This is a genomic window from Kitasatospora sp. NPDC057965 (genome assembly GCF_042887135.1).
Taxonomy (GTDB): domain Bacteria; phylum Actinomycetota; class Actinomycetes; order Streptomycetales; family Streptomycetaceae; genus Kitasatospora.
On the sequence record NZ_JBHVPZ010000033.1, the window covers coordinates 1 to 57,671 of the forward strand.

Below are 57,671 nucleotides of genomic sequence, written 5' to 3' on the forward strand. Positions count from 1 at the left end.
CCCGCCAACACCCAAGCCCGACGATCCAACTCCGCAAACGACCACCGAACACCCTCACCAACAACCGCCACCGCCCCCGGCGACCGCCCCACCCAGTCCCCGAAAACCTCCACCACACTCCGCCCACCCACACCCACACCAACCCGATGCAGGTCCACGAGCGGGGTGTGGCGGGTCGCGCCGTCCGCGTGGCGGGAGAAGACGTACAGGGCCGGGGCGTCGGCTGCGGACAGCCGCAGGTTCTCGCGCAGCGCGTCCTCGGCGCCGGGCAGTGCTTCGGCGATGCGTGCAGCCAAGTCCGCGATGGTGTCGTGGCCGTGGACGTAGAGCCCGGAACCGAGGTCCAGGATCTCCCCGGCCCCGGTGGTGTGCGGATAGTCCTCGATGCGCCGGACGTACAGGTACGCAGCAGCAACCGCCAGTGCCTCGCTGGTTTCGCGTGTCATCCCCGTCGGCCCTCCCCCAGAAGACAAGTGGGGCCAGGCTATGATCGGGTTCCTAACGCGCCTCCTGACATCCGTCTAACACTGCAGGTGGAGCCCGGGCTCCGGGGTCATCTGAAGGAGCATTCGGACGTTCGCGGGTGGCTGTGCGCCGTCTCGCGGCAGGGCCAGACGCGTTCGAAGGCGGGCACCGGCTCCTGGCTTCGCGGGTCGGTGCCGAGCGCCGCGACGAACTCGGGTACGGCGAGGGCACGGCCCGCGTCGGCGCCGAAGGTCCCCGCGAGATCCTGGGCGCGGGCGGCGTACCGACGGGCCAGGAACCCCTCGTCCCGCAGGGTGTGCCACAGGGAGAGCCAGACGAGGACGTGGCAGGCCTCGTAGTCCGCGCCCATCCGTTCGAAGTCGACGAGACACTTCTGGAGCGCCTCCGCGGAGGCCTCCGCGCGCTGGTCGACCATGAGCCGCGCCTGGGCGAACTGTGCGCGGGCGAGAAGGAGTTCGTCACCGGCCGCGCGGGCGGCGCAGAGGACCGCGCCGTACATCCGCTGGAACTCCAGCGGCGTCGTCACCGACACCAGTTCGGCGAGGCGGTGAGCATCGGTGTACCAGCCGAGCTCGCAGGACCGTTCGACCATGAAGATGGCGATCTGGCGCACCGATTCGTCCCAGGCCAGTGGGTCCGCGGTGAGCCGGTCGATGCACTGCCCCGGGACGACGACGGTCCCGGACGACGCGTCGTCCGCACTCGGTTCGGCCCGGCGTCCCCAGATGATCCGCCGGTGCCGGGTGTGTGCCGCGGATCCGATCTGGAGGAGGGCGTCGAGCAGGCGGCGCAGCGCGGCGCGGCGGTCGTCCGCGGGGTCGGACGCGGCGAGGTCGGACGCGTAGACGTGCAGCAGGTCGTGCATGCGGTAGCAGGGTTCGCCGGTGCGGTCGTGCCCGACGGTCATGATGAGGCTGGCCCCCACGAGTTCCTCGATGAGGGGGTCGGCGTCCTGTTCGTGACCGACGAGGGCGGCGAGGACCCAGTCGGGGAAGGCGGATCCGTCGAGCAGGCCGAGGGCGCGGAAGGCCGAGCGGACCTGTTCCGACAGTCCGGTGTAGCTGAGTTCCATGCTGGCGCGCAGGTGCATGGAGTCGGCCCGCAGTTCGTCCAGCAGACGCTGGCGGTCGCGCAGGCGGTGGGCGAAGCGGGACAGCGAGGCCTCGGGGCGGGTGGCCGCGCGGGCCCCGGCGATGCGCAGGGCGAGGGGCAGGTGGCCGCAGAGGGCGGCGATCTCCCCCGCCGCGTCGGGCTCCTTCTCCGCCCGGTCGCCCACGAGCGCGGCGAGGAGTCGACCGGCCTCGGTTGCCGTGAGCGGAGTCAGGCGTACCTGCAGCGCGCCGGGCAGGCCGGTCAGCACCCGCCGGCTGGTGACGAGTACGGCGCTGTCGGGCCCGCCGGGCAGGAGCGGAAGGACGTCCTCCAGGCTGCCGGCGCCGTCGATGATGAGCAGCACCCTGCGATCGGCGAGCCGGGCGCGGAGGGCGGCGGCGCGGGCGGCCTGTCCTTCCGGAACGCTGTGCGACGCGGTGCCGGTGAGCCGCAGGAGATCGGCGAGGGCGTCGCTGGCCGCGTCGGGGCGCCCTGCGGTGCCGGGCAGGTGGACGTACCACTGACCGTCGGGGAAGCAGGAGCGCATCCGGTGGGCGACGCGGACGGCGAGCGCGCTCTTCCCCACGCCGGGCGGCCCCGAGAGGACGGCCACCGGTACGGCGGTCGTCTCGGTGGCCGACAGCAGGATCTGCTCGATGTCCCGCAGCTCGCGGCCGCGCCCGACGAAGTCCGGCGTGTCGGGCGGCAGTTGGCACTGCGCCACCCAGGCGGGGCCCCGGTTCGCCGCTTCGTGGCCGGGTGCCCCGGTTCCGTGCTCCGTCGGCAGCCCACCCGCCGGCGCCGGGACCGGGTCAGGGGACGACGCGGGGGACGTCCCGAGCGGCGGTACGGTCCGCTGGAGGATCTGGTGGTGCAGCCGGCCGAGTTCGTCGCCCGGCTCCAGACCGAAGCCCTCCCGCAGGATGGTGCGGGCGTGCCGGTAGCAGTCCAGCGCCTCGGCCTGCCGGCTGTCCCGGTACAGGGCGAGCATCAGCTGTCCCCACAGGCGCTCGCGGGAGGGATGGCGTGCGGTCAGGGCACGCAGCTCGGCGACCAGCCCGGTGTGGTGCCCCATCGCGAGTTCCAGGTCCGTGCGCCGCTCGACCGCCTGCGCCCGTTCCTCGTCCAGCCGGGCCCCCTCGCCGCGCTGGAGGAGGTCGGACGGTACGTCGGCGAGGGCCGGGCCGCTCCACAGCGTCTCGGCCTGGCGCAGCAGCGCGACAGCGTCGGAGGGGTCTCCCCGGCGCTCGGCGGCCTGCGCCTCCCGTACGGTGCGACGGAAGACGAAGACGTCGATGTCCGCCGGATCGATGTCGAGCCGGTAGCCCCCGGGCCCGGTCAGGAGGCCGTCGGCCGCCCCCAGGGTCCTGGCCATCTCCTTGCGCAGGCGCATGAGATGGACGTAGAAGGCCTCCTTGGCGGTGGGCGGCGGCACCTCGTCCCACAGGCAGGTCATCAGGTCCGAGGCCGGAACGCTGTTCCCCGCCCGCAGCATGAGCTTGGCCAGGATCACCCTGTGCTTGCCGGCCGTCGGCCGCAGGACCCTCCCCTCGCGGCCCGACAATTCGAGTTGCCCCAGTAACCGCCCCCGCAGCACGGCATCCCCCGCGGTGCTCGCACTCAACTCACGCACCTCCGCATCGAGGTTCATCGTTCATCGCCTGCAGCAGCAACTGTCCGGCATGCCATTTCATGCCGGACACGAACCGTGACCGGCCAATCCCGGCCATGGGCACCTCAGGCACGGCAAGCCCTCTCCCGCTATCCGAGAGAACGCGAAAACCCCAGGTCAGAGGAATGACCTGGGGTTCGCCGGAGAGCCGCCTGCGGGATTCGAACCCGCGACCTACGCATTACGAGTGCGTTGCTCTGGCCAACTGAGCTAAGGCGGCGCCGTTGCAGGAAGTCCTGGCAACGCGGGCCAGTCTACACAGGTTGGCGGGTGATCCGTAACGCGATACCCCGGTGGGGTCAGGCGGAGGAGACGGCGAGCTTGGCGGCGAAGCCGGCGAAGAGGGCGGCGACGCCGCTGGTGAGGCCGGCGGAGAGGCGCTTGCGGCGGCGGAAGGCACTGGCGAGGGAGGTTCCCGCGAAGATCAGCAGCGAGAGGTAGAGGAAGCTGAAGGTCTGCAGGATGCCGCCGAGGAGGGTGAAGGAGAGCACCGGGCGGCCGTAGGAGGGGTCGACGAACTGGGTGAAGAAGGAGAGCAGGAAGAGGATGGCCTTGGGGTTCAGCAGGCTGATCACCAGGGCGCGGCGGAACGGGCGTTCGGCGGACTCGGCGGGGTCGGCGGCGGACTCGGCGGTGGCGGCCCCGGGGTCGGCGCGGTGCTCGTGCCAGAGCTGGCGGGCAGCGCGCAGCATGCCGATGCCTATCCAGAGCAGATAGGCCGCGCCGCCGAACTTCACCACCGCGAAGACGGCCGGGTTGGCCTCCAGGAGGGAGGCGGCGCCGAGTGCGGTCAGGCTGATGAGCGTGAAGTCGCCGACGAAGACGCCGGCGGCGGCGCGGTACCCGGTGCGGACGCCCTTGCGGGCGGCGACGGAGAGCACGTAGAGGGAGTTGGGGCCGGGGAGGAGGACGATGACGAGGGCGCCGAGGACGTACGTCGTCAGGTCGTTGACTCCGAGCACGGTGGGCTCCGGTGGGGGTGGGAGAGCGATGAGGGGGCGCTCATCCTAACGTCGTACCGGCCGCTTCCTCAGGGGCCGCAACGCTTCCCGTTCTCCGGGGCCTCGCCGGCCAGCAGGTAGCGGTTGACCGCTCCGTCGAGGCAGGCGTCGTGACGGCCGTACGCGGTGTGGCCGTCCCCGTCGTACGTCAGCAGCCGCCCGGACTCCAGCTGGCCGGCCAGCGCCCGGGCCCACGCGTACGGGGTGGCCGGGTCCCGGGTGGTGCCGACGACCACGATCGGCGTGGCGCCGGCGGCCCGGACGGTGTGCGGCGCGCCGGTGGCCCGGACCGGCCAGTAGGTGCAGGTCAGCGCCATCCAGGCCATGTCCCGGCCGAACCGCGGCGAGGCCCGCTCGAAGTCCGGCACCGCCCGCGCGGCGTCCTCCGGGCCCGCGAACGGCGCGGGCAGGTCGAGGCAGTTCACCGCCGTGTTCGCGAACATCAGATTGGGGTAGGAGCCGTCCGCCTCCCGCCCGTAGTACGCGTCGGAGAGCTTGAGCAGGCCGGTGCCGTCGCCGGCCCGGGCGTCGGCGAGCGCGGTGCGCAGCCGGGGCCAGAGGAAGTCCGCGTACATGGCCTGGATGACGCCGGTGGTCGCCTGCGCCTCGCTGAGCCGGCGGGCGCCGCCGGTGGTCGGCAGCGGGTGCGCGTCGACCGCCGCGAACAGGGCGGCGAGCTGCTCGCCGGCCTGCTGCTCGGTGCGGCCGAGCGGGCAGTCCTCGCGGGTGGCGCAGTCCCGGGCGAAGGCGGTCCAGGCGGTCTCGAAGCCGCCCGCCTGGGTGCGGTTGCCGGCCAGCGAGTCGAGCGAGGGGTCCATCGCGCCGTCGAGCACCATCCGGCCGGTGCGGCTCGGGAACAGGCCCGCGTAGGTCGCGCCGAGGAAGGTGCCGTAGGACTTGCCGACGTAGTTGAGCCGCTCGTCGCCGAGCAGGGCGCGCAGCACGTCGAGGTCGCGCGCCGCCTCGACGGTGCTCAGATGGCCGAGCTGCGGGCCGGACCGTTGCCGGCAGCCCTCGGCGAACTCCTTGGCGGCGGCCACCAGGGCGTCGACCTCGGCCGGGTCGTCGGGGGTGATGTCGACGGCGGTGTACGCGTCCATCCGGTCGCCGCTCAGGCAGGTGACCGGGGAGCTGCGGCCGACCCCGCGCGGGTCCAGGCCGACCAGGTCGTACCGGGCGCGTACGGCGGGGTCGTAGGTGCGGGCCGCCCCCTCGACGTACTCGACGGCCGAGCCGCCGGGGCCGCCGGGGTTGAGCAGCAGCGAGCCGAGCCGGCCACCGGACGCGGAGGACGCGGCGGAGTCGGCGGGGACGGCCGGGGCGCGGACGGCGGCCAGGGTGAGCTCGCCGTCGGCGGGGCGGTCGTAGTCCAGCGGTACCCGGAAGGTGGTGCACTCGTAGCCGTCGTCGCAGGGCTGCCAGGCGAGCCGCTGCCCGTAGTAGGGGACGAGCGCGGACGGCACGGCGGCGGGCAGCGCCTCCAGCGGTGTGACCGGCGGCGGGGCGGACGCGACTGCGGTGGCGGACGCGGAGACGGCCGCGGACGGGGCGGCGGTGTCCGAGGGAGCGGCCCCGGGCGTTCCCGCCCCGCCGGCCGAACAGCCGCCCGCGACCAGCCCGGCCGCCGCCAGCAGCGCGGCTGCTGCCACCCCTCCCCCGCGCCCGGCGCGCACCCGCGCCGGGCCGTCCTGCCGCCTGTCGGCCCGCATCTGGGATCCCCTCAGCCGTTCACTCCCGGTGGCCCCACTGCCACCCGGGGTACCGGAAGCGTAGTGCCGCGCACCGGCGGGCTCAGGACGCCTTGCCGAGCGCCTCGCCGAGGTACTGCGCCGCCTGCCGGACCAGCCGCAGCCGGATCCGCTCCGCCGAGTAGTCCGTCGCGTTGTCGGAGATCCGCACCTCGGCGCGGGCGGCCGCGCCGGTGCCGCCGCGCAGCGCCGACTGGAGCTTGCGGGCGGCGTCCAGCCCGGCGGTGTCGGCCTTCCCGGCCGCGAGCAGCAGCTTCGGGCTCCCGGTGGCGGGCGCCTCGGCGCCGGCCCGGGCGAGCGCCGCCGCGTCGTACCGGCCGGAGACGGCCGCCGCCGCGCCGTAGAGGTCGGGGCGGGCGAGGCCGGCCGCCGCCGCGCAGGGCGCGCCGTCCTCCACCCCGAGCGCGCCCCAGGCCGCCGGGCCGGGCGGCAGGGTGCGGAAGGTGGCCGCGATGGTGGTGCGCAGCGCGGCGTCGTCGGCGACGGCCATCGGGGCGGCGGCGACCAGCTCACAGGGGTGCCCGGTGCCGTTCGGCGCCTCGGGGGCGACCAGGATGAACGGCTTGGTCCTGGCGCTCTGCACGGCGGAGGCGAGCCCCTCGAAGACGTCCGGGACCTCGGCGTCGGCGGTCTTCCGGGGGGTGGCGGCGTGCATCACGACGACCGGGAAGCGGGCGTTCGGGTCCTTGGCGTACTGGGCGGGCAGCCAGACCCGGACGTTGCGCGGGTGGCCGTCGGGGCCGGGGACGGCGGACTGCAGCAGCTCGCCGCCGCCCGGGTGGCCGACGCTGTCGAAGCGGCTGACGACCGACACCGGGGACGGCGTCGGCAGGGCCGGAGCGGGGGCGGGCGCCGAGGCGGGGTCGGCGGCGCCCGCGGCCTCGATCGGCGGAGCGGCCTGCCGGCCCCCGCCCGGACCGGCGACCCCGGCCTCCGGGCCGTCGAAGCGGTCGGCGAACGGATCGGCCGCGCCGTTCCCGCCCCCGCCCCCGCCCCCGCCCAGCGCACCGAACGTGCCCAGCGCCGTCAGCAGCGTCAACGCGGTGACGCAGACTCCGCAGACCATCGCCCCGGCCGCCCGCAGCAGCATCGGCCGCTGCTCCCCGGCCAGTCCGTACGTCTCGGCGGCCCGTAGGTCGCGCCAGCGCAGCAGGGCGCCGCGCGCCAGCCAGACCCCGCCCCCGGCGGCGGCCAGCAGCGGAATGATCAGAAGCGAACGGACCATGGGACGCACCACCTCGGAGGAGGGCCGGCCGACCGGTCGGGCCCGGCACCGTTACGGGACGCGACGGCCCCGGCGGCGGGGCTCAGTCGGCCCCCAGGGTGCAAGACGATCCGGGGCTCGCACACGCGTATGCCCGGCGCGTAACGCACGTTCACTCGAAGGTGGGACGAAGCACGGGGGCGGCAAGCCGAACCGGGGCGCCCCCGCCCGCCCCGGGCGGTTCAGCCCGCGCGCAGCGCCACGGTCATCGCCTCGACGGCGAGCAGCGGGTCGACGTTGCGGTCCAGCGCCCGCCGGCAGGCGAGCACCGCCTCGATCCGGCGCAGCGTGGACTCCGGCGGGCCGGCCTGGGCGACCCGGTCCAGTGCCTGTCGCTGGTCCTCGTTGGCCAGCGCTCCGGTCGAGCCGAGCTGGAGCGCCAGGACGTCCCGGTAGAAGCCGAGGAGGTCCAGCAGGGCGACGCCGAGGGTCTCCCGGCGGGTCCGGGTGGCCCGGCTCTTCTGCCGCTTCTCCAGTTCCTTGACCGCTCCCGCCATGCCGCGCGGCGCCTTGCTGCCCTCGGCCGCGCCGTAGGCGGCCCTGAGGTCGTCGGTCTCCTTGGCGTCCTGGGTCTCGGCGAGCGCCTCCGCGTCGGCCTTGGCGGTGTCGACCAGGCGCTGGGCGGCGGCCAGGCAGCCACCGATGTCGCCGACCTCCAGCGGGATCCGCAGCACGTCGGTGCGGCGGGTCCGGGCCTGCTCGTCGACGGCCAGCCGGCGCGCGCGATCGACGTCGCCCTGCCCGGCCAGCGCGGCCAGCCGGGCGGTGTGCGGCTCGACGCCGTCGCGTCGCACCAGCATGTCGGCGACCGCCTCGGCGGCCGGGGTGCGCAGCACCAGCAGGCGGCAGCGGGAGCGGATGGTCGGCAGCACGTCCTGCACCGAGGGGGCGCAGAGCAGCCAGACGGTGCGCGGGGAGGGCTCTTCCACGCCCTTGAGCAGCGCGTTGGCGGCGGCCTCGGTGAGCCGGTGGGCGGCGTCGACCAGGATGACCGACCAGCGGCCGCCGGTGGGGTAGCTGGAGGCGCGCAGCACGAGGTCGCGCATGTCGCCAACGCCGATGGACAGGCCGTCGGTGCGGACGTACTTCACATCGGCGTGGCTGCCCGCGAGGACGGTGTGGCAGCCGTCGCAGAAGCCGCAGCCGGGCGTGCCGCCGAGTGCGAGGTCGGGGCTGGTGCACTGGAGCGCGGCGGCGAAGGCCCGGGCCGCCGTGGTCTGACCGGCTCCGGGCGGGCCGGTGAACAGCCAGGCGTGCGTCATCAGCGAGGCGTTGCCACCCGGCTCCGGCTCGGCGCCGCGGCCGGCGCCGACGATCGCCCCGGCCGCCCGGGCGGCGGCGGTCAGCTGCTCGACCACCCGCTCCTGGCCCACCAGGTCGTCCCAGACGGCCACTACTGCTCCCAAGCTCGCTACGGACTACCGCTCCCGCCGTCGAGCATACGTGGCGGCTACGACGGGTCAGGGCGCCGCGGGAACCCGCCCGGCCGGGGCCCGGTCAGCCCCGGCGGCCCCAGCGGCGGCCCTTGCCCTTGCCGTCGCCCTGACCGCCCTGGCCGCCCTGACCGCCCTGGCCGCTCTGACCGCCCTGGGCACCCTGACCGTCCTGGCCCTCGCGACCCGGCCGGCCGCCCTGACGTCCCTGACCGCCGGCGCCGCCCGGACGGGGGCGGTCGTCCTGGTCCCAGCGGGCCCACTCCTCGCGCGAGCCGAGCAGCGTGTCGGTCAGGCTGGGCAGGTCGTCCATCGGAGTCTCCTCCGCCCAGTCCGGACGCGGCCGGGGGTCGGCGGCGGGCCGGTCCTGCTGCGGGTCGATCACCGGAAGCTCGCGGGTGCGCTCCACCGGGCGCTCCTCGGCGCCCGGGCGCCGCTCCCGCGACGGGGCCGGGGTGCCCGGCCCGATCTTCGGCAGCACCGCCGTCCGGTCGGCGTCCTCGGCCGGGATCCTGGGCAGCACGGCCGTCTCGTCGGCCGCCGGGCCGGACGGCACCACCGGCAGCTTCGCCGTGGCGGTGAGGTCCGCCACGCCGGCGCCCCGGCCGCGCACCGGGATCTCCTGCGTCGCGTCCTCGCCGCGCCCGGGCCGCGGATCCGTCGCGCCGGTGTCCTTGACCGCCCGCAGCTCGGTGGTCGCCGGATCGTCCGGCGCACCCTCGGCACCGGCACCCCCGGCACCCGCGCCCGCACCCGCGGCGCCCGCGCGCTCCGCCGCCTCGGCGGCTGCCGCCGCGGCCGCCGCCAGCGCGGCGGCCTGCGCCAGCCGGGCCTCCTCGGCCCGCTGCAGCGCCTCCTCCGCCCGGCGCCGCTGCTCCTCGCGCGCCAGCTCGCGCTGCCGCTGGAGCTCCGCCTTGGCGGCCGTCTCCTCGGCGAGCCGCTTGCGCTCGGCCTCCTCGGCCGCCCGCCGCGCCTCTTCCTCGGCGCGCCGCTTCGCTTCCTCCTCCGCCCGGCGGCGGGCCTCCTCCTCGGCCTTCTTCCGGGCCTCCTCGGCCGCCTTGCGCGCGGCCTCGGCGGCGGCCCGCTCGGCCTCCTCCTTGGCCAGCCGCTCCTTCTCCGCCTGCTCGGCCCGCAGCTGCGCCAGCACCTCCTGGCGCTTGCGCTCGGCCGCTTCCTCCTCGGCGCGCTTGCGGGCCTCCTCCTCGGCCCGGCGCCGCGCCTCCTCGGCGGCCTTCCGCTCCTGCTCGGCGCGGGCGGCCTTCTCCTGCTCGGAGAGCGGCAGCTCGCGGTCCAGCCGGTGGCGGACCGCGGTGGTGACGACGCCGGGGGCCTGGCTGCCGTCGACGACGAGGTAGCGCGCCGGGTCGGCGGCGGCCAGCGCCAGGAAGCCGGAACGGACCCGCTGGTGGAACTCGGTCGGCTCGGACTCCAGCCGGTCCAGCGCCTCGGTGAAGCGCTCCCGGGCCCGGGTCGGGTCGACGTCGAGGACGACGGTCAGGTCGGGCAGCAGCCCGCCGGTCGCCCAGCGCGAGATCCGGGCGACCTCGGTGGCGGCCAGGTCGCGGCCGGCGCCCTGGTAGGCGATGGACGAGTCCATGTACCGGTCGGTGATGACCACCGCGCCGCGGGCCAGCGCCGGGCGGATCACGTTCTCGACGTGCTCGGCGCGGTCGGCCGCGTAGATGAGGGCCTCGGCGCGGTGCGAGAGGCCGGTGTTGCCGACGTCCAGGACCAGGCCGCGCAGCCGCTGGCCGACCGGGCTGCCGCCGGGCTCGCGGGTCAGCACGACCTCGTGGCCCTTGCCGCGGATCCACTCGGCGAGCGCCTGGGCCTGGGTGGACTTGCCGGCGCCGTCGCCGCCCTCCAGGGCGATGAAGAAGCCGGTGCCCGCCCGGTGCGGGGCCGGTCCGGTGGCGCCGCGCACCGCGTCGACCAGGTCCCGGCCGAACGGCACGGTGCCGCGCCGGTCGTCGGTGCGCAGCAGCACCACCGCGGCCAGCACCAGGGTGAGCAGTCCGGCGGTGGCGACCGCGAGGGCCGCGCCGCCGTGGATGAAGGTGAACGAGCCGGGCTCGACGGTGCCGTACTCGACGTCCCCGTAGGCGGCCGCGATCAGCGGGAGGCCGACCAGCGCACCGCCGACCACGACCCGCAGCACCGCGTACAGGTGCTCGGTGACCTGCGGCAGCCGGACCTCCTCGACCTCCTGGGCGAGCAGGGCGCGGCCGGTGGAGACCGCCACTCCGGCGGCCAGCGCGGCCAGCACGGTGAGCAGCAGGACCAGCACGAAGTCCACCACCAGGCCGGCCAGGATCAGCGCGACGCCCTCGGTGAGCAGGGCGAGCGCGAGCAGCCGGCGGCGGGAGAGCGAGGGCAGGACGGCCCGGGTGATCCGGACGCCGATCGCGGGGACGCCGGCGGCGGCCAGCACCAGCAGGCCGTAGCCGATCGGCCCGGCGCGGTGCTCGACGGCGGTCAGCAGGGCCAGCGCGGCGACGCCGGCCATCGTGGCGTACCCGGCGCAGACCGCGAAGGTGAAGTAGGGGGCGGAACCGGTGCGGCCCTTCGCCAGGGCCGGGCCGGGGGTCGCGTCGACGGGCGCCCGCAGGCCCCGCAGCGGCGAGGCCGGCGGCACCCGGACGGGGCCGCCGGGCAGCTCCTGGAGGTGGACCCGGACGGCCGAGACGGCGAACAGGGCGGCCGCGCCGAGGGCGGCGAAGGTGGTCTGGTGGGCGCGCAGCCAGTCCGAGCCGAGCGCCGCGCCGATGTTGTTGAGCAGGGTGAGCGCGATCAGCGCGGCGGCGCCGAGCGGCACGGTGGCCCAGCCGGTGCGGTGGTCCAGGGTCCGGACGGTGGCCAGGTTGGCGGCGGACGGGCGCCGCTCGGCCGCCGGGGCGTAGGCGTCGGCGGGCGGCAGCAGCGCGGGGACGGCGGCGGCCTTGGCGATCGCCCAGACCCGCTCGGCGGCGCCGGTCAGGAAGACGGTGGCGAGCAGCACCCAGGTCGCGGCGCCGGAGGGCTTCGGGCCGGAGCCCAGCCAGACGATCCACCAGGGCGCGACGCCGATCAGCACGGCGCGCAGCACGTCGGCGCCGAACAGCGTCCAGCCCCGGTCGAGCTTCCCGCTGAGCAGCCCGTGCACGGGGCCGAGCAGCGCGGCGCCGAGCAGTCCGGTGGCGGCCAGCCGGGTGGCGAGGACGGCGGCGACGGCGAAGGCGAGGCCGCGCGGCGGGTCGCCGAACGACCCGCCGAGCCCGGCGGCGACCACGGTGAGCACGAGCAGCACCAGCAGGCCGAGCCGGTCGGCGGTGCCGCCGATCAGCTGGGTGGTCCACAGCCGCCGGTAGGGGCGCAGCCGCAGCAGCGCCCGGATCCGCTCGCCGGCGGTCCCGGCGGGCGCGGTCTCCGGCCGGTCGGGCGTGCCGGTACCGGCGGCCGCCGCGGCGCTGGGGGTGGGCTGCTCCTCGCTCGTCATACGGTCAGCGTAGCGGTCGGGGCATGCCGCAAAAGAGGGGAGCGTGGCTCCGGACGGCCGCCGCCACCGGGTTGTGACGATCCGCGCACGACCCTGTCACGCCCGGTCCCGGGCCCGCCGGAGCGGATCGGCGAACGGTTCGGGCCCGCGCCGCCGGGGCGGACGCGGGCCCGGGTGCGACCGAGCGGGGGTCAGCCCTCGTCGGTGGCGGTGGCCTTGCTCGCGGCGGTCTTCTTGGCCGCCGCCGCCTTGGTGGCGGTCTTCTTCGCGGTGGTGGTCTTCTTCGCCGCGGTCTTGGCCGCCGCCGTGGTCTTCTTGGCGGCGGTCTTGGTCGCGGTCTTCTTGGCCGCCGCCTTCTTCGCCGGGGCCTTCTTCGCCGTCTTCTTCACCGGCCCGCGCGCCCGCTTCTCGGCGAGCAGCTCGTAGCCGCGCTCGGGGGTGATGGTCTCGACCGCGTCGTCCTTGCGGAGCGTGGCGTTGGTCTCGCCATCGGTCACGTACGGACCGAACCGGCCGTCCTTGACCACCACCGGGCGCTCGCTGACCGGGTCGGTGCCCAGCTCCTTGAGCGGCGGCGCGGCGGCGGCCCGGCCGCGCTGCTTGGGCTGGGCGTAGATCGCCAGCGCCTCCTCCAGCGTGACCGTGAACAGCTGGTCCTCGTCGGCGAGCGAGCGGGAGTCGGTGCCGCGCTTCAGGTACGGGCCGTAGCGGCCGTTCTGTGCGGTGATCTCCACGCCCTCCTGGTCGAGGCCGACCACGCGCGGCAGCGAGAGCAGCTTGAGCGCGTCCTCCAGCGTGACGGTGTCCAGCGACATCGTCTTGAACAGCGAGGCGGTGCGCGGCTTGACCGCGTTCTTGCCGGTCTTGGGCGTGCCCTCGGGCAGGATCTCGGTGACGTACGGGCCGAACCGGCCCTTCTTGGCGACCAGCTGGTTGCCGCTCACCGGGTCCGGGCCGAGCTCGTAGTCGCCGCTGGGGCTGGCCAGCAGTTCCTCGGCCAGCTCGACGGTCAGCTCGTCCGGCGGCAGCTCGTCCGGGATGTCGGCGCGCTGGCCGGGCTCGCCCTCGACCTCGGAGGCGCGCTCCACGTACGGGCCGTAGCGGCCGACCCGCAGGGTGATGTCGTCGCTGACCCGGAACGAGCTGATCTCCCGGGCGTCGATCGCACCGAGGTCGGTGACCAGTTCCTTCAGGCCGCCCAGGTGGTCGCCGTCGCCGTTTCCGGCCTCGGCGGCGCCGCCGGCGGCAGCGCCCTCGTCGCCCTCGCCGAAGTAGAAGCGCTTGAGCCACGGCACCGACTGCGCCTCACCGGCCGCGATCCGGTCGAGGTCGTCCTCCATCTTCGCGGTGAAGTCGTAGTCGACCAGCCGGCCGAAGTGCTTCTCCAGCAGGTTGACCACGGCGAAGGAGAGGAACGACGGCACCAGCGCCGTCCCCTTCTTGAAGACGTACCGGCGGCCGATGATGGTGTCGATGATCGAGGCGTAGGTGGAGGGGCGGCCGATCTCCCGGTCCTCCAGCTCCTTGACCAGCGAGGCCTCGGTGTAGCGGGCCGGCGGCTTGGTGGCGTGGCCCTCCGGGGTGAGCTGCTCGGCGGCCAGCGGGTCGCCCTGGGCGACCTGCGGCAGCCGGCGCTCGCGGTCGTCCAGCTCGGCGTTCGGGTCGTCGGCGCCCTCGACGTAGGCCTTGAGGAAGCCGTGGAAGGTGATGATCTTGCCGGAGGCGGAGAACTCGACGTCCCGGCCGTCGGCGGACCGGCCGCCCACCTTGACGGTGACCGACTGGCCGACCGCGTCCTTCATCTGGGAGGCGACGGTACGCATCCAGATCAGCTCGTAGAGCCGGAAGTCGTCGCCGCTCAGGCCGGTCTCGGCGGGGGTGCGGAAGCGGTCGCCGGACGGGCGGACCGCCTCGTGCGCCTCCTGCGCGTTCTTCACCTTGGAGGCGTAGGTGCGCGGCGCGTCCGGCAGGTAGTCGGCGCCGTACAGCTGGGTGACCTGGGCGCGGGCCGCCGAGACGGCGGTGTCCGACAGCGTGGTGGAGTCGGTGCGCATATAGGTGATGAAGCCGTTCTCGTACAGCTTCTGGGCCACCTGCATGGTCCGCTTGGCGCCGAAGCCCAGCTTGCGGCTGGCCTCCTGCTGCAGCGTGGTGGTGCGGAACGGCGCGTACGGCGAGCGGCGGTAGGGCTTGGACTCGACGCCGCGCACCGAGAACGCGGTCTGCTCCAGGGCGGCGGCCAGCGCGCGGGCGGCCTGCTCGTCCAGGTGCAGGGTGCTGGCGCTGCCCGCCTTGAGCCGGCCGTCCTGGCCGAAGTCGCGGCCGCTGGCGATCCGCTTGCCGTCGACGGCGATCAGCCGGGCGCCGAAGCTCTCCGGGTTGGCCGCGTCGGCCGGGGTGCGGCCGGTGCCGAAGGTGCCGACCAGGTCCCAGTACGAGGCCGAGCGGAACGCCATCCGCTCGCGCTCGCGCTCGACCACCAGCCGGGTCGCGACCGACTGCACGCGGCCGGCCGACAGCTTCGGCATGACCTTCTTCCAGAGCACCGGCGAGACCTCGAAGCCGTACAGGCGGTCGAGGATGCGGCGGGTCTCCTGGGCGTCGACCAGACGCTGGTTCAGCTGGCGCGGGTTGGCCACCGCCTCCTGGATGGCCGACTTGGTGATCTCGTGGAACACCATGCGGTGCACCGGCACCTTGGGCTTGAGCACCTGCTGGAGGTGCCACGCGATGGCCTCGCCCTCGCGGTCCTCATCGGTGGCGAGGAAGAGCTCGTCGGACTCCGCGAGCAGCGACTTCAACTTGCTGACCTGGGACTTCTTGTCCGCGTTGACCACGTAGATCGGTGCGAAGTCGTGGTCCACGTCCACACCGAGACGGCGCACCTCGCCGGTGTACTTGTCCGGGACCTCGGCGGCCGTGCTCGGGAGGTCGCGAATGTGCCCGACGCTCGCCTCGACGATGTAGCCGGGGCCCAGGTAGCCCTTGATCGTCTTCGCCTTGGCCGGCGACTCGACAATGACGAGTCGCTGTCCGTGCGCGGTCTCGCTGCTCGGGGACACCTTCGCTCTTCTCTCCCGGTCGTTACGTGAGCTGGTCGGCGCCGGCTGCACGGGCTGCGCTCCGCCCGACCCCTCCACCGTCCCGGGGCTGCCGCTGTACGACGACCCCACCAGCGGAGTGTGACCGTACCCCGGCCACCCTTGTCAAACGGACGGATCCCGCAATTTCACCGGCAAGGCCGACCGACGCCACTCGAACGGTAACCCGAGGGCGACGCGTCGCGCCCTGCGGAGGGGGGCTTCGGCGGGTTTCGAAGGATGGAATGACGGATTTCGAAATCTGTCAACGGAATATCGGGGCGACCGCCGGGGTCCACGGGACCCCCGGCGCGGGCGGGCTACCCGGCGCTGAGCAGCAGAAGCGCCCCGGCCGCCAGGCAGCCGAGGCCGAGCACCGTCCACAGCAGGTCGGCGAGGACGGTCCGCGGGCCGATCTCCTCCGGCGCGAGCACCGCGCGGGCGGGGCGGCGGGGATCGTAGGCGATCCGGACGGAGGTGCCCGGGACCAGCCGGGCCGGGCGGCGCAGCGGAGTGTGGCCGCGCGGACGGGTCAGCACCAGCTCGCACGCCTCGACGGCCAGGACACCCGGCATTCCTCCGCCGCGCGCTCCGACGGCCGCCGGCTCGGTGGCGAAGGAGAGCAGGGGTGCGCTGTCGAGCGCGCCGTGCGCGTCGGTCTCGGCGACCACGGTCGCGACGGCCGGCCGGCCCCGGCGGCGTACTCGGTGGCGCAGGCGCGCTTCGGCGGCGCACCAGAGCAGCAGCGCGCCACCGAAGAGGACGAACACCGTGCCCCCCACGGCCGCCGTCGTCGTTTCCACCCCAGCCGCCCCCAGCTCTGTCCACAGCCTGTGGACAGAGCCTCACAGTCCAGGGCCAACGAGGGGAAGACGTTCGGCGAACGGCCGACGAACCGGGGGAAGCCGGGAAGTGAACCGGCGACGCCCGGACCGCCTGCGCTCGAACCTCCGGCGGCCCGGGCGTCGCCGGCGCTCGGACCGCCTGGTTCGGGCCGCCGGCGCTCAGACCACCGGCCGGATGAACCCCTGCTCGGTGAGCAGCCGCAGCGACTCCGGCACCCGGTCCCGCAGCACCACCCGGTCCTCGCCCAGCAGCTGGGCGATGGCGTCGACGATCTCGCCCGCCGACAGCGTCCCGTCGCAGACCCCGACGAAGCCGGCGCCCACCGTGTCCACCTTGGTGGCCCGGCGCATGCCGCGGTTGTGACGCAGGATCACGTGCTCCGGGTCCTCCGCCCCCGGCGCGCCCACCTGCTCCTGGACCACCTCGTCGGCCAGCACGTACCGCGCCGCCAGCAGGCCCGCGTCGTCGTGCGTGCGCAGGAAGTCCTGCCGGTCGAACCACTCCTCGATGTGCGGGCCGAGCGGCTGCTCCACCGGGTGCGGCCACTCCTCGACCCGGACGGTCGGCCGCTCGGCGCCGCTCGCCCGCAGGGTGATCCAGCCGAAGCCGATGCCCTCGACCCGGCCGGCCTCGAAGGCGTCCAGCCACTCCCCGTACCGGGCCCGGTAGTCGCCGCCCGGCCCGCGGTGGTCGCCGCCGTCGCGCAGCCAGAGTTCGGCGTACTGGGCCACGTCCTGCACCTCGCGCTGGACGATCCAGGCGTCCAGGCCGGTGCCGGCCACCCAGCCGGCCAGTCGGTCGTGCCAGTCCTCGCCCTTGACGTGCTGCCAGTTGGCCAGCAACTGACAGTAGCCGCCCGGTTCCAGGTGCTCGGCGGCCGAGCGGACCAGGCTGCGGCAGAGGTCGTCGCCGGCCATCCCGCCGTCGCGGTAGGTGAACCGGCCGGCCGGGGAGATCACGAACGGCGGGTTGGAGACGATCAGGTCGAACCGCCGCTCCCCCACCGGCTCGAAGAGGCTGCCGGCGGCGGTCTCCGTGTTGTCGAAACCGGACAGCGCCAGGGTCAGCTCGGTGAAGCGCAGCGCCCGCGCGTTGAGGTCGGTGGCGGTCACCCGCTGGGCGTGCCGGGCGGCGTGCAGCGCCTGCACGCCGGAGCCGGAACCGAGGTCCAGCGCCGAGCGGACCGGCCGGCGCACGGTGATGTTGCCCAGCGTGGTGGACGCGCCGCCCACCCCGAGCACCAGGTCCTTGCGGGCCACGCCGTGCGCGGTCTCGCCGGAGCCGATCCCGCCCGCGCCGCCGACCGCGCAGCCGAGGTCGGAGACCACCCAGGCGTCCGAACCCGGCAGCCCGGCGACCTCGTTGGCGTACGGGCGGACGTCCACGGTGGCGCGCACCAGCTCGCCGTCCGGGCGCAGCCAGCCGTCGGCCAGGCAGTCCTCCACCGGCAGCGCGGCGGCGGCCGCCTTGTACGGCACGGGCTGCTGCAGCAGAAAGAGCCGCACCAGCGTCTCCAGCGGGCTGCCGCCACGGGTCGCGCGCAGCGCGGGCACGGCCTCGCTGCGGGCCAGCGCCGCGTACCCGGTGGGCCCGAGCAGGTCCAGGCAGCCGTCGGCGGTGTACGAGGCGGCGAGCAGCGCCTCGCGCAGCTTGGCGAGGCGGGTCGGGTCGAGAGCGGGGCTACTGATCACCCCGCCATTGTCCCCCGCGCGGCCCCCGCACCCGTCCTTCCCGCCTTCGCCGAGGCGCTCGCGGAGGCGCCGGCCGAGGCATTCGCGGGCGCGCTCGCCGAGGCTCCCGCCGGTGGGTCGTCCTCGCCAACGCCGACCACCCCCTCGGCGGCCGGGGCCGAGGGGGTGGGGGTGCGTTCGGTCAGCGTTCGGTCAGCGTTCTGTCAGCTCGCCGAGGGGGCGGCGGCCGGGGTGGAGGGCGCGGCGGCGGGGTCGCCCGCCGGGCTCGCCCCGTCCGTGGCGCCCGCCGCGGGCGCGCCGGTGGCCGCGTCCGTCGGCGCGGCGGACGGGCTGCCCGTCGAGCCACCCGTCGGCGCGGCGGCCGCCGTACCCGGCTTGCACCCCTCCTGCTTGGCCATCGCCGCGCCGAGGTCGCCGCGCTGCAGCTTGCCCTGCGCCTGCGTGGAGAGCGCGGACAGCTGCTGGATCTGGTCGGCCACGCTGCGCAGCCCGTCGGCGAACTTCGACTGGTCGTCGACGGAGAGCGCGTCCAGCTTCTTCTGGATCTCGACGTAGCCGTCGGCCGCCTTGTTGAGCTCGGCGACGGTGTCCTTCTGCAGGGTCGCGCCGTCGTCCACCTTGGGGGCACCGGCCTTGTCGATGGCCGCGGCGATGTCCTGGTTGGTCTTGGCCAGCTGGCCGAGGTCCGCCGAGAGGCGCTTCTGGAGGTCGGCCGGGACCTCGCCGGTCTTCACCTGCGCGGTGTCCGCCAGCGCGGTCTGCGCCTGGGCGATCGGGTCCTTGGCGGCGCCGCACACGTTCGCCGACCAGGACTCCAGCTGCTTGCTGTTGTCGTCGCCGCAGCCGACGGCGCCGAACGCCAGCAGCGCCCCGAGCGCGGGTACGGCCAGCAGTCGCTTGTTCACCGGGAGAAGCCCTTTCGGTTTCGGTCGTCGAACTGCGAACCTACACGGCCGCCGTTCGACTCCCGGTCCCCGCCCGGGCCGCCCCCGCTGTGCTGTGCGCGCGGCCTCCCGCTCGCCGCGCGCCACTCGCCGGTCCCCGCGCGCCGCTCAGAGCGCGAGGGTGTCCGCCGAGGCCGGCCAGCTCATCCGGATCAGTCCGCCGTCGGCACCGGCGGTGACCTCCAGGTCCTCGACCAGGCCGGTGAGCACCGCGAGACCCAGGGCGTCCTCGTCCGGCTCGGCGCCATCCGCCGCACCGGCGGTCGGGACGGTGTCGAGACCGGCCTCGTCCTCGACCTCGATGAGGAAACGCTTCTTCTGGTCGATCAGTGCGACGCGCACCGCGCCCTTGACGTCCCCGCGCCGGTGCAGGCCGACCGCGCGGGAGCACGCCTCGCCCACGGCGAGCCGCACCTCGTCGAGCACCGACTCGTCGACCCCGGCTCGCCTGGCGACCGCCGCGGCGACCAGCCGGGCCGTCCGCACGTGTTCGGGAAGCGCGCTGAATCGAAGTTCGACGGTTGCCATCTCTTCCCCCTCGGGGTGCTCCGACCGGGGCCGGTCCACGGCCCCTGCGGGCCGGTGTCGACCGGCCCTGGGGCGACCGGACGGGCCGGGGCGCGCGGCCCCGGCTCCCGGACGCATGGGAATCGGGCGGACCGGCCGCTGAGGGCCGGCCCGGCCGGGTCAGTCGGTCCTGCGGATCAGTCGGTCGCCTGGACCGCGTCGTCCACCGAGCTGTGGATCGGGAAGACCTTGGTCAGACCGGTGATCCGGAAGATCTTCAGAATGCGCTCCTGGTTGCACACCAGGCGCAGCGAGCCCTCGTGGGCACGCACCCGCTTCAGACCGCCCACCAGCACGCCGAGGCCCGTGGAGTCCAGGAAGTCCACGCCCTCCATGTCGACGACGAGGTGGTAGCTACCGTCGTTGACGAGCTCGACCAGCTGCTCGCGCAGCTTGGGGGCGGTGTACACATCGATCTCGCCGCCAACCTCGACGACCGTGCGGTCGCCGACTGTACGGGTCGACAGGGACAGGTCCACGGAACCTCCAGCACCTTGCCTTGCTACGTCATTGCGATCCTCGGCCGGACGGCCGTCACCGCATGGTCGCGAGCTCCGGGCACGCCCAGCCAGTGCGTGGCGAGCCTCAGCGCTGCGACCCCCGGCCGTACGGCCGTCACGGCCACATTCAACCACCTGCGACCATGCCCGCACGATGGCTTAGGACGATTCTCCGTCACGCCGGTGACACACTGGGTCCTCATGCCGCCGCGTCACAGCCTGCCCGAGGCACTGCTCACGACCCTGTCCACCACCCGAGGGCGGTCGGACCGGCTCACCCATACGGAGCACCTTCCCGCCCGGCGCGCCCGGTATGCGCCGTGGCCCGACTGGATCCGGCCCGAGATCACCGCATCCGCCCAGGCCATGGGTGTCCGGCAGCCCTGGGCCCACCAGGCCGAGGCGATGAACCTGGCCAAATCCGGTCAATCTGTGGTGATCGCCACAGGGACCGCCTCGGGCAAGTCCCTCGGCTACCTCGGACCGGTGCTCTCCGACCTGCTGGACGGCACCGAGGCGCGCAACGGCCGGGGAGCCACCGCGCTCTACCTCGCCCCGACCAAGGCGCTCGCCGCCGACCAGCGCCGGCGGGCCGCGGAACTCGCCCCGCCCCGCGTCCGGGCCGCCCTCTACGACGGCGACACCCCGCCCGAGGAGCGCGAGTGGGTCCGCCAGTACGCCTCCTACGTCCTCACCAATCCGGACATGCTGCACCGCGGCATCCTGCCCGCGCACGCCCGCTGGTCCTCCTTCCTCAAGACCCTGCGCTACGTCGTCGTCGACGAGTGCCACGGCTACCGCGGCGTCTTCGGCTCGCACGTGGCCCAGGTACTGCGCCGGCTGCGGCGGATCTGCGCCCGCTACGGCTCCTCGCCCGTCTTCCTGCTCGCCTCGGCCACCACCGCCGACCCGGCCGTCACCGCCCGCCGCCTCACCGGTCTGCCCGCCGAGGCGGTCACCGAGGACGCCTCACCGCGCGGCCCGATGGTCTTCGGGCTCTGGGAGCCCCCGCTCACCGAGAACGTCGGCGAGAACGGGGCGCCGGTCCGCCGCACCGCCACCGCCGAGGCCGCCCACCTGCTGACCGACCTGGTCGAGCGGGAGACCCGCACCGTCGTCTTCGTCCGCTCCCGGCGGGCCGCCGAGCTCGTCGCCCTGCAGACCCAGGACCAGCTCGGCCGCCCGCTCGCCGACCGGGTCGCCGCCTACCGCGGCGGCTACCTCGCCGACGAGCGCCGGGCCCTGGAACGCGAGCTGCACTCCGGCCGGCTGCTCGGCCTCGCCTCCACCTCCGCCCTCGAACTCGGGGTCGACGTCTCCGGTCTGGACGCCGTCCTGATGGCCGGCTACCCGGGCACCCGGGCCTCGCTGTGGCAGCAGGCCGGCCGGGCCGGACGCGAGGCCCAGGGCGCGCTCGCCGTCCTGATCGCCCGGGACGATCCGCTGGACACCTATCTGGTGCACCACCCGGAGGCGCTGTTCGCCACCCCGGTCGAGGCCACCGTGCTCGACCCGGACAACCCGCACGTGCTCGCCCCGCACCTGTGCGCGGCCGCCGCCGAGCTGCCGCTCACCGATCCGGACCTGGAGCTGTTCGGTCCCTCGGCCGCGCCGCTGCTGCCGGTGCTGGAGCGGCGCGGACTGCTCCGCCGGCGCGGCGACGCCTGGTACTGGACCCGCCGCGAGCGGGCCGCCGACGCCGTCGACCTGCGGGGCAGCGGGGGCAGTCCGGTGCAGATCGTCGAGGCCCCGACCGGCCGGCTGCTCGGCACCGTGGACGCCTCCGCCGCCCACACCACCGTGCACACCGGGGCGGTCCACCTCCACCAGGGCCGCAGCTACCTGGTCCGGGACTTCGACCTGGAGAACTCGGTCGCCCTGGTCGAGCCCGCCGACCCGCCCTACACGACCTCCGCGCGGGACATCACCTCCATCTCCGTGCTCTCCACCGACACCACCGTCGACTGGGGCGAGGGCCGGCTCAGTTTCGGCTCGGTGGAGGTGGTCAACCAGGTGGTCGGCTACCTCCGCAAGCGGATCTCCACCGGCGAGATCATGGGCGAGAGCAAGCTCGACCTGCCGCCCCGGACCCTGCGCACCCGGGCCGTGTGGTGGTCCGTCACCGAGGACCAGCTGCTCGACGCGGACATCCCGCCCGACCAGCTGCCCGGCGCCGCCCACGCCGCCGAGCACGCCTCGATCGGCCTGCTGCCGCTCTTCGCCACCTGCGACCGCTGGGACATCGGCGGCGTCTCGGTACCGCTGCACCCCGACACCGGGCTGCCCACCGTGTTCGTCTACGACGGCCACCCCGGCGGGGCTGGCTTCGCCGAACGCGGCTTCCGGCGGGCCGTGCAGTGGCTGACCGCCACCCGGGAGGCGATCGCCGCCTGCGAGTGCGAGCGCGGCTGCCCGTCCTGCGTGCAGTCGCCCAAGTGCGGCAACGGCAACGATCCGCTGGACAAGGCGGCCGCCGTCCGGCTGCTGGACGTGCTGCTCGCCGGCGCCCCCGGGACCGCCGCAGATCCCGGCCGGGACGGAGGAGCCGTACGGGACCGAGGAGCCGTACAGGACCGAGGAGCCGACGGGGACAGGCCGTCCGGGCACCCCGGACGCCCCTCGCCGGCGCGGGCGGCCGACGGCCCCGAGGAGGCCGCCCGGGCCGCGGAGCGAGCTGGGACGTCGGAGGGGAAGCCCGGGGAGGGGCCGGGGGAGAAGCCAGGGTCGAAGGGGCCCACCGGCGAGGGAGACGGCCCGCCGGGAGCCTCATGAGCCACCCCCGATCGGTCCGGATTCGCCCAGCGCGGCCCGCGCCTCCTCGTCCGTCGGCGCCACCGGCGCCCTGATCGGTCCGGCCCGGGACCGTCCCCGGGCCGGACCGACCGGCAGGCGCGACGGCAGCCCGGCGACGGGCACCTGCGCCACCACCTCGACGGCGTCCGCCGCCCGGTCCACCGCGCAGGAGACCACGACGGCCGCCTGCGCGGCCGCCACGGCACCGGCCCGGCCGCAACCTCCGTCCGCGTCCAGCAGCAGCCCGTCGGCCGCCGCGAGCGCCGCGAGGTCGGCGGCGGACTCCGCCCGGTGGCGGGCGCCGAGCACCGCGCCGACCGAGAGCCCGGCGCTGCACGCCAGACAGCCGAGCAGCGCGCAGGCCAGCAGCCAGACCGTCGCCGATCCCGCGTCGGACCGGCGCGCCCCGAGACGCGCCGGGACCCTCAGCCCGCCCACGGACCCGCACCTCCCTCCGCTCCCCGCAGGGTGTCCTCCCGGGCCGCGACGGCGGTGGCGCTCAGCCGCACCGCGAGCACCTCCGCGAACCGCCCCGGCGCGCCGTACGGCGCGTCCACGGTGACCCGCACGGTGTCCGGCGCCAGATCGACCTGGACGGCCGCTCCCGCCGGCGCGGCCGCCCGCGCGGCCCCGGCGGCATCGGCCTCCCCGCGCGCGGCCGCCCTGGCGCCCACCCGTGCCGCGTCGACACAGCGGAGCTGGGCGGCCGCGGCGAGCACGGCCCAGACCAGCAGCACGCCCAGCAGCACCAGCGCCGGCAGCGCGACGGCGGTTTCGGCGGTGACGAACCCACCGTCGCCGCGCCGTCGCCGTCGCGGCCGCCGCGGCCGGAGCGGGCGCCGCAGCCGGAGCGGGCGCCGCGGCGGCCGGTCAGGCCGCATGGAGCGCCCGGTCCAGGACGCCGGCCAGCGCCTCCAGCACGGCCGTGCTGGTCGCCACCTTGTACAGCCCGGCCGCCAGGGCGCACGCCCCGAGCGTGCCGACCGCGTACTCCGCGGTCGTCATCCCCGCGTCCGAGCCGCTCCGGGCCCGGATCCGGTGCCGGACCTGGTGCCGGACCCGGTGCCGGATCGCGCCCGCGATCCGGTGGGCCGGCCCGCCGGAAGCGGTGACGGGAGCGACGACGGCCACGGCCACGGTCTTGATCGCCACGTTCATGGTGTTCCTCCTTGCGTCGAATGGATCCGGTGTTGCGTCACATCGCGTGCGAGAAGCGGCCGGTGAGCCCCACGACCACCGGGGCCACCCCGATCAGGACGAAGGCCGGGAGAAAGCACAGCCCGAGCGGTGCCGTCGCCAGCACCCCGGCCCGACGGACGCGGGCGTGCGCCGCCCGGACGGCCTCGGCCCGCCGGCCGCTCGCGAGCCCGCAGAGCGCCGCCGCCGCAGGGGCACCGCTCAGACTCGTCCGAACCAGGCACCGGGACAGCGGTGCCAGCGGCGGGTGTTCCTCCCCGAGCCGGCGCCAGCAGATCTCCGGCGGCGACCCCAGCGCGAGTTCCGCCGCCGTCGACAGCAGCCGCCGGCCCATGGGCGCGTCCACGCTCGCCCCGACCGCCGCCACCGCCGCCGCGGGCGAGGCCGCCGACCCGAGACAGGCCGCCAACAACTCGGCGGTGAGCGGCAGCTGTCGCACCAACCGCGCCTCCTCCAGCGCGGCCTGCCGCTGCGCCGGGGACCTCGCCCGGGGCATCCAGCGGTGCAGCACGACCGCCAGCAGTCCGCCGGTCACCAGGCCTCCCGGTCCGCCGAGGAACACCGCCGCCCCGAGCCCGGCCGCCAGCGCCGTCGCAGCCCGCCGCGCCCGACCCGGAACGACCGGGCTCCCCCGCGCCGCCGCCCAGCGCCCGGCCCGCCTCGGCCGGGGCGGATCGGCGGTGCCGAGAAGGGCGTCGGCCCGTCGGCGTGCCCGTCTGCCGGGCCGGGCCGCACCGACCGCACCGACCGCACCGACCGCACCGACCGCACCGACCAGCAACACTCCCGCGCCGGCCGGATCCGTCAGCCAGGTCATCCGCACCCCACCTCCCGGCGGAACGCCCCGCTCGGCCGACCCGGCCTGGCCCGGGTCCGGGTGATCCCGCACCGCCACTCCCCCGCCGGCGGCTCGGCCTCCTGCACCGGGGCGGAGCCCAGGGCGCCCTCGGCGGCACCCCGGACAATGCGGGCGGTCCACGCCAGGCCCAGTACCTCCAGGGCCGTGCCCGCCGCCAGGGAGGCCAGCCCGGCGGGCGTGTGGAACAGCACCTCCAGCGGTCCGGCCCCGAGAGCCGCGCCCAGCAGCAAACCGGCGAGCGGCAGGGCCGCCAGCACCGCGATCGTGGTGCGCGGTGCCGCCAGCTCGGCGGTGATCTCCTCCGTGAGCGCCCGCTCGACCCGCAGGGCTTCGGCCACCCCGTCCAACCCGGCCGCCAGGCCCGATCCGCCGGCCGAGGCGACCTCCCAGCAGGCGGCGACCGCCGCCGCCCCGCTCCCGCCCGGCAGTTCCGCGAGCAGCCGGAACGCGGCGGGCACGTCCGCGCCGTACCGGCCGGCCGCGAGCCTGGCGACCGGTTCGGCACCGAGCCTGCTCAGCGCCACGGGATCGGCGGCGATCCGCGCGGTCGCCAGGTGCAGGGCCTGTTCGGGCCTCGCCCCGCCGCGCAACTCGCCCGCCAGCCCGGCGCAGAGCTCCACCACGGCGGACGCCCGGTGCCGCGCCTCGGCGGCCGTCGCCCGCCGCAGCCGCCACCGCCGCACCGGCAGGACGGCCGCAACGGCCACCAGGACCGGGACCGGTGATCCCGCCGCCCCGCCGGCCGCCAACCCTCCGGGCAGGAGCAGCAGTTCGGGAGCGCTCCGAAGGGACCGCCCGAGCCCGCCCGACCACCGCACCAGCTCAGCCACCGCACCGCGGTCGCCGCCTCCGACGCCGTCGCCGCCTCCGCTGTCGACACCGGCGCCGGCATCACCCGCCAGCACCGCCCCGGCTCGACGAACGCCCGCCGTCCGCCGCCTCAGCCCGCACCACGCCGCCACCGCGGCCCCGCACAACACCAGCGCCCACCACAGCGCCGTCCCGTCCACCACCACGACCACCACCTCCCTCGCCGTCGCCACCAACGCCACTCCGCCGCACCACGGACCCGAAGGCCGTCAACCCCGCACTCCGGCGCCCGACATCGACCGCTCGGGCGCCCGGGCCGGCCCGGCCGCCACCACCGCGATCCCCGCGCCTCCTCGGCCCGCCGCCCGGTCCGAGGAGCAGCAGGGCTCCCGCCGCAAAGCCGCCCATCAGCAGCGCGAACGCCGCCTCCGCCAACCCGGCCGTCACGACGGGCCCTCCTCGACGGCGGCTCCCCGGGCGGCGAGCAGACCGGTCAGACGCTCCCAGCCGGGGCCCGGGACGGTGGCGCCGTCCGCCGTGAACGCCACCGCCGGGGTGGTGACGGCGAGCCCGCGCCGGTCGCCGTCCAGGGTGTGGATCTCGGCGACCCGCCGGCGCCCGGTCGCCTGGTCCCGCACCAGGTGCACCACCAGGTCGAGGGCGGCGCGGAGTTGGCTGTGCAGGGCCGGACGGTCGAGCCCGGCCAGCGAGCCGAGCGCCTCCAGCCGGACCGGCACGTCCGCCGCCGTGTTGGCGTGGACCGTTCCGGTGCCGCCTTCGTGGCCGGTGTTGAGGGCGGCGAGCAGGTCGGCCACCTCGGCACCGCGCACCTCCCCGACCACCAGCCGGTCGGGCCGCATCCGCAGTGCCTGGCGGACCAGGTCCCGCAGGGTGAGCTCGCCCAGCCCCTCCTGGTTGGGCGGGCGCCCTTGGAGCCGCACCACGTGCGGGTGGTCGGGCCGCAGTTCGGCGGAGTCCTCGGCGACGACGATCCGCTCCTCCGGACCGACCAGACCGAGCAACGCCGCGAGCAGCGTGGTCTTCCCCGTGCCGGTGCCCCCGCTGATCAGCAGCGAGAGCCGGGCCCGCACCACGGCGGCCAGCAGCTCGCCGCCGCGCGGCGGGAGCGCCCCGCCGGTCACCAGCTCGTCGAGACCGAACGGCCGGGGGCGGCACACCCGCAGCGAGATGTGGGTGCAGCCGGCCGCGATCGGCGGCAGGACGGCGTGCAACCGGGTGCCGTCCGGCAGCCGGGCGTCCACCCAGGGCCGCGCGTCGTCGAGCCGCCGCCCGGCCGCCGTGGCGAGGCGGTGGGCGAGTCGGCGCACCGCCTCCGGGTCGGTGAAGCGCACGCCGGTGGCCCGGCGCAGCCCGCCGCCCCGGTCGAACCAGATCTCGTCCGGTCCGTTGACCAGGACGTCCGTGACGTCGGGCGCCGCCAGCAGCCGTTCCAGCGGGCCCGCACCCACCAGTTCGGCGCAGAGCGAGCGCACGGTGTCCAGGACGTCGTCGCCGCCGAGCGGCGGCCTGGCGGCGCGCAGGGCGGTCGCCACCGAGCCGGCGGTCGGCGGCGACCCGGACTCGGCCAGCCGCAGCCGGACGGCGTCGACCAGCGCGGCGGCACGCTCCTCCCGCGCCGTCCGGCCGTAGGCGTTCGGTTCGGCCCGGGGCGCCGGGACGCTCCCGGGACCCGGGACGCTCCGCAGCCCGCGCCGCTCACCCGGCCCGGGCCCGCCACCACCGCGGTCGGCACCCGGACCGTCGTCGGACCTGCGCAGACGCACCATCAGGCGACACCCCCCTCGACCGCCGGCACCGGCGGCAGCACCTCGTCCAGGAACGCCCCGCAGAAGCGGGCGAGCGGCCCGCTCTCCCGGATGCCGGGCGGTACGCCCTGTTCGAGGTCGACGGCCAGTCCGGGCTCCGGCTCCAGCACCCCGGCGAGCTGCATCCGCAGTCCCCGGGCCACCCGGTTCGGGGGGATCCCGAGGGGACCCGGCGGCCGCACCACCGCCCGCACATCGTCCAGCCGCATCCGGACGGACGCGGCCACCCGGTCGGCGGCCGCCACCGCGCGCAGTTCGGCCGGCACCACCAGCAGCGCCGTGTCGGACTGCTCCAGAGCCTGCCCGGCCGCCGGATCCAGCCGTCGGGGCACGTCGACCACCACGAGTCCGCCCCGGCGGCGGGCGGCGGCCAGCACGCTGCGCATGGCCTCGGGCGGCACCGCGAGGGTGTCGCTGCGGTCCCAGGACAGGCAGGACAGGGTCCGGAGCCGCTTGAGCGCGGGCAGCGCCCGGGCCAGCTCGGCGCCGTTCACCCGGCCCCGGGAACCGGCGAGGTCCGGCCAGCGCAGGCCGGCGGCCGTCTCGCCGCCGAGCAGGATGTCGAGGCCGCCGCCGAGCGGGTCGCCGTCGACCAGCACGGTGTGCAGGCCCCGGCGCGCGGCGGTGACCGCGAGCGCGCAGGCCAGGGTGGAGGCGCCCGCGCCGCCCCGCCCGCCGAGCACGGCGACGGTGCGCGCGGGAGCGCCCACCCCTTCGGCGGCGTCGGCGACGCGGTCGAGCAGCCAGGCCTCGGCATCGGGCAGGAACAGCACGTGCTCCGCGCCGAGTTGGACGGCCCTGACCCAGACACCCGCGTCGTCGAGGTCCAGCCCGAGCAGCAGCACCCCGGGTCTGCGGGGCAGCCCGGCGCACTGTCCGGACCGGTCGTCGCCGACCAGGACCAGCGAGGCGCCCTCCCACAGTTCGCGCGGCGGCGGCTCGCCCCGGATCAGCCGGGGCTCGGTGCCGGCCGCCGCGCAGATCCGCAGCAGCTGCTCGGCCAGGCCGTCGTCCCCGGTGAGGACGAGCGGCCCGACGGGCTCCGGCCCGCCGGTGGTGGCGTGGTCGGTGATGGGCTTCGTCATGCGGGCTCCCCTGTCGTCCTGGTGTCCGGTCGGTCCGGCAGCCGGTCGCCGGGCCCGCGGCACGGACCCGGCGACCACCGCCGGACATCACGGTGGACGGTGATCCGGATTCCGTCCGCCTGGTTCCGAATCCCTGTGGACAACTCATGGGCTGTGGACGAAAACGTTCACCCGCACGGGGGGCTATTGGACAAAGAATTGACGAAACGGGCTCACGGAGATGAACCGCCATACCGACGCGACCGGATAGCACCGCGCGGACCGCGCGCTCCCCGGGGCAGGTCCGACCGCATTCCCGAAGCGGCCGGGGCCGGCGCCGACCATGAGCGACGCCCTATGAACCATCCACTGAGAGTGACGAAAACGTGCGACCGCCCCCGTTCCCCGACACCCCCTGTAGGCGCCACGGGGGCCGGCCCGCGGATCCGCACGACGGGCCGTTCAAGCCCTGAAAATGGCCCCGGACGTGCGACGACCCCCGCCGGGGGGGAGAGCGGGGGTCGTCTATCCACGGCCCGACTCGGGGGGGAGGAGCCGGACCGGGTTAGCACGGTCGCGAACGATCCGTGACTTCCATGGTGTACCCGAGCGGCCAGAAACACAAACCCGCACGCCCACGAGTACGCCGAATGGCGGGCTGTTTTGCGGCGCCCTCTATCCTCGGTTCCCGTGGACACCACCGAGAACGCCGACGAGCACGCCGACGAGTCCCCGGACTCCACCGCCGCAGCCGCCGGAACCGACGGGACACCCGGGCCCGACGGGACGGCCGTGACCGACGCACGCCCCGGAGCGCCCGGCTCCGGCCCGTCCGGGCCCCGTCCGCCGACCGTGCGACCCGGTCCGACCGGCCCGCGCACCGCCGCCTTCTTCGACCTCGACAAGACGATCATCGCCAAGTCGAGCGCCCTCGCGTTCAGCCGTCCGTTCTACCAGGGCGGCCTGATCAACCGTCGGGCCGTCCTGCGAAGTGCGTACGCCCAGTTCGTCTTCCTGGTGGGCGGCGCGGACCACGACCAGATGGAGAAGATGCGGGAGTACCTCTCCGCGCTGACCCGGGGCTGGAACGTGCAGCAGGTGCGCGAGATCGTCGCCGAGACCCTGCACAACCTGATCGACCCGATCATCTACGACGAGGCCGCCTCGCTCATCGAGCAGCACCACGCGGCCGGCCGCGACGTGGTCATCGTCAGCAGCTCCGGCTCCGAGGTGGTCGAGCCGATCGGTGCGCTGCTCGGCGCGGACCACGTGATCGCGACCAGGCTGAAGATCGAGGACGGCTGCTACACCGGCGAGATCGAGTACTACGCCTACGCCGAGAACAAGGCCGCCGCGATCCGGGAGTTGGCCGGGGTCGAGGGCTACGACCTGACCGAGTGCTACGCCTACAGCGACTCGTCGACCGACCTGCCGCTACTGGAGGCGGTCGGCCATCCCTCGGCGGTCAACCCGGACCGGGCGCTGCGCAAGGAGGCGGTGGCCCGCGAGTGGCCGGTGCTGGTCTTCGACAAGCCGGTGGAACTCCGGCGGAGGCTCCCGGAATTCTCCGCGCCGAGCCGCTCGGTGCTGACGGCGGTGGCGGTGGGCACGGCCGCACTGACGGCCGGGGTCATCTGGTACGCGGCCAGGCGCCGCCGCCCGGCGGCCTGAGCACGAGGCGTTGGACAAAACGGTCAAAAGCCCAAGACGCCACTTTTCGGGTTCCCCTTTCGCCCGAAACGCGATACAAATGAAGCACGGCCCGCGAGACCCGGTCAGGACCGAAGAGGTCAAACCGACAACGCAGTTCAGGCCCCACGGACCGCCGTACAGATGACCGAGCACCCACATGCAGCCGACCCGCTGTCGGGCCGCCGGACCAGACGAACGGGCAGGATCCCCGTCTGATCGGCACTTTCCGGTGCATGCATGGTCACCCGGCATCTGTGCCAGCGGCGGCACCTGGCAGGATCAGGTGCCGCCGCATCCTGCTGTCCGGGCTGTTCGGGTGGGTGGATCCACCCACCGGGCCAGGCCCTAGACCATGCCGCGCTGCATCGCCTCGCAGACCGCCGTGCTCTCCCGCACGCCGAGCCGCAACGCCCGGCCGCAGTGGCCGATCCAGGCCGCCAGGCCCTCGGGCGTCCCCGCCAGGTAGCCGGCCAGCGCCCGCCGGTAGGCGTCCGTCCCCAGCTCCACCAGACCGACCTCGGCCGGGCAGATCGACTTCGGGTCGAGCCCCTCGGCGATCAGCACGATCCGCTGGGCGGCCCGGGCGATCAGGCCGTTGTACGCGCCGAACGGCCGCAGCGCCAGCAGTTCGCCGTGCACCACCGAGGCGACCACCAGGGCCGGCGTCCCGACGCCCTGGCCCTCCGCGCGGGCGACCAGCAGCCGGGAGAGCTGGTCGAGCCGGGCGGCGACCTCCTCCGGGCCGGGCGCCGCGGGCAGCGCCGGCACCGGCCCGTCCGTCACCGCGGCGGCCGGCGCGGTCGCCGGGCCGTGGTCCGCCGCGACGCCCTCCGCCGGCATCAGCTCCAGCGGGAACGGGTCGTCGGCGCCCTCGCCGCCCTGCCGCGGGCGGCCCGCCGCGGGGTCGGCGTCCCCGACCGCCAGCAGGTGCAGCCGGGCCAGCACCTGGAGCGGCGAGTGCCGCCAGATGCTCAGCAGCTGGCCCGCCTCGGCCGCCACCCGCAGCGCGGCGCCCACCGCGCGGGCCTCGGCGTCCGCGCCGAAGTCACTGCGCCGTCGGACCTCCTCCAACGGCCAGTCGGCCCCGGCCAGCGCGGCCGAGGCGCGGGCGCCGCGCAGGGCGGACTCGGAGGTGACCTCGGCCGCGCGGCGACGCATCACCCGGTGGCCGTAGAGGCGGTCGACGGCCTTGCGCACCTCGGCCACCGCGTCCGGCACTCCGGGGAGCTGGGCCAGCGGGGCGAGGGGATCTGTTCCAGTGCTCACCTACCCGAGAGTAATGACCCGGGCGCCCCACCCGGAACAGCAACCTCGGATCACCCGTTAGAGGCAATCCTCACTTCCCTCCGGCCAGCGACCCCAAACCCCCGATAGCATGACCGCCGTCGAAGACGACAACGATTTCCAGCTCGGAAGATCGTCGACCTCGCCGCGGCGCGTTGCCGCGACCGCGGCGGGCCCAGCAGCGAGAGCCCCAGCAGCGAGAGCCGGAGTTCCAAGATGAAGATCGCCTTCGTCGGCAAGGGCGGCAGCGGCAAGACCACGCTGTCCGCACTGTTCATCCGCCACCTGGCCGCCGCGGGCCGGCCGGTCCTCGCCGTCGACGCCGACATCAACCAGCACCTCGGCCCGGCCCTCGGGCTGACGGACGACCAGGCCGCCGCACTGCCCGCACTGGGGGCCCGACTGCCCGAGATCAAGGAGTACCTGCGCGGCAGCAACCCGCTGATCCGCTCCGCCGAGGAGATGATCAAGACCACCCCGCCCGGCCGGGGCTCGCGGCTGCTGCGGATCGTCGAGGAGAACCCGGTCTACACGGCCTGCGCCCGGCCGGTCGCGCTCGACGAGGGCTCGGCCCGGCTGCTGGCGACCGGCGCGTTCACCGAGGAGGACCTCGGCGTCGCCTGCTACCACTCCAAGGTCGGCGCGGTCGAGCTGCTGCTCAACCACCTGGTCGACGGCCGGGGGGAGTACGTGGTGACCGACATGACCGCGGGCTCCGACTCCTTCGCCTCGGGGCTGTTCACCCGTTTCGACCTCACCTTCCTGATCGCCGAGCCCACCCGCAAGGGTGTCTCGGTGTACCGCCAGTACCGGGACTACGCACGCGACTTCGACGTAAGGCTGCGGGTCGTCGGCAACAAGGTGCAGGGTCCGGACGACCTGGACTTCCTGCGCCGGGAGGTCGGCGAGGACCTGCTGACCGCCTTCGGCCAGTCCGACTGGGTGCGCCGCCTGGAGCAGGGCGCACAGCCGCCGCTGCGCGCCCTCGAACCCGCCAACCGCGCCGTGCTGGACGAGCTGCGCGTGGCCGCCGACGCCGCGTACGAGCTGCGGAACCCGCGCCGGTACACCGAGCAGGCCGTCCACTTCCATCTGCGCAACGCCGAGAGCTGGGCCAACGCGAAGGTCGGCACGGACCTCGCCGCCCAGGTCGACCCGGACTTCGTGCTCGACGGCGGGTCCGCCCCGGTCGGTGAGCCCAGCGCCGCCGGCGCGGCGGTCTGAGCCGGAGCACCGCCGCAGCACCCGCGGGCCGCGGTCCCCCGCACGGGGGCCGCGGCCCGCGCGCGTCCCCGACAGGGCCTCCACCAGCAGATTCCGGTCCGTTCGACCACCACCCAATGGAGTGAATGGGGCGGTTATTCACTGTCGCTCCGGATGACGCTGTGCAAAGCTCTCATTACCCTCGGTTTACCGAGTCTTGATGTTCCGCTTCCGTCCCGGTACCCCCTCGCCGTGGCCTGGCTCCTCCCAGCGCCCCGCCGAGCGGCCGCCGGGCGGCCCGATGGACCAAGGCCCGGCCGGTGACACCCGCACTCCCGGCCCGACCGCGCCATCCCGCCACACCGTCGCGACCCACGACAGCCGATCCGCTTCACCGAGCCCACGACCGGACTCACCGCCGGACCTGACTGCGTTCGTTCCCCCGGACAGACGGGAAGACCCATGACCCTCGACATCTCCATCGCCCCCATCGCCTCCGACACCACCGACCACGCCCCACCGGGCCGACGTCCCCGCGCCACCTGGGCACAGGACCTCTCGGCCTCGCTGGTGGTGTTCCTGATCGCCGTGCCGTTCTCCCTCGGCATCGCCCTCGCCACCGGCGCCCCGCTCAGCGCCGGCCTCGCCGCGGCGGCCGTCGGCGGCATCGTGGTCGGCCTGTTCGGCGGCACCCCGCTGCAGGTCAGCGGCCCCTCGGCCGCGCTCACCGTGATCACCGCCGGGCTCATCGCCCAGTACGGCTGGCAGGCCACCTGCACCATCACCCTCGCCGCCGGCCTGCTCCAACTCCTTCTCGGGGCAAGGCGGGTGGCCCGCACCGCACTGGCGGTCTCACCCGCCATCGTGCACGGCATGCTGGCCGGCGTCGGCCTGGCCATCGCCATCGCCCAGCTGCACGTCGTCCTCGGCGGCTCCCCGCAGAGCTCGGCACTGGCCAACCTGCTCGCCCTGCCCGCCCAACTGTCGACCCCTCACCCCGCCGCCCTGGCCGTCGGCGCGGTCACCGTCACCGTGCTGCTCGGCTGGCCCCGGCTGGGCCGGCTCCCCGGCCGGTGCGGGGAGTTCGGCACCCGGCTGGCCAAGGTCCCCGGCCCGCTCGCGGCCGTCGCCGCCGCCACCGCGCTCGCCGTCGCGCTGGACCTGCGGCTCGCCCGGGTCGAACTGCCCGCCTGGCAGCCGCACGGGCTCGCCCCCGACCTGCCGCACGGACCGCCCCTCGCCGTCCTGGCCGCCGTACTGACCGTCACCGCCGTGGCGAGCGTCGAGTCGCTGCTCTCCGCCGTCGCGGTCGACCGGATGTCGCGCCGCACCGGGGACCTGGACCGCGAACTGCGCGGCCAGGGACTCGCCAACATGGTCAGCGGACTGGTCGGCGGGCTGCCCGTCGCCGGTGGCGCGGTGCGCAGCACGGCCAACGTCCGGGCCGGCGCGCGCAGCCGGCGCTCCTCCGTCCTGCACGGGGTGTGGGTGCTGGCGGCGGCACTGGCCCTCACCGGCGGGCTGCGCCGGATCCCGCTCGCCGCGCTCGCCGCCCTGGTGCTGGTCGTCGGTCTGCAGATGGTGAGCTTCGCGCACATCCGCAAGGTGCACCGCCACCGCGAGTTCCCCGTCTATCTGACCACCGTGGTCGCCGTGGTGCTGCTCGGCGTCCTGCCGGGGGTGGCGCTCGGCGCGGCGACGGCCGTCCTGCTCGCGCTCTACCGGCTGACCCGCGCCCATGTGGACGTCCTGGCCGGCCCCGGCGGATCGTTCACGGTGGAGACCCACGGCCCGCTCACCTTCACCGCGGTGCCCCGGCTCAGCCGGGCGCTGGCGGGCATCCCGGCCGGTGCGGAGGTCGCCGTGGTCCACGACGGCTCCTTCCTGGACCACGCCGCCTACGAGACGGTGCACAGCTGGCGCACCGCCCACCAGGCGGGCGGGGGGCGGGTGTCGATGGTGACGCGCCGCCAGGACGACGAGGTGCTCGATCCGGACGGCACGGTCCGCACCGGCAGTTCTCCGGGCCCGCACCGCTGCCGCGCCTGGACACCCTGGGCCGGGCACCACTGCATCGAGCAGCAGGAGGACCCGCACGGCCGGCTGCTGGACGGGGTGCGGGTGTTCCAGCTGCACACCGCCCCGCTGGTGCGGCCCGAGCTGGCCAGGCTCGCCCGGGAGGGGCAGACGCCCTCACAGCTCTTCCTGACCTGCGCGGACTCCCGCATGGTCACCAGCATGATCACCAACAGCGGTCCGGGGGACCTCTTCACCGTGCGCAACGTCGGCAACCTGGTGCCGGCGCCGCACGAGCCGGGCGCGGCCGACGACTCGGTGGCGGCGGCGGTGCAGTACGCGGTGGAGGTGCTGGAGGTCCGGTCGATCACGGTCTGCGGGCACTCGGGCTGCGGAGCGATGAAGGCCCTGCTCGACGGCGTGCACGAGCAGCCCGGCCGGCCCACCCCGCTGGCCCGCTGGCTGCGCAACGGCCGCGGCTCACTGGACCGGCTGCGCAGGGTCCCGGCCGAGTTCACCGACCGCCCGGCGGTCGACCTGACCGAGCAGCTCTGCATCACCAATGTGGTCCAGCAGCTGGACCAGCTGATGGCCAACCCGGCGGTGGAACGGCGGGTGACCGAGGGCACCCTGCGGCTGGTCGGCATGTACTTCGACTTCGCCACCGCCCAGGCCTATGTGCTCGACCGGGAGAGCGGCCGCTTCGGGCCGGTCGAGGCCGCGACCCCGGCCGCGGCGGCCTCCGTACGGCAGGAGCGCGACACGCCCGGACGTCTGGACGGATTCGAACAGGTTCCGGCCACCGGCACCGCCGCAGCGGATCCGGCCCGGAGAGAGGGAGGGCCCGGCCTGGCCGCGTGAGACGGGCCCGCGTCCTGACGGGCGGGCCAAGGACGCGGGCCCACCTCCCAGCCCTGCCCCGGGGCGCCGCCGACCTCGGGCGACCGTTCGACCTCCGGTCAAAGGTCTACACCAATTATCCGGAGCCTCTTGTCAACTGACCTCTTCGCCTGGTGAGCTGTGCGCTGGGACACACGGGACAATCCCCACGCACGGGAAACGACCCCGATCATGACTCATGAGGAGTGCGCGTTGAGCAACGAGAGCCTGGCCAACCTGCTCAAGGAGGAGCGGCGCTTCGCCCCGCCGGCAGAGCTCGCCGCAGCCGCCAACGTCACCGCGGCCGCGTACGCACAGGCCTCCGAGGACCGCCTCGGTTTCTGGGCCGAGCAGGCCCGCCGCCTCGACTGGGCCGTCGAGCCCACCCAGACCCTCGACTGGTCCAACCCGCCGTTCGCCAAGTGGTTCGCCGACGGCAAGCTCAACGTGGCCTACAACTGCGTCGACCGGCACGTCGAGGCCGGCAACGGCGACCGCGTCGCCATCCACTTCGAGGGCGAGCCCGGCGACGGCCGCTCGATCACCTACGCGCAGCTCAAGGACGAGGTCTCGCAGGCCGCCAACGCGCTGCTGGAGCTCGGTGTCGCCAAGGGCGACCGGGTCGCGATCTACCTGCCGATGATCGCCGAGGCCGTCGTCGCGATCCTCGCCTGCGCCCGGATCGGCGCCACCCACTCGGTGGTCTTCGGCGGCTTCTCCGCCGACGCCGTGGCCTCCCGCATCCAGGACGCCCAGGCCAAGCTGGTCATCACCGCCGACGGCGGCTACCGGCGTGGCAAGCCGTCCGCCCTCAAGCCGGCCATCGACGAGGCGCTGACCAAGGTCGACGGCGTCGAGCACGTCCTGGTCGTGCGCCGCACCGGCCAGGACATCGCCTGGACCGAGGGCCGCGACGTCTGGTGGCACGAGGCCACCGCGCGCCAGTCCACCGAGCACACCCCCGAGGCGCACGACGCCGAGCACCCGCTCTTCATCCTCTACACCTCGGGCACCACCGGGAAGCCCAAGGGCATCCTGCACACCTCGGGCGGCTACCTCACCCAGGCCAGCTACACCCACCACGCGGTCTTCGACCTCAAGCCGGAGTCCGACGTCTACTGGTGCACCGCCGACATCGGCTGGGTCACCGGCCACTCGTACATCGTCTACGGCCCGCTCTCCAACGGCGCCACCCAGGTCATCTACGAGGGCACCCCGGACACCCCGCACCAGGGCCGGTTCTGGGAGATCGTCCAGAAGTACGGCGTGACGATCCTCTACACCGCGCCGACCGCGATCCGCACCTTCATGAAGTGGGGCGACGACATCCCCGCGAAGTTCGACCTGTCCTCGCTGCGGGTGCTGGGCAGCGTCGGCGAGCCGATCAACCCCGAGGCCTGGATCTGGTACCGCGAGCACATCGGCGCCGGCAAGGCCCCGATCGTGGACACCTGGTGGCAGACCGAGACGGGCGCGATCATGATCAGCCCGCTGCCGGGCGTCACCGAGACCAAGCCGGGCTCGGCCCAGCGCGCGCTGCCGGGCATCGCGGCCACCGTGGTCGACGACAACGCCGTCGAGGTCCCGAACGGCTCCGGCGGCTACCTGGTGCTCACCGAGCCGTGGCCGTCCATGCTGCGCACCATCTGGGGCGACGACCAGCGCTACATCGACACCTACTGGTCGCGCTTCGAGGGCCGCTACTTCGCCGGTGACGGTGCCAAGAAGGACGAGGACGGCGACATCTGGCTGCTCGGCCGGGTCGACGACGTCATGCTGGTCTCCGGCCACAACATCTCGACCACCGAGGTCGAGTCGGCCCTGGTCGGGCACCCGGCGGTGGCCGAGTCCGCGGTGGTCGGCGCCACCGACGCCACCACCGGCCAGGCGATCGTCGCCTTCGTGATCCTGCGCGGCAGCGCCACCGACAGCCCCGAGCTGGTCGAGGAGCTGCGGGCGCACGTCGGCCGCACGCTCGGCCCGATCGCGAAGCCGAAGCAGATCAAGGTGGTCGGCGAGCTGCCGAAGACCCGCTCCGGCAAGATCATGCGCCGCCTGCTGCGCGACATCGCCGAGGGCCGCGAGGTCGGCGACACCACCACGCTGGCCGACTCCTCGGTGATGAACCTCATCCAGGCCCAGCTTCCGTCGGCGGACGGCGAGAGCTGAACCGCGTGGTGAGACGCGCGTGACGCATGCGTGCCGGTGCCCCGGGTGGTCGTGACCGCCCGGGGCACCGGCTTGTCCGGACGGAGAGTCCTCCCCGGACCGCGCACGAACAGGTGCACATCGAGGCAAAGAGGGATTAAGTCCTTAATTAGGACAATCCGGATGCCACTTTGTCGTCACGCTAGACTGCTAAGGACGCGACAAGACCTGCATGATCCACGTGATCCACAGGTCCGCGTCACAGGGCGAGCCGGGAAGTCTGGTCGGCGATGCACCACCGGTGCATCCACACACCGTCCCCTCGCCCCCAGGAGGCCGCGCGTGGCCAGCCAGCCGCCCGTTCACGAGCCGACGACGACCCGACGCCGCCAGTTCCTCGGCCGACTGTCCCTCCCCGAGCGCAACTACCTCGCCGACGCCCTGCGCACCGAGACCGTGGGCGGAATCCTGCTGCTCACCGCCGCGGTCGTGGCACTGATCTGGGCCAACGTCTGGCCGGACGCGTACCAGTCCGTGCTGAACCACACCGTCGGCCCCTCCGCCCCCCTGCACCTCGACCTCACCCTGGGCACCTGGGCCAAGGACGGGCTGCTGACGATCTTCTTCTTCGTCGCCGGCATCGAGCTCAAACGCGAGTTCGTGGCGGGCGAGCTGCGCACCCCCAGCGCGGCACTGCTCCCCGTCGTGGCCGCCGTCTGCGGCGTCGCGCTGCCCGCCGTCCTGTACGCGCTCATCAACGCCGGCCCCGGCGGTCACCCCAGCGGCTGGGCCGTCCCCACCGCCACCGACATCGCCTTCGCGCTCGGTGTGCTGGCCGTGGTCGGCAGCCACCTGCCCTCCGCGCTGCGCGCCTTCCTGCTCACCCTCGCGGTGGTGGACGACCTGATCGCGATCCTGATCATCGCGGTCTTCTACAGCTCCGGCATCAAGTTCTGGGCCCTCGGGCTGGCCTTCGCCGGCCTCGCGCTGTTCTGGTTCCTGCACCGGCGCGGGGTGCACGGCTGGTACCTGTTCGTCCCGCTCGCCTTCGTGGTCTGGGCGCTGATGCACGAGAGCGGCGTGCACGCCACGGTGGCGGGCGTCGCGATGGGCCTGATGCTCCGCTGCCACCGCGAGGGCGACGAGAAGCAGTCCCCCGGCGAGCACATCGAGCACCTGGTCCGCCCGCTCTCGGCCGGGCTGGCGGTACCGGTCTTCGCCCTGTTCGCGGCCGGGGTGACGATCTCCGGTCCGGCGCTGCGCGAGGTGTTCACCCAGGCCACCCCGATCGGCATCATGGTCGGCCTGCTGGTCGGCAAGACCGTGGGCGTGTACGGCGGCACCCGACTGACCGCCCGCTTCACCCGGGCCGAGCTGAACCCTCAGCTCAAGTGGGCCGACCTGTTCGCCGTCTCGGTCCTGGCCGGCATCGGCTTCACCGTCTCGCTGCTGATCGACGAGCTGGCCTTCCCGGACGACCCGGCGCTCGCCGACCGGGCCAAGGCCGCCGTCCTGGTGGGCTCGCTGATATGCGCGCTGATCGCCACCGTGCTGCTGAAGCTGCGCAACCGGCACTACCGCGAGCTGTGCGAGGAGGAGGACCGCGACCTCGACGGCGACGACATCCCCGACGTCTACCAGCTGGACGACCCGGCCTGGCAGCGCCGCATGGCCGAACGGGCCCGGCCGACGGGCTCGGGGCAGCCGGACGCGGGCCCGACCCGCCCGGTCGGCGGAAGGACCGGCGAGGGCGCCGACAAGGGCGCCGACAAGGGCGCCGACGAGGACGTCGACGGAGCCCGCTGAGCGGCCCGCCCGCCGGACACGTCCCCCCGGCGGGGCCCCGGAGTGGTGTCCGCTCCTCCGGTAGGGGCATGATTCTGAACTGTCGACAGTCCACCGAAGAGGAGTACCGCTGATGCCCGCAGGAGCCGCAGACCCGTCCAGCAACGGCCGGGCGCCCTACGAGGGCGAGCGTTCGGTGGGGCAGCTGTTCGCCGCGGCCACCGCCGACCTGTCCGCCCTGGTCCACGACGAGATCGCGCTCGCCAAGGCCGAGATCCGCGCCGACGTCAAGCGCGGCGTCTCCGGCGGCGTCTCGCTGGGCGTCGCCGGTGTGGTCGCGCTGGCCGCCGTCCCGATGCTGAGCGCCGCCGCCGCGTTCGGCATCCACGCGCTGGGCCTGTCACTCGGTTGGTCGTTCCTCATCGTGGCCGGCGCGTACCTGCTGCTGGCCGTGCTGCTGGGCCTGCTGGCACTGCGTTCGTTCAAGAAGATCGAGAAGCCGGTCCGCACCATCGAGGGTGCGCAGAAGACCGCCGACGTCCTGAAGAACGCCCGGCCGCGTCCCGCCACCAAGGAGGAGATCGACCGCGCCCTCGGCCGCATCCCGTAGGCCCTCCCCGTAAGCCCTCCCCGTAGGCCAACCTCGCAGGCCCATCCCGTGCGTCGCCGGCCAGCCGCTGCCGAGCCGGCCACCGCGTCGGGGCCCGGTCGGCACGCGCCAGGGAGGCGCCACCGGAGCGCCATGGGAGCGCCAGGGAAGCGCGCCCGGTACGCGCCGGGCCGGAAGGGTCCGAGTGCGAGTGCCGGGCGCGTGCACGGCGCGCGGATGTGACACGCTCTCGGTATGTCGCTCGACCAGAAGCCCGTGCCCGCGCAGCCGTCCGACAGCTCCGGCCTCACCGCCCCCGGCGACGCCCCGGGCACGCCCCCGGCCGCCTGGGACGTCAGGCAGGCCGGGCCGTGGATCCACCGCGACCTCGCCGCCAACGGCGCGCGGTTCCACATCGCCGAGCTCGGCGAGGGCCCGCTGGTCCTGCTGGTGCACGGCTGGCCCGAGTACTGGTGGGCCTGGCGCCACCAGCTGACCGCGCTGGCCGCGGCGGGCTACCGGGCCGTCGCCGTGGACCTGCGCGGCATCGGCGGCAGCGACCGCACCCCGCGCGGCTACGACCCCGGCAACCTCGCGCTGGACATCACCGGGGTGATCCGCTCCCTCGGCGAGGACCGGGCGCACCTGGTCGGCCACGCCTCCGGCGGCACGCTGGCCTGGGTGGCGGCCGTGATGCGGCCCTCGGTGATCCAGAGCCTCACCGTCGTCTCCGCCGCGCACCCCCGCGACCTCCGCCGGGCGCTGCTCACCGACCGCAAGCAGCTGGCCGCCTTCGAGCACGTGCTGGGTTTCCAGCGGCCGTGGATACCGGAGCGCCGGCTGGTGGCGGACGACGCCGAGCTGGTCGGCCGCTACCTGGACGCCTGGACCGGCCGCACCCAGCTGGACCGCACGGCGGTCGCCGCGTACCGGCGGGCGATCCAGATCCCCAGCACCGCACACTGCTCAGTCGAGCCCTACCGCTGGCTGCTGCGCTCGATGGCCCGCCCGGACGGCATCCAGTTCGCCCGACGGATGAAGAAGCCGATCACCGCCCCCACCCTGCACGTCCAGGGCGCGGCGGACCCGGTGCTGCTGTCGCACACCGCGCTGGGCGGCGGCGAGTACGTGGCCGCGCCGTACCGCTGGCGGCTGATGCCGGGGGTCGGGCACTTCCCGCACGAGGAGGCGCCGGAACAGTTCACCGCCGAGCTGCTGGACTGGATCGGCCGGCACAAGGACTGAGGTCCGCGAGTGCCGGAGGGGGCTTGAGGATCAACGGCCCCGAGCCGGGAAAGGACACGGGGCGAGGGCCCCGGCCCCCGGATGGGCGAACAGGGCCGAAGGTCCCAACTCCCTTGATGTGACGTTCATATGACAAACGCATAGGCCACGTTGGTGCCCCGCCGGGCGGTTACCCCCGTCGGCCCAGGGGCATCCATTGCGGTATGACCTGGATGCCCGATCGCGGCAGCGCCCCGCGCGGCCGACAGCACAGCAACAGCCCGCAGCGTTCCGCCCACCGTCCCGAGTGGGCGGACGACCGCGGTTACGACGGCGGCTACGACACCGGCTTCGACGGCGCGGGCGGCCACCCGCGCACGGCGCAGCGGCAGCTCGGCATCCCGCACATCCTCGGCCGCCGCGCCCGCTGGGTGGGCGCCCGGCTCCGCCGGGACACCTGACCGGGATCAGCGCGCACCGGCACCGGCCGACCCGGACCCGCACCGGCCGACCCGGACCCGCACCGGCCGACGCGGATCAGCCCCGGCACCGGCACCGATCGACGCAGATCAGCACCGATCGCCGTGGATCAGAGCGCGCAGCCCTGGGTGTCCACCCGCCCCGTCGCCGCGGCCCCCTGCTCGGCGTCCTGGCGGACCTCGGCGGCGGTCAGCACGTACCCGGTGTCCGCGCTGTCCAGCGACTTCGCGAACACCATCCCGTACACCTGGCCGTCCGGCGTGAGCAGCGGCCCGCCGCTGTTGCCCTGGCGGACCAGCGAGCGCACCGAGTAGACGTCGCGGACGACCTGGCCGCGGTGGTAGATGTCCGGGCCGTTGGCCTGGATCCGGCCGCGGATGCGGGCCGGCTGGACATTGAAGGCGCCGTTCTCGGGGAAGCCCGCGACGATGGCGCTGTCGTTGGTCTTCGCCTCGCCCGCGAAGGTGAGCGCCGGCGCGTTCAGCTTGGGCACGTCGAGGACGGCGATGTCGCGCTGCCAGTCGTAGCTGACCACCGTCGCGTCGTACAGCTGGCCGACACCGCCGACCTGCACGGTCGGCTCGTCGACGCCGCCGACCACGTGGGCGTTGGTCATCACCCGGTGCGGGGCGTAGACGAAGCCGCTGCCCTCCAGCGTCTTGCCGCAGGCGGTGGCGGTGCCGACCACCTTGACCAGGCTCTGCCGCGCCTTGGCCACCGCCGGGCTGGCGGCCAGCGCCGGGTCGGGGGTGTCGACCTGGGTGATCGGCTCGTGCTCGAAGGGGTTGAACACCTGCGGGAAGCCGTTACGGGCGAGCACCTTGGAAAAGTCCGAGAACCAGTTGGGCGCGTCGTTAGGCAGCGCGTCCTGGACGCCGCCCAGCACGGCCGAGGTGCGGACCTGCTTGGAGACGGTCGGCAGGGACGTCCCGGCGAGCGCCGATCCGATCAGCCAGGCCACCAGCAGCATCGAGATCACGTTGACCACGGCGCCGCCCGCGGCGTCCAGGGCCCGGGCCGGGCGGCGGTCGATGTGGCCGCGCAGCTTCCAGCCGAAGTGCGTGGTGATCGCCTGGCCGGTGGCCGCCAGCACGATCACCACCACCACGGCGATCACCGAGGCGGTCGTCCCGGGGCTGAGGTGGTCCAGCAGCAGCGGCAGCAGCTGGACGGCGAGCAGGCCGCCGCCCAGGAAGCCGAGGACCGACAGCACTCCGACCACGAAGCCCTGCCGGTAGCCCGAGACGGCGAATCCGAGGGCGGCGGCGATCAACAGCACATCCAGGACGTTCACCCGGACACCCTCCCACGACGGACCGTCCGCCCGAGTGGGCTAACGCCGAATCCGGCCGGGACCGTGCGGGGGCCGGCCCCGCCCGCCGCCCTGTGGTTCACGGTGTCCCGGGGTCGCGGCCGAGCGCCGCGCGGGACCGTTCCAGATCGCCCTGCACCAGCGCCAGCGCCTCGTCCGAGAGGTCGACGATCCGGCCCGCGTCCCACGGCCGCTCCAGCCCGCCGTGGTGCAGCACCCGGTCGATCACCCCGGCGGTGAAGCCCCAGACCAGCCGTCCGCCGACCGCGAAGGCCGGCCCCAGGTGGCCGGACGGGTGCCGCAGCCGGGCCCGGTTGGCCGGGTCGGTCAGCTCGGCGATCGGCACCCGGAAGACCGCGCCGGTCTCCCCCAGGTCCACCGGGCGGACCGGCGACTCCTCGCGCCACCAGCCGAGCACCGGCGTCACCACGAACCGGCTGACCGGGATGTAGAGCGCGGGCAGCGTCGCGAAGACCTGCACGCCGTCCGGGTCCAGGCCGGTCTCCTCCCAGGCCTCGCGCAGCGCCGCCGCCACCGGCCCGGACCCCGCCGGGTCACCGTCCTCCGGGTCGAGCGCGCCGCCCGGGAAGGACGGCTGGCCGGCGTGCGAGCGCAGCGAGCGGGCCCGTTCGATGAGCAGCAGGTCCGGCCCGGCCACCCCCTCGCCGAAGAGCATCAGCACGGCGGCGGCCCGGCCGCCCTCGGACGGCGGCAGGAAGCTGCTCAGCTGCTCGGGCAGCACCCGCTCCGCGGCCTCCCGGACCGGCTCCAGCCAGGCCGGCAGCCCGTCCCGTTCGACCTGCGGCGCTCTGCGCCCGCTCACTCGGACACCGCCAGGTCGGCGACCTCACCGTGGTGCGCGGCGGCGTCCGCGCGGGCGCCGGCCTCGCCCGGGAAGTCGGCGGGCGGGCGCAGCCGCTGGCCCGGGTGGCCGCCCAGCTCGTACTTCAGCAGCTTCGTCGCCTTCTCCGGATCGGTCTCGCCCTCCCCGTAGGCGGGGCAGAGCGGTGCGATCGGGCAGGCTCCGCAGGCCGGCTTCCGGGAGTGGCAGACGCGCCGGCCGTGGAAGACCACCCGGTGCGAGAGCATCGTCCACTCGGACTTCGGGAAGATCTCCGCGACCGCCGCCTCGACCTTGACCGGGTCGTCCTCGGTGGTCCACCCGAACCGGCGGGCCAGCCGCCCGAAGTGGGTGTCCACGGTGATTCCAGGGACTCCGAAAGCGTTGCCGAGGACGACGTTGGCGGTCTTGCGGCCGACGCCGGGCAGGGTGACCAGGTCGGCCAGCCGGCCCGGGACCTCCCCGTCGAACTCGTCGCGCAGCGCGATCGACAGGCCGATCAGCGACTTCGCCTTGTTCCGGAAGAAGCCGGTGGGCCGGATGATCTCCTCCAGCTCCGCCGGGTTCGCCGCCGCCATGTCCTCCGGCGCCGGGTACTTCGCGAACAGCGCCGGCGTGGTCTGGTTCACCCGGAGGTCGGTGGTCTGCGCCGACAGCACGGTGGCCACCAGCAGCTGGAAGGGGTTCTCGAAGTCCAGCTCCGGGTGCGCGTACGGGTACAGCTCCGCCAGCTCCCGGTTGATCCTCCGGGCCCGCCGCACCATCGCCAGCCGTGATTCGGGCTTGCCCACCCTGACCGTCTTCCCGACCGGCTTCCCCGCAGACGCGGTCGTCCGGACCTTGCTCTCTGCCATGCGTGAAGGCTACGCCGGACGGCCGCGCTCCTGCGGCGGATCGGCTGGGCCCGCGCCCCCTCCGCCCGCTGCGCGCCGGGTCGGCACGGGTCGGCACCCCGTCGACGGCAGGTGACCGCCCGGAGGCAGCTGACGGCTCGGGGGCAGGCGGCGGCTCAGGGGCAGCGGACGACCTGGCCGGCCCAGGAGAGGCCGCCGCCGAAGCCGAGCAGCAGGGCGGGGGCCCCGGTGGGCACCTCGCCGCGCTCGACGAGCTTGGCGAGGGCGAGCGGGACGGAAGCGGCCGAGGTGTTGCCGGACTCGACGACGTCGCGGGCCACCACCGCACCGCCGGCGCCGAGCCGGTCGGCCAGTGCCTCGATGATCCGCAGGTTGGCCTGGTGGGTGACGACCGCGCCCAGGTCGGCGGGGGTCAGACCGGCCCGGCGGCAGGCCTCCTCGGCGATCGGGGCCAGCGTGGTGGTCGCCCAGCGGTAGACGGTCTGGCCCTCCTGGCGGAACCGCGGCTGCCAGCCGTCGTCCAGCCGGACGGCGTGACCCTTCGTCGGGTCGGAGCCCCAGACCACCGGCCCCACGCCCGGGCGGCCGGCGGTCGCGGTGTCCGGGCCGAGGATCGCGGCGCCCGCGCCGTCGCCGAGCAGGACGCAGGTGGAGCGGTCCGTCCAGTCGGTGACATCGCTCATCCGCTCCGCGCCGACGACCAGCGCGTACCGGGCGGCGCCGGCCCGGACGGCGTGGTCGGCGGTGGCCAGCGCGGTGCAGAAGCCGGCGCAGCCGTTGTTGACGTCGAAGCCGACGGCCGCCGGGATGCCCAGCCGGCCGGCGACCTGGGTGCCGATGCTCGGGCAGCGGTCCATCGCGGTGCAGGTCGCGACCACCACCAGGTCGATCTCCTCGGGGGCCAGTCCGGCGGCGGCCAGCGCCTTGCCGGCGGCGGAGGCGGCGAGGTCGGTGACGGTCTCGTTCTCGGCGATGCGGCGGGTCACGATGCCGGTGCGCTGCCGGATCCACTCGTCACTGGTGTCGACCAGCCGGGCCAGGTCGTGGTTGGTCAGGACCTTCGCGGGCTGGTGGTGGCCCAGCGCGATGATGCGGGAACCCGGCATGGCTGCTCCTCGGGAAACGGATCGGTGATGGGGCGTCATCACGCCGGACTATAGCGTCCGAACGGTCGGACTCTAAAGGGCCGGCGCTCGCTACACTGGCGCGGTGAGCCCCAGAAGATCCGCCGCCGACACCCGCCGGACCCGCGCCTCGATCCTGGCCCGCGGCCTGGACCTCGCCTCGGTCGAGGGACTGGAGGGACTGACCATCGGCAGGCTCGCCACCGACCTGTCGATGAGCAAGTCCGGCGTCCTGGGCCACTTCGGCACCAAGGAGAGCCTGCAGTTGGCCGTCGTCGACGAGGCGGTCGCGCTGTTCGCCCGCGAGGTGGTGCGGCGCTCGGAGACGGCCGGGGCCGCGCCGGGTCTGCCGCTGCTGCTCGCCCAGTGCGAGGCCTGGGTGTCCTACCTGGAGCGCGATCTGCTGCCCGGCGGCTGCTTCTTCACCACGGTGACCGCCGAGTTCGACGACCGGGAGCCCGGGCCGGTCCGCTCGGCGGTGGCGGCGCGCAACGCGATCTGGCAGCGGAGGGTGCGCCGCCAGGTCGAGCTGGCGGTCACCGCCGGACAGCTTCCCGCCGACACGGAGCCCGAGCAGACCGTCTTCGAGCTGACCGGCCAGGTGCTCGCGCTCAACCACGCCCGCCGGCTGTACGGCGACCGCGGCGCCGCCGACCGCGCCCGGCGGGCGATGCGGCGACTGCTCGGGCTGCCGGCCCCGGGCGCGGGGCAGCCGACGGCGCTCGCCGACCTGCCCGAGCCGCCGCAGATCTGAGGCGCCCGCTCGCACGCCCCACCCGCGCGCCTGTCCACGCGCCCCCGGGCCCGGACCGGCCCGGCCTGACCGAGCCCGACCCGGCCTGACCTGGCCTGACCCGGCTGGATCGGTCCTGCTCCGGAACTTGACCGATCAGGACTGAACCGCGGCGCCCCACTGACCGGCTGACCTGCCGGTTCGGGCGGTCAGCGGGAAGGTTCCGGCGGTACGAATGGCCCCGCGCAGCTCACCTCGGCGCACCCCCTCCTCATATGATCGGAGCGACATGCGCCATGCTTGGTGATGCAGAGCACTGTACGAACTTGTGCCGGAGGGCTTGACGGCCGGCCGGCCGAGAAGGAGGAAGCACGTGGACGACGTTCTGCGGCGCGCCGCACTCTTCGCGGCACTCGACGACGAACAGGCCGGCGAGCTGCGCGCTTCCATGACCGAGGTGACGCTCGCCCGCGGCGAGTCGCTGTTCCACGAGGGCGACCCGGGCGACCGGCTGTACGTCGTCGCCGAGGGCAAGGTCAAGCTGCACCGCGCCTCGCCGGACGGCCGCGAGAACATGCTCGCCGTCCTCGGCCCCAGCGAGATGATCGGCGAGCTCTCGCTGTTCGACCCGGGCCCGCGCACCGCCACCGCGAGCGCGCTGACCGAGGTCAAGCTGCTCGGCCTCGGCCACGGCGACCTCCAGCCCTGGCTGCACGCCCGCCCCGAGGTCTCGATCGCACTGCTGCGCGCCATCGCCCGCCGCCTGCGCCGGACCAACGACGTGATGTCCGACCTGGTCTTCTCCGACGTGCCCGGGCGCGTCGCCAAGGCCCTGCTGGACCTCTCCCGCCGCTTCGGCGTGCAGTCCGAGGAGGGCATCCACGTCGCCCACGACCTCACCCAGGAGGAGCTGGCCCAGCTGGTCGGCGCCTCCCGCGAGACGGTCAACAAGGCGCTCGCCGACTTCGCCGGCCGCGGCTGGCTGAAGCTGGAGGCCCGCGCGGTCGTCCTGCTGGACGTCGAGCGGCTCTCCCGCCGGTCCCGGTGACCGCGGGCCGCTAGGGCCTGCACCGCTTGCGGAAAGGGCCCGTACGCTCCGGCGTGCGGGCCCTTCGCACTGCCTGCGCGGCCTCATGCCTTCTCGGGCTACCTCATGCCTTCTCGGGCTGTCTCGGGCTACCTCATGCCTTCTCGGGCTGTCTCGGGCTGCCTCGGGCTTGCCCGCGCGGCCGTCAGTCGGGGATCAGCCCGTGCTCCCGGAGGTACTGGAGCTGGGCGCGGACCGAGAGTTCGGCGGCCGGCCACAGCGCGCGGTCCACGTCCGCGTAGACCCGGGCCACCACCTCGGCGGCCGTTCGGCAGCCGGTCTCCACCGCCGTCTCCACCTGGGCCAGCCGGCCCGCCCGGTGCGCCAGGTAGTAGTCCACCGCGCCGAGCGCGTCCGCGAGCACCGGGCCGTGGCCGGGCAGCACCGTCCGGACACCGTGCTCGGCGGCCATGGTGTGCAGGTGGCGCAGCGAGTCCAGGTAGTCGCCGAGCCGGCCGTCCGGGTGCGCGACCATCGTGGTGCCACGGCCGAGCACGGTGTCACCGGTGAGCACGGCGCCGTCGGCGGGCAGGTGGAAGGTCAGCGAGTCCGAGGTGTGGCCGGGCGTGCCGACCACCCGGAGGTCGAGCCCACCGACGTCCAGACGCTGGCCGTGCGTGAGGCCCTCGGAGCCGAGCCGGTGCGCCGGGTCCAGTGCGCGGACCTCGGTGCCGGTCAGCTCGGCGAACCGGGCCGCGCCCTCGGAGTGGTCGGCGTGCCCGTGGGTCAGCAGGGTGAGCGCCACCCGCTGGCCCCGCTGCTCGGCGGTCTCGATCACCCGGCGCAGGTGGCCCTCGTGCAGCGGGCCCGGGTCGATCACCACCGCGAGGTCCGAGCCGGGCTCGGAGAGCAGCCAGGTGTTGGTGCCGTCCAGCGTCATCGGGGACGGGTTCGGCGCCAGCACGCAGAGCGCACGGGGGGTGGCCTCGCCGCCGATCGCGGCGGCGGGGTCACCGGGCAGGAGTCCGCTCACCGGCCGCCCTCGCCGTCGCGATGCAGCAGGCGCAGCGGCAGCGTCCGGACGAGGGCGCGCTGGGCGACTTCGGTGAACGGGGCCGGGCCGCTGTCACAGGCCGGGGTGCGCGGGGTCAGGCTGCGGGCGGGCATCTCGGGTGCCGTCCGGCGAGCCACGTCGTTGTGGGTCATCGGGCGTCGGTCCTTTCCTCTTGCGGGGACTCGGGTGGATCGGATGGATCGGGTGGATCGGGTGGATCGGGTGGAAGGGGAATCGGGCGCAACGGGCGGTGCCGGAAGCGGACAGTACTGGACGGCGGCGCGCCGTCAGCCGACCCGCTTCCCGGGGAACTCGGGGAAGGTCCCGTCGATGGTCAGTTCGTCGTACCCCGGCCAACGGACGGTCAGCCGCTCCCCGCGCACCTCGGCGCGGCCGAGCACCGGCTCCAGCGAACGGCCGGCCGCCACCGCCAGCGCCTCGGCGGCGCTGTGCACCGGCCGCAGTTCACGCAGCACGGTGACGGTCGGCGGCAGCATGCCGAACCGGCCCTCCTGGTAGCCGCGGACGGCCTCGTCCGGGGTGAGCCAGGCGACCCGGTCGGCCTCGCCGACCTCGCGGGCGGCGTCCTGCCCGGGTGGCAGGGCGGCGACGAAGAACCAGGTGTCGTAGCGGCGCTCCTCGAACGCCGGGGTGATCCAGCGCGCCCAGCCGGCCAGCAGGTCGCTGCGCAGCAGCAGGCCGTGGTCGCGCAGGAAGTCGGCGAAGGAGAGCTCGTGGGCCTCCAGGGCGGCGCGCTCGGCGCTCCAGTCACGGGACTCGGCGACGCTCTCGGCGTCCGGGCCGGCCAGCAGGACGCCGGCCTCCTCGAAGGTCTCGCGGACCGCGGCGCAGACCACCGCCTGCGCGGTCGCGGCGTCCACTCCGAGCCGCTCGGCCCAGGCGCGCGGTCCGGGGCCGGCCCAGCCGAGCTCCGCCTCGGCGTCCCGCCGGTCCACCCCGCCGCCGGGGTAGGCGTACATGCCGGCGGCGAACGCCATCGAGGTGCGGCGGCGCAGCAGGTAGGCCTCGGGGCCGCCGCCCGCGGCGGTGTCCCTGAGCAGCACCACGGTGGCGGACGGCTTCGGCACGGGCGGGGTCAGCGCACCCGCGTCGGCCGCCCGGATCCGGGCGGGCCAGCCGGGCGGCATCGGGAGCGTCGTTGCTCGCTGGTCCATGCCCGGATGCTAAGCGCCCGGGGGCGGGGTTGGACAGGGGTGATCCGCTGTCCGACCCCGCCCGGGGAGGGTCCTCCGGTCCGGGTGCGTCCCGGGTGAGTCCCGAGTGGGTCCCGACTGGGTCCCGGGTGCGGCTCAGGCTCCGGTGCGGACCCGGACCTGCAGCTCGACCTCGACGGGGGCGTCCAGCGGCAGCACGGTGACGCCGACCGCGCTGCGGGCGTGCACGCCGGCCTCGCCGAGGACCTTTCCGAGCAGCTCGCTGGTGCCGTTGATCACACCGGGCTGGCCGGTGAAGTCGGGGGCGGAGGCGACGAAGCCGACCACCTTGACGACCTGCTCGACCAGGTCGAGGTCGCCGATCACCGACTTGACGGCGGCCAGCGCGTTCAGCGCGCAGATCTGCGCGAGCTCCTTGGCCTCCTCCGGGGTGACCTCGGCGCCGACCTTGCCGGTGTTCGGCAGCTTGCCGCCCACCATCGGCAGCTGGCCGGAGGTGAAGACGAACTCACCGGTGCGCACGGCGGGGACGTAGGCGGCGACCGGGGCGGCCACCGGCGGCAGGGTCAGACCCAGCTCGGCAAGCTTCTCCTCGACCTTGCTCATGCCCGCTTCTCCCGCTTGAAGTAGGCCACCAGCTGCTCCGGGTTCGGACCCGGTACGACCTGGACGAGCTCCCAGCCGTCCTCGCCGAAGTTGTCCAGGATCTGCTTCGTGGCGTGCACGAGCAGGGGTGCCGTCATGTATTCCCACTTGGTCATGGCCAGACTCTAGACGCTCCGTCCCGGCGGACCGGCACGGTTCGCGCCCGGGCGTGCTCCGGCGTGTGAAGTGGCCCACAAAGCGGGCATGATTCAGGCCCGGCCCCCGGGGTAGTCCCGGCATCCGGTGCGGTCCCTGGTTACCCTCGCGGAAGGGCACCCGTGTGGTGCCGGCCCTCGGAGACGGACGGAGACGGAGCGTGGCACGCACCCCCGGCCAGGCGGCCCGGCGCGATCCCGACTGGGAGGGCGTGCGGTTGCACGTGGTCAGCGGCAAGGGCGGTACCGGGAAGACCACGGTGGCCGCGGCGCTGGCACTGGCGCTCGCCGCGCAGGGCCGCCGGACGCTGCTGATCGAGGTGGAGGGCCGGCAGGGCATCGCCGAGCTGTTCGGCATAGCGGCGCTGCCGTACGAGGAGCGCAGGATCGCCTCGGTCACCCCGGCCCAGCTGGGCCTGCCGCCGGCGCAGGACGGCAGCGCGGCCGGCGGCGAGGTGCACGCGCTCGCCATCGACACCGAACAGGCCCTGCTCGAGTACCTCGACATGTTCTACAAGCTCGGCCGGGCCGGGAAGGCGTTGCAGAAGGTCGGCTTCGTCGACTTCGCCACCACCATCGCCCCCGGCGTCCGGGACGTCCTGCTGACCGGCAAGGCCTGCGAGGCCGCCCGCCGCAAGGGCCCGGACGGCCGGCGCCGGTACGACGCGGTGGTGATGGACGCGCCGCCGACCGGGCGGATCACCCGCTTCCTGAACGTCAACTCCGAGGTGGCCGGGCTGGCCCGGATCGGGCCGATCCACAGCCAGGCACAGGCCGTGATGCGGGTGCTGAAGTCGCCGGAGACCGCCGTTCACCTGGTCACCCTGCTGGAGGAGATGCCGGTCCAGGAGACCGTGGACGGCATCGCCGAGCTGCACGAGTCCGGGCTGCCGGTGGGCGGGGTGCTGGTCAACATGGTCCGCCCGCCGGTGCTGGACGCGGCGGCGGTGGCCGCGGTGGACGGCGACCACCGCGAGGAGGTCGCGCTGGCCCTCGGCGAGGCGGGCCTCGGCGGCCGCTCGCGCAAGCCGGAGACCGTCCGGGCGGCGGTCGAGCCGCTGCTCGACCCACTGCTGGAGCAGGCCAGGGAGCACGCCGAGCGGGTGGAGCTGGAGCGGGCGCGCCGCGCCGACCTGCAGCAGCTGAAGCTCCCGACGTACGAGCTACCGCTGCTGGGCGAGGGCGTGGACCTCGGCGGGCTCTACCGGCTGGCGGGCGAACTGAAGCGTCAGGGGGCAGCGTGAGCGGGCGGAACGGCGTGAGCGGCGACGGTACGGGCAGCAGCGGCGGTACGAGCAGCGGCAACCGGCTCGCGGTGGACGGGCTGATCGACGACCCGAAGACCCGGATCATCGTCTGCTGCGGGTCCGGCGGCGTCGGCAAGACCACCACCGCGGCGGCGATCGGCCTGCGGGCCGCCGAGCGCGGCCGCAAGGTCGTCGTGCTGACCATCGACCCGGCCCGCCGGCTGGCGCAGTCGATGGGGCTGACCGAGCTCGACAACACTCCGCGGATCGTCAAGGGCGTCGGCGGCAACGGCGGCGGCGGCAACGGCGGCGGCGAGCTGCAGGCCATGATGCTCGACATGAAGCGGACCTTCGACGAGGTCGTGCTGGCCCACGCCGAGCCCGAGCGGGCCCGCGCGATCATGGAGAACCCCTTCTACCAGTCCCTGTCGGCCGGCTTCGCGGGCACCCAGGAGTACATGGCGATGGAGAAGCTCGGCCAGCTGCGGGCGGCCGAGGAGTGGGACCTCATCGTCGTCGACACCCCGCCGTCGCGCTCCGCGCTGGACTTCCTGGACGCGCCGAACCGGCTCGGCTCGTTCCTGGACGGCAAGGTGATCCGGATCCTGACCGCACCGGCCAAGGTCGGCGGCCGGTCCGCGATGAAGTTCCTGAACGCCGGGATGGGCCTGCTCACCGGCACCCTCGGCAAGATCTTCGGTGCCCAGCTGCTGACCGACGTGCAGACCTTCGTCAGCGCGATGGACTCGATGTTCGGCGGCTTCCGCGAGCGCGCCGACCGCACGTACCAGCTGCTCCAGGCGCCGGGCACGGCGTTCCTGGTGGTGGCCGCGCCGGAGCGGGACGCGCTGCGCGAGGCGGCGTACTTCGTGGACCGGCTGGCCGCCGACCGGATGCCGCTGGCCGGGCTGGTGCTCAACCGGGTGCACGGGACGGGCGCGCCGCAGCTCACCGCCGAACGGGCGCTGGCCGCGGCGGAGGCGCTGGAGGAGAACGGTTCGGAGCACGCCTCGCCGGAGGCGGAAGTGCTCGCGGCCGGGCTGCTGCGGCTGCACGCCGAGCGGATGCAGGTGATGGTGCGCGAGCGCCGGACCCGCGACCGCTTCGTCTCGGTCTACCCGGACGTGCCGATCGTCGAGGTCGCGGCGCTGCCCGGGGACGTCCACGACCTGGACGGACTGCGGGCGATCGGCGAACGGCTCAGCGGCTCAGCCGACTGACCACCGTCCGCGCCGCGGTCCGGCCCGGGCCCCCCAGCCCGGGCTGACCGACCGTTCCTCCGGGGGCCAGGCGCCCGGGTGCTCAGCCCGCCTGGGCGTAGTCCGTCAGTATCACGCCGGTGGCCAGCGAGGCCTCGTACTCGGTGCGCGCCGTCTCCAGCAGCCGCCGCCACGAGATCACGGTCGGCCGACGGCGCAGCAGCGCCCGGCGCTCGCGCTCGGTCATCCCGCCCCAGACCCCGAACTCCACCCGGTTGTCCAGCGCGTCCGCCAGGCACTCCGTGCGCACGGGGCACCCGCTGCACACCGCCTTGGCGCGGTTCTGCGCCGCCCCCTGGACGAACAGTTCGTCCGGATCACTCGTGCGGCAGGCGGCCTGCGCACTCCAGTCGTCTACCCAGCCCATGCCGGCGCCGTCCTCTCCCGAATCGAGGCTCCCCCACGGCGGCAACGGCATATTCACCGTTGCCAGTTGAGGACGTTACGGAAGAACGACAGCTTGCAACAGCCCCTTCGGGCTCAATCTCGAATGACCCGATTGGACTATGGGTGGCGATCAGCTCACTCGTTGGAGTGACCGCAGGTCGCAAGCCTTGCCAGGACCACGGGCGCCACTCTCGCCACGCAGGTCGTCACGCAGTGCTACCGGACACAGGGGTGCAGCGGGCAACAGCTGCCCCAAAAGCACACCAGGATCGGGCAATTCGGGCAATTCTCATCACTCACAAGAGTGATCGATGCTGACGCAGCGAAGCTGTCGCAAGCTTGTGACAAGCCTAGGCGAACACCTGCCCCGGTGTGTGGCATTCGGCAACGTAGGGTTCTCCCCATGGCACCGAAGCGCCCCCAGGCATCCCCGCCCCCCGGCAACCCCGGAGCTCCGCGCGGCAAGCGCCGCGGGTCACCGCTGGACTACGCGGGACACGGAGTGAAGTTCCTGGGGGTCAGCGTGCTCTCCGGCGTCCTGCTCGCCGGCATGGCCCTGCCCGCCGTCGGCGCGCTCGGACTGACCGCCAAGAACACGGCCGAGGGCTTCTCCAACATCTCGGACGACTTCAAGACCCCGCCGCTCACCCAGGCGACGCAGATCTTCGACGCCAAGGGCGGGCTGATCGCCAAGGTCTACGAGCGCGACCGCACCGTCCTCACCGCCGACCAGATGTCGCCGTACATGCGGCAGGCCCAGGTCGACATCGAGGACGCCCGCTTCTACGAGCACGGCGCCGTCGACCTCAAGGGCGTGCTGCGCGCGATCAGCAAGAACGCGGAGAGCGGCACCGCCTCCCAGGGCGCCTCGACGCTGACCCAGCAGTACGTGAAGAACGTCAACGTCGAGAAGGCCGGCGACGACCAGGCCGCCGTCCTGGAGGCCCAGCGCAAGACCCTGGGCCGCAAGATCCAGGAGCTGAAGGTCGCGATCAAGCTGGAGGAGGACCTGACCAAGGACCAGATCCTCACCAACTACCTCAACATCACCTTCTACGGCCACCAGGCGTACGGCATCGAGGCCGCGTCCCAGCGCTACTTCAGCAAGTCCAACAAGGACCTCAGCATCGCCGAGGCCGCCACCCTGGCCGGCCTGGTGCAGAACCCGTCCCAGTACGACCCGGTGCGCTTCCCCGACAACGCCGTCAAGCGGCGCAACGTCGTGATCGACAAGATGGTCGAGAACAAGCACATCACCGCGGACCAGGCCAAGGAGGCCAAGGCCGCCCCGCTGGGCCTGAAGTACAAGGACCCGCAGAACGGCTGCATCACCGCCCAGGCGGGCATGGGCTTCTTCTGCGACTACGTGCGGCACGTGGTCAAGCAGGACCCGGTGTTCGGCAAGAACGCCGCCGAGCGCAAGAAGTTCTGGGACCAGGGCGGCCTGAACATCTACACCACCCTCGACCCGGACAAGCAGGCCGCCGCCCAGAACGCGGTCACCAGCAAGGTCAAGGTCACCGACCCGGTCTCGGCCGCCACCACCATGATGGAGCCGGGGACCGGCAAGATCCTGGCGATGGCCCAGACCCGCCCGTACGGCCTGGAGCCGGCCAAGAACCAGACCGTCGTCAACCTGAACGTCGACGCGGCGATGGGCGGCGGCAACGGCTTCCAGCCCGGCTCGACGTTCAAGCCGATCATCGCCGCGGCCGCGCTCGAGAACGGGATGTCGCCCACCAAGGCGTACCCGTCCGAGAACCGCATCGAGTGGCCGACGATGAAGACCTGCGAAGGCACCTGGAAGAACACCTACAAGGGCAACGAGCGGTACGTCCCGAACGAGAGCAAGAGCGAGGTCGGCCCCTACGAGCTGAAGCAGGCGATGGCCCTCTCGGTCAACACCTACTTCGTTCAGATGGAGCAGGAGATGGGCCTCTGCCCCGTCAAGCAGATGCTCGACAAGCTCAACATCACCACCACCGCCTCCGGCGCCAAGCTGGAGATCGTGCCCTCGATCACCCTGGGCACCAAGGAGATGTCGCCGCTGACCATGGCGAACGTCTACGCGACCTTCGCCGCCCGCGGCAAGCACTGCACGCCGATCGCGATCAACAAGATCACCACGGTCGACGGCAAGGACGTCAACGTCCCGCAGACCAGCTGCACCCAGGCCTTCTCCGAGCAGACCGCCGACGCGATGAACAGCGTCCTGCTCAACGTGACCGAGAAGGGCACCGGCGCCTCCCTCGGCCTGGAGGACGGCCGGCAGATCGCCGGCAAGACCGGTACCACCGACAAGAAGAAGGCCGCCTGGTTCAGCGGCTACACCCCGCAGCTGGCCACCGCGGTCTGGATCGGCGGCCCGACCGGCGGCGTCGAGATGAAGAACATGAAGATCGGCGACACCTACTACGGCGCCGACGGCGTCTTCGGTGCCACCGGTCCCGGCCCGATCTGGAAGATGGCCATGGACGGCGCGCTGAAGGGCTCGCCCAAGGAGTCGCTGCCGACCATCGACATCCCGGACCCGGCCCCCAAGCCGGACCCGAACGCCACCCCGGGCGCCACCGCCCCGGCCAACCCGGCCGACCCGAACGCCGGCGGCAACCCGCCGCCGGCCGCGAACCCGGGCGACCCCGGCACCAACGCGGGCGGCATGATCGGCGGCGGCTTCACCTTCCCGCCGGGCGTCATCGGCGGCGGGAACGGCAATGGCAACGGAAACGGGAACGGGAACGGCAACGGCCACCGCTGAGCGGGCACCCGTTGGACGACGAGGGGCGCCCCCCGCGCGAAGGGGGCGGGGGGGGGGCCAACTGAGGTTCGGAGGGCTTCGTCGTCCTGCGGCGTGCCTGCGGCGTGCCGTGCTCAGCCGGCGAGGGCGGCCTTCACCGCGGCGGCCACCCGGCCGCCCTCGGCCAGGCCCTCGACCTTCGGCCGCACCAGCTTCATCACGGCGCCCATGCCCTGCGGCCCGCTCGCCCCGCTCTCCGCGACGGCGGCGGCCACGATCGCCGACAGCTCCTCGTCGGACAGCTGCTTGGGCAGGTAGCCGGCCAGCACCTCGCCCTCGGCCCGCTCCCGGGCGGCCTGCTCGGTCCGGCCGGCGTTGTCGAAGGCCGTGGCGGCCTCCCGGCGCTTCTTCGCCTCCCGGCCGAGGACCTTCAGCACCTCGTCGTCGGAGAGCTCGCGCTTCTCCTCGCCCGCCACCTCCTCGCTGGTGACGGCGGACAGCGTGAGCCGGATGGTGGACGAGCGCAGCTCGTCCCGGTTCCTGATGGCAGCCGTGAGGTCCTCCTGCAGCTGCGCCTTGAGCGTCGTCATGGCCCCGAGTCTCCCACCTGCGGCGTTCCGCCGCCCACCATTAACCCGCCGATCCCGCCGCCCACCGATCCCGCCGTGCCCGGCCACCCCCTGCCGCTCTTTAAAGTGGTTACATGACCGACGAGCGATCCCCCGGCCTGGTCCTGCACTCCCCCGGCGGAACGCGGTTCCACTTCGACCCCGGCACGCTCTGCCTGGAACTGCTGCCCACCGGCGGCCCCGGCCCCTACGCCCGGTACGAGATCCTGCACCGGCCCGCCGACCTGGCCGACTGGGCCGGCCGGTCCCGGCTGGTCCTGCCGCCCGGCGCCGTCCGGATCACCAACGACCAGCTCACCGCCGTCCGCGCCCTGCGGGACGCCCTCTGGCAGCTCACCGCGGCCCGCGCCACCCACGGCCCGGACGCCGGGGACCCCGCCGACTACGCCCTGCTCAACCGGGCCGCCGCCCGGCCCCCGCTCGCCCCGCAGATCGCTCCGGACGGCACCGCGGCGCCGCCGCTGCCCGGCGACGGCGACCAGCTCGCCTCCACCGTCGCCCGCGACGCCATCGCCCTGTTCACCGGCCCGTACGCGGAGCGGATCCGCGAGTGCGGCGCCGCCGACTGCCGGCTGCTCTTCGTCGACACCTCGCGGCCCGGACGGCGGCGCTGGTGCTCGATGGAGCGCTGCGGCAACCGCCACAAGGTGCGGGCCCTGCGCGCCCGGCGCGACCAGGACGGGGAATGACCCGGCGGCCGCCGCCCGATCCGTTCCGCCCTGTGCGCACCGGCAGTTCACCTGCTGATCCGCCGTCTGAGAGCATGGAACGATGCGACCGCTGTACTCCGTTCCCCTCGGAATCGCCGCCACCGGCGCCGCCTGCCTCGCCTACTCCGTTGGGT

The 57,671-nt window shown here is 74.4% G+C and carries 48 protein-coding genes and 1 tRNA gene (1 of these 49 running past the window's edge); 16 read left to right on the forward strand and 33 right to left on the reverse strand.

The features are described 5' to 3' along the window. The 14 genes from ACFVVU_RS32185 to bldG all read right to left on the reverse strand — a co-directional run. Nucleotides 1–446 (reverse strand): hypothetical protein (locus ACFVVU_RS32185; RefSeq protein ID WP_387793675.1); only part of this gene is annotated, 446 nt, incomplete at its 3' end. A 107-nt stretch (nt 447–553) separates the two neighbouring features. Then, nucleotides 554–3,229, reverse strand: coding sequence for a BTAD domain-containing putative transcriptional regulator (locus tag ACFVVU_RS32190; RefSeq protein WP_387793677.1), 2,676 nt, complete (start codon nt 3,227–3,229; stop codon nt 554–556). A 167-nt stretch (nt 3,230–3,396) separates the two neighbouring features. Continuing rightward, nucleotides 3,397–3,470, reverse strand: a tRNA-Thr gene (locus tag ACFVVU_RS32195). 79 nt (nt 3,471–3,549) lie between these two features. Then, nucleotides 3,550–4,212: a leucine efflux protein LeuE gene (leuE, locus tag ACFVVU_RS32200; protein WP_387793679.1), complete on the reverse strand. Its 663-nt coding sequence runs from the start codon at nt 4,210–4,212 to the stop codon at nt 3,550–3,552. A 68-nt stretch (nt 4,213–4,280) separates the two neighbouring features. After that, on the reverse strand, nt 4,281–5,960 hold the full coding sequence (locus ACFVVU_RS32205; protein WP_387793681.1) for an alpha/beta hydrolase: 1,680 nt from the start codon (nt 5,958–5,960) through the stop codon (nt 4,281–4,283). Nucleotides 5,961–6,042: 82 nt separating this feature from the next. After that, the gene (locus ACFVVU_RS32210; protein ID WP_387793683.1) at nt 6,043–7,224 is read right to left on the reverse strand and encodes a hypothetical protein; all 1,182 of its coding nucleotides are present in this window, start codon (nt 7,222–7,224) and stop codon (nt 6,043–6,045) included. A 221-nt stretch (nt 7,225–7,445) separates the two neighbouring features. Next, the gene (locus ACFVVU_RS32215; RefSeq protein WP_387793685.1) at nt 7,446–8,657 is read right to left on the reverse strand and encodes a DNA polymerase III subunit delta'; all 1,212 of its coding nucleotides are present in this window, start codon (nt 8,655–8,657) and stop codon (nt 7,446–7,448) included. Between the two features lie 103 nt (nt 8,658–8,760). Further along, nucleotides 8,761–12,171 (reverse strand): dTMP kinase, encoded by a 3,411-nt coding sequence (tmk, locus tag ACFVVU_RS32220; RefSeq protein ID WP_387793687.1) that lies wholly within the window; start codon nt 12,169–12,171, stop codon nt 8,761–8,763. 191 nt (nt 12,172–12,362) lie between these two features. Continuing rightward, entirely contained in the window at nt 12,363–15,233 is a 2,871-nt protein-coding gene (gene topA, locus ACFVVU_RS32225) for a type I DNA topoisomerase (protein WP_387793689.1), read from the reverse strand. 338 nt (nt 15,234–15,571) lie between these two features. Beyond that, nucleotides 15,572–16,033, reverse strand: coding sequence for a DUF3592 domain-containing protein (locus tag ACFVVU_RS32230; RefSeq protein ID WP_387793691.1), 462 nt, complete (start codon nt 16,031–16,033; stop codon nt 15,572–15,574). 222 nt (nt 16,034–16,255) lie between these two features. Further along, entirely contained in the window at nt 16,256–17,788 is a 1,533-nt protein-coding gene (locus ACFVVU_RS32235) for a methyltransferase (protein WP_380687714.1), read from the reverse strand. 203 nt (nt 17,789–17,991) lie between these two features. Continuing rightward, complete coding sequence (locus ACFVVU_RS32240; RefSeq protein ID WP_380687712.1) at nt 17,992–18,693, reverse strand: small secreted protein; 702 nt, start codon at nt 18,691–18,693, stop codon at nt 17,992–17,994. Nucleotides 18,694–18,840: 147 nt separating this feature from the next. Beyond that, nucleotides 18,841–19,260, reverse strand: coding sequence for an ATP-binding protein (locus ACFVVU_RS32245; protein ID WP_355360229.1), 420 nt, complete (start codon nt 19,258–19,260; stop codon nt 18,841–18,843). A 176-nt stretch (nt 19,261–19,436) separates the two neighbouring features. Beyond that, nucleotides 19,437–19,778, reverse strand: a complete 342-nt coding sequence (gene bldG / locus ACFVVU_RS32250; protein WP_355360232.1) for an anti-sigma factor antagonist BldG — start codon at nt 19,776–19,778, stop codon at nt 19,437–19,439. A gap of 222 nt (nt 19,779–20,000) precedes the next feature. Here bldG and ACFVVU_RS32255 point away from each other — a divergent pair, with 222 nt between their 5' ends. Further along, nucleotides 20,001–22,571: a DEAD/DEAH box helicase gene (locus ACFVVU_RS32255; RefSeq protein WP_387793694.1), complete on the forward strand. Its 2,571-nt coding sequence runs from the start codon at nt 20,001–20,003 to the stop codon at nt 22,569–22,571. Here the strand turns inward: ACFVVU_RS32255 and ACFVVU_RS32260 are convergent. From ACFVVU_RS32260 to ssd, 7 genes are all read right to left on the reverse strand, one after another. Beyond that, nucleotides 22,566–23,030 (reverse strand): Rv3654c family TadE-like protein, encoded by a 465-nt coding sequence (locus ACFVVU_RS32260; protein WP_380714693.1) that lies wholly within the window; start codon nt 23,028–23,030, stop codon nt 22,566–22,568. The two genes, ACFVVU_RS32255 and ACFVVU_RS32260, sit on opposite strands and share 6 nt — an antisense overlap. After that, nucleotides 23,018–23,473: a TadE family type IV pilus minor pilin gene (locus ACFVVU_RS32265; RefSeq protein WP_380685553.1), complete on the reverse strand. Its 456-nt coding sequence runs from the start codon at nt 23,471–23,473 to the stop codon at nt 23,018–23,020. The genes ACFVVU_RS32260 and ACFVVU_RS32265 overlap by 13 nt, the downstream gene beginning before the upstream one ends. Further along, nucleotides 23,463–23,750 carry a DUF4244 domain-containing protein gene (locus ACFVVU_RS32270; protein WP_380685551.1) on the reverse strand — a complete coding sequence of 96 codons (288 nt, stop codon included), beginning with the start codon at nt 23,748–23,750 and terminating at the stop codon, nt 23,463–23,465. Before ACFVVU_RS32270 ends, ACFVVU_RS32265 begins: the two co-directional genes overlap by 11 nt. A gap of 37 nt (nt 23,751–23,787) precedes the next feature. Then, on the reverse strand, nt 23,788–24,606 hold the full coding sequence (locus ACFVVU_RS32275; protein ID WP_387793697.1) for a type II secretion system F family protein: 819 nt from the start codon (nt 24,604–24,606) through the stop codon (nt 23,788–23,790). Beyond that, nucleotides 24,603–25,691 (reverse strand): type II secretion system F family protein, encoded by a 1,089-nt coding sequence (locus ACFVVU_RS32280; RefSeq protein ID WP_380685547.1) that lies wholly within the window; start codon nt 25,689–25,691, stop codon nt 24,603–24,605. The genes ACFVVU_RS32275 and ACFVVU_RS32280 overlap by 4 nt, the downstream gene beginning before the upstream one ends. A gap of 210 nt (nt 25,692–25,901) precedes the next feature. Beyond that, nucleotides 25,902–27,245, reverse strand: coding sequence for a TadA family conjugal transfer-associated ATPase (locus ACFVVU_RS32285; RefSeq protein ID WP_380685545.1), 1,344 nt, complete (start codon nt 27,243–27,245; stop codon nt 25,902–25,904). Continuing rightward, nucleotides 27,245–28,369, reverse strand: coding sequence for a septum site-determining protein Ssd (ssd, locus tag ACFVVU_RS32290; protein ID WP_380685543.1), 1,125 nt, complete (start codon nt 28,367–28,369; stop codon nt 27,245–27,247). The genes ACFVVU_RS32285 and ssd overlap by 1 nt, the downstream gene beginning before the upstream one ends. Before the next feature lie 831 nt (nt 28,370–29,200). Here ssd and ACFVVU_RS32295 point away from each other — a divergent pair. Continuing rightward, complete coding sequence (locus tag ACFVVU_RS32295) at nt 29,201–30,019, forward strand: HAD family hydrolase (protein WP_380685557.1); 819 nt, start codon at nt 29,201–29,203, stop codon at nt 30,017–30,019. Between the two features lie 366 nt (nt 30,020–30,385). Here the strand turns inward: ACFVVU_RS32295 and ACFVVU_RS32300 are convergent, their stop codons facing one another. Continuing rightward, on the reverse strand, nt 30,386–31,306 hold the full coding sequence (locus ACFVVU_RS32300; RefSeq protein WP_387793700.1) for an oxidoreductase: 921 nt from the start codon (nt 31,304–31,306) through the stop codon (nt 30,386–30,388). Between the two features lie 234 nt (nt 31,307–31,540). On the opposite strand from ACFVVU_RS32300, the gene ACFVVU_RS32305 reads away from it, so the two are divergent. The 7 genes from ACFVVU_RS32305 (at nt 31,541) to ACFVVU_RS32335 (ending at nt 41,629) form a co-directional block, all read left to right on the forward strand. Continuing rightward, nucleotides 31,541–32,548 carry an ATP-binding protein gene (locus ACFVVU_RS32305; protein WP_387793701.1) on the forward strand — a complete coding sequence of 336 codons (1,008 nt, stop codon included), beginning with the start codon at nt 31,541–31,543 and terminating at the stop codon, nt 32,546–32,548. Nucleotides 32,549–32,989: 441 nt separating this feature from the next. Beyond that, nucleotides 32,990–35,404, forward strand: coding sequence for a SulP family inorganic anion transporter (locus tag ACFVVU_RS32310; protein ID WP_387793703.1), 2,415 nt, complete (start codon nt 32,990–32,992; stop codon nt 35,402–35,404). Between the two features lie 210 nt (nt 35,405–35,614). Continuing rightward, on the forward strand, nt 35,615–37,591 hold the full coding sequence (acs, locus tag ACFVVU_RS32315) for an acetate--CoA ligase (protein ID WP_380688453.1): 1,977 nt from the start codon (nt 35,615–35,617) through the stop codon (nt 37,589–37,591). 321 nt (nt 37,592–37,912) lie between these two features. Then, nucleotides 37,913–39,376 carry a Na+/H+ antiporter NhaA gene (gene nhaA, locus ACFVVU_RS32320; protein WP_387793706.1) on the forward strand — a complete coding sequence of 488 codons (1,464 nt, stop codon included), beginning with the start codon at nt 37,913–37,915 and terminating at the stop codon, nt 39,374–39,376. A gap of 112 nt (nt 39,377–39,488) precedes the next feature. Continuing rightward, on the forward strand, nt 39,489–39,965 hold the full coding sequence (locus ACFVVU_RS32325; RefSeq protein WP_350558600.1) for a phage holin family protein: 477 nt from the start codon (nt 39,489–39,491) through the stop codon (nt 39,963–39,965). Nucleotides 39,966–40,199: 234 nt separating this feature from the next. Beyond that, complete coding sequence (locus ACFVVU_RS32330; RefSeq protein WP_380683144.1) at nt 40,200–41,189, forward strand: alpha/beta fold hydrolase; 990 nt, start codon at nt 40,200–40,202, stop codon at nt 41,187–41,189. Between the two features lie 203 nt (nt 41,190–41,392). Next, nucleotides 41,393–41,629, forward strand: coding sequence for a hypothetical protein (locus ACFVVU_RS32335; protein ID WP_355360332.1), 237 nt, complete (start codon nt 41,393–41,395; stop codon nt 41,627–41,629). A 128-nt stretch (nt 41,630–41,757) separates the two neighbouring features. On the opposite strand, the gene ACFVVU_RS32340 is transcribed toward ACFVVU_RS32335, so the two are convergent. The 4 genes from ACFVVU_RS32340 to ACFVVU_RS32355 form a co-directional block, all read right to left on the reverse strand. Continuing rightward, nucleotides 41,758–42,942 carry a MarP family serine protease gene (locus tag ACFVVU_RS32340; protein ID WP_380683145.1) on the reverse strand — a complete coding sequence of 395 codons (1,185 nt, stop codon included), beginning with the start codon at nt 42,940–42,942 and terminating at the stop codon, nt 41,758–41,760. A 97-nt stretch (nt 42,943–43,039) separates the two neighbouring features. Then, nucleotides 43,040–43,783, reverse strand: a complete 744-nt coding sequence (locus tag ACFVVU_RS32345) for an NUDIX hydrolase (protein WP_380683146.1) — start codon at nt 43,781–43,783, stop codon at nt 43,040–43,042. Continuing rightward, nucleotides 43,780–44,655, reverse strand: a complete 876-nt coding sequence (gene nth / locus ACFVVU_RS32350) for an endonuclease III (protein WP_387793709.1) — start codon at nt 44,653–44,655, stop codon at nt 43,780–43,782. The genes ACFVVU_RS32345 and nth overlap by 4 nt, the downstream gene beginning before the upstream one ends. 155 nt (nt 44,656–44,810) lie before the next feature. Next, nucleotides 44,811–45,761 carry a beta-ketoacyl-ACP synthase III gene (locus ACFVVU_RS32355; protein WP_387793711.1) on the reverse strand — a complete coding sequence of 317 codons (951 nt, stop codon included), beginning with the start codon at nt 45,759–45,761 and terminating at the stop codon, nt 44,811–44,813. Nucleotides 45,762–45,864: 103 nt separating this feature from the next. Between ACFVVU_RS32355 and ACFVVU_RS32360 the strand changes: the two genes are divergently transcribed. After that, nucleotides 45,865–46,533 (forward strand): TetR/AcrR family transcriptional regulator, encoded by a 669-nt coding sequence (locus ACFVVU_RS32360; RefSeq protein WP_387793713.1) that lies wholly within the window; start codon nt 45,865–45,867, stop codon nt 46,531–46,533. 352 nt (nt 46,534–46,885) lie between these two features. Beyond that, nucleotides 46,886–47,560, forward strand: coding sequence for a Crp/Fnr family transcriptional regulator (locus tag ACFVVU_RS32365; protein WP_030288117.1), 675 nt, complete (start codon nt 46,886–46,888; stop codon nt 47,558–47,560). A gap of 184 nt (nt 47,561–47,744) precedes the next feature. Here ACFVVU_RS32365 and ACFVVU_RS32370 read toward each other — a convergent pair whose 3' ends face one another. The 5 genes from ACFVVU_RS32370 to ACFVVU_RS32390 all read right to left on the reverse strand — a co-directional run bounded on the left by ACFVVU_RS32370 (nt 47,745) and on the right by ACFVVU_RS32390 (nt 50,529). After that, entirely contained in the window at nt 47,745–48,572 is an 828-nt protein-coding gene (locus ACFVVU_RS32370; RefSeq protein WP_387793715.1) for an MBL fold metallo-hydrolase, read from the reverse strand. Then, on the reverse strand, nt 48,569–48,745 hold the full coding sequence (locus tag ACFVVU_RS32375) for a hypothetical protein (protein ID WP_380683151.1): 177 nt from the start codon (nt 48,743–48,745) through the stop codon (nt 48,569–48,571). The genes ACFVVU_RS32370 and ACFVVU_RS32375 overlap by 4 nt, the downstream gene beginning before the upstream one ends. Nucleotides 48,746–48,880: 135 nt before the next feature. Then, complete coding sequence (locus ACFVVU_RS32380) at nt 48,881–49,768, reverse strand: NUDIX hydrolase (RefSeq protein WP_387793717.1); 888 nt, start codon at nt 49,766–49,768, stop codon at nt 48,881–48,883. Between the two features lie 135 nt (nt 49,769–49,903). Continuing rightward, nucleotides 49,904–50,374, reverse strand: a complete 471-nt coding sequence (locus tag ACFVVU_RS32385) for a RidA family protein (protein ID WP_380683153.1) — start codon at nt 50,372–50,374, stop codon at nt 49,904–49,906. Continuing rightward, a complete protein-coding gene (locus ACFVVU_RS32390) occupies nt 50,371–50,529 on the reverse strand; it encodes a DUF4177 domain-containing protein (RefSeq protein WP_158845411.1) in 159 nt (52 codons plus the stop codon). The genes ACFVVU_RS32385 and ACFVVU_RS32390 overlap by 4 nt, the downstream gene beginning before the upstream one ends. A gap of 200 nt (nt 50,530–50,729) precedes the next feature. On the opposite strand from ACFVVU_RS32390, the gene ACFVVU_RS32395 reads away from it, so the two are divergent. Next, nucleotides 50,730–51,812 carry an ArsA-related P-loop ATPase gene (locus ACFVVU_RS32395; protein ID WP_387793719.1) on the forward strand — a complete coding sequence of 361 codons (1,083 nt, stop codon included), beginning with the start codon at nt 50,730–50,732 and terminating at the stop codon, nt 51,810–51,812. 14 nt (nt 51,813–51,826) lie between these two features. Then, entirely contained in the window at nt 51,827–53,035 is a 1,209-nt protein-coding gene (locus ACFVVU_RS32400; protein WP_387793747.1) for an ArsA family ATPase, read from the forward strand. Between the two features lie 82 nt (nt 53,036–53,117). Here ACFVVU_RS32400 and ACFVVU_RS32405 read toward each other — a convergent pair whose 3' ends face one another. Beyond that, entirely contained in the window at nt 53,118–53,441 is a 324-nt protein-coding gene (locus ACFVVU_RS32405; RefSeq protein ID WP_344338874.1) for a WhiB family transcriptional regulator, read from the reverse strand. 423 nt (nt 53,442–53,864) lie between these two features. Here ACFVVU_RS32405 and ACFVVU_RS32410 point away from each other — a divergent pair, with 423 nt between their 5' ends. Beyond that, nucleotides 53,865–56,219, forward strand: a complete 2,355-nt coding sequence (locus ACFVVU_RS32410; RefSeq protein WP_387793721.1) for a transglycosylase domain-containing protein — start codon at nt 53,865–53,867, stop codon at nt 56,217–56,219. 113 nt (nt 56,220–56,332) lie between these two features. Here the strand turns inward: ACFVVU_RS32410 and ACFVVU_RS32415 are convergent, their stop codons facing one another. Further along, nucleotides 56,333–56,788, reverse strand: coding sequence for a GatB/YqeY domain-containing protein (locus ACFVVU_RS32415; RefSeq protein WP_380688118.1), 456 nt, complete (start codon nt 56,786–56,788; stop codon nt 56,333–56,335). A gap of 113 nt (nt 56,789–56,901) precedes the next feature. Between ACFVVU_RS32415 and ACFVVU_RS32420 the strand changes: the two genes are divergently transcribed. Further along, nucleotides 56,902–57,516 carry a CGNR zinc finger domain-containing protein gene (locus tag ACFVVU_RS32420; RefSeq protein WP_387793723.1) on the forward strand — a complete coding sequence of 205 codons (615 nt, stop codon included), beginning with the start codon at nt 56,902–56,904 and terminating at the stop codon, nt 57,514–57,516. 82 nt (nt 57,517–57,598) lie between these two features. Then, on the forward strand, nt 57,599–57,671 hold the start of the coding sequence (locus tag ACFVVU_RS32425; RefSeq protein ID WP_380688122.1) for a metallophosphoesterase. Its footprint extends 872 nt past the window's final position; only the first 73 of its 945 coding nucleotides appear in the window; it begins with the start codon at nt 57,599–57,601; its stop codon lies beyond the right edge, outside the window.

Bases quoted from the DNA above. Each gene is read 5' to 3' on its own strand.
- ACFVVU_RS32270 (WP_380685551.1), bottom strand. From the start codon at position 23,750: ATGAACGTGGCGATCAAGACCGTGGCCGTGGCCGTCGTCGCTCCCGTC.
- ACFVVU_RS32265 (WP_380685553.1), bottom strand. From the start codon at position 23,473: ATGCGGCCTGACCGGCCGCCGCGGCGCCCGCTCCGGCTGCGGCGCCCG.
- ACFVVU_RS32190 (WP_387793677.1), bottom strand. From the start codon at position 3,229: ATGAACCTCGATGCGGAGGTGCGTGAGTTGAGTGCGAGCACCGCGGGG.
- ssd (WP_380685543.1), bottom strand. From the start codon at position 28,369: ATGACGAAGCCCATCACCGACCACGCCACCACCGGCGGGCCGGAGCCC.
- ACFVVU_RS32335 (WP_355360332.1), top strand. From the start codon at position 41,393: ATGACCTGGATGCCCGATCGCGGCAGCGCCCCGCGCGGCCGACAGCAC.
- acs (WP_380688453.1), top strand. From the start codon at position 35,615: ATGACTCATGAGGAGTGCGCGTTGAGCAACGAGAGCCTGGCCAACCTG.
- ACFVVU_RS32375 (WP_380683151.1), bottom strand. From the start codon at position 48,745: ATGACCCACAACGACGTGGCTCGCCGGACGGCACCCGAGATGCCCGCC.
- ACFVVU_RS32210 (WP_387793683.1), bottom strand. From the start codon at position 7,224: ATGGTCCGTTCGCTTCTGATCATTCCGCTGCTGGCCGCCGCCGGGGGC.
- ACFVVU_RS32420 (WP_387793723.1), top strand. From the start codon at position 56,902: ATGACCGACGAGCGATCCCCCGGCCTGGTCCTGCACTCCCCCGGCGGA.
- ACFVVU_RS32330 (WP_380683144.1), top strand. From the start codon at position 40,200: ATGTCGCTCGACCAGAAGCCCGTGCCCGCGCAGCCGTCCGACAGCTCC.
- ACFVVU_RS32410 (WP_387793721.1), top strand. From the start codon at position 53,865: ATGGCACCGAAGCGCCCCCAGGCATCCCCGCCCCCCGGCAACCCCGGA.
- ACFVVU_RS32390 (WP_158845411.1), bottom strand. From the start codon at position 50,529: ATGACCAAGTGGGAATACATGACGGCACCCCTGCTCGTGCACGCCACG.
- ACFVVU_RS32385 (WP_380683153.1), bottom strand. From the start codon at position 50,374: ATGAGCAAGGTCGAGGAGAAGCTTGCCGAGCTGGGTCTGACCCTGCCG.
- ACFVVU_RS32405 (WP_344338874.1), bottom strand. From the start codon at position 53,441: ATGGGCTGGGTAGACGACTGGAGTGCGCAGGCCGCCTGCCGCACGAGT.
- tmk (WP_387793687.1), bottom strand. From the start codon at position 12,171: ATGACGAGCGAGGAGCAGCCCACCCCCAGCGCCGCGGCGGCCGCCGGT.
- ACFVVU_RS32380 (WP_387793717.1), bottom strand. From the start codon at position 49,768: ATGGACCAGCGAGCAACGACGCTCCCGATGCCGCCCGGCTGGCCCGCC.
- ACFVVU_RS32245 (WP_355360229.1), bottom strand. From the start codon at position 19,260: ATGGCAACCGTCGAACTTCGATTCAGCGCGCTTCCCGAACACGTGCGG.
- ACFVVU_RS32310 (WP_387793703.1), top strand. From the start codon at position 32,990: ATGACCCTCGACATCTCCATCGCCCCCATCGCCTCCGACACCACCGAC.
- nth (WP_387793709.1), bottom strand. From the start codon at position 44,655: ATGGCAGAGAGCAAGGTCCGGACGACCGCGTCTGCGGGGAAGCCGGTC.
- ACFVVU_RS32275 (WP_387793697.1), bottom strand. From the start codon at position 24,606: ATGACCTGGCTGACGGATCCGGCCGGCGCGGGAGTGTTGCTGGTCGGT.
- ACFVVU_RS32255 (WP_387793694.1), top strand. From the start codon at position 20,001: ATGCCGCCGCGTCACAGCCTGCCCGAGGCACTGCTCACGACCCTGTCC.
- ACFVVU_RS32355 (WP_387793711.1), bottom strand. From the start codon at position 45,761: ATGCCGGGTTCCCGCATCATCGCGCTGGGCCACCACCAGCCCGCGAAG.
- ACFVVU_RS32325 (WP_350558600.1), top strand. From the start codon at position 39,489: ATGCCCGCAGGAGCCGCAGACCCGTCCAGCAACGGCCGGGCGCCCTAC.
- ACFVVU_RS32205 (WP_387793681.1), bottom strand. From the start codon at position 5,960: ATGCGGGCCGACAGGCGGCAGGACGGCCCGGCGCGGGTGCGCGCCGGG.
- ACFVVU_RS32285 (WP_380685545.1), bottom strand. From the start codon at position 27,245: ATGGTGCGTCTGCGCAGGTCCGACGACGGTCCGGGTGCCGACCGCGGT.
- ACFVVU_RS32415 (WP_380688118.1), bottom strand. From the start codon at position 56,788: ATGACGACGCTCAAGGCGCAGCTGCAGGAGGACCTCACGGCTGCCATC.
- ACFVVU_RS32305 (WP_387793701.1), top strand. From the start codon at position 31,541: ATGAAGATCGCCTTCGTCGGCAAGGGCGGCAGCGGCAAGACCACGCTG.